We start from the raw sequence: 57,671 nt of genomic DNA on the forward strand, positions 1-57,671 counted from the left end.
ACGTGGTCCCCGAGGTGACCGGCCCGTCCGGCTGCCTCGACCAGCTCCGGGCCGTGCTGCCCGAACTGCCCCCGGGCGCCTTCGTCACCTCCTTCGGGCTGCCCGACGCCGACGCGGCCCGGGCCGTCCGGGCCGCCGGGCACCCGCTGGTGGTCCAGGTCGGCACCCTCGCGGACGCCGGTACCGCCCTTGACCGTGGCGCCGCCGTCCTGGTCCTCCAGGGCACCGAAGCAGGCGGCCACCTGCTCGGCCGGCTGCCCGGGGACCTCCTGCTGTCCGCCGTACGGAACCGCCACCCGCACGCGGTCCTGGCCGTCGCGGGCGGGATCGCCACCGGGGCCGACCTCGCGGACGCCGTGGCGCGGGGCGCGGACGGGGCCATGGCCGGAACCCTGTTCGTCCCGGCCGCGGAATCCACCGCGCACCCGGAGTTCAAGCGGCGGGTGGTCGAGGCCGCGGCCGACGACACCCTCATCACCTCCGTATTCGACATCGGCTGGCCGCACCGCCCGCACCGCGTCCTGGCCAACCCCCTCACCACCACCGGGGAACGCGCCCCGGCCACCTTCATAGCCACCACCCGGGTGGACGGGCGGACGTACCCGGTACCGCGCTACAGCGCGGCGGCTCCGGGTGAGCGCACCACCGGCCGCATCGAGGAGATGGCCATGTACTGCGGGCGGTCCTGCGCCCGCGTCACCGCCCGGCACCCGGCCGCCGTCACCGTCGCCCGGATCGGCCGGGAGTACGAGAGCGCCCGCAGCTCCCCCACCGCCTCCCCGGGCCCCACCGGATCCAGGAGAAAGCAACCATGAACGAAGCAACCGTGAACGAAGCAACCATGGACGACGTGATCAAGCCGGTCGTGGACTGGCTCCGCGAACGCAACCCCACCGTCGAGGAGATCCCGGAGGACCTCGACCTGATCGAAAACCGGCTGATCGACTCGCTCGGCTTCATGGAGTTCATCCTGCTGCTGGAGGACCTGATCGGGCGGGAGCTCCAGCTCGACCGGATCGACGTGGACCAGTTCCGGACTCTCCGTTCCCTCAAGGACCACTTCCTGGAAGGGTGAACCGCCCATGGCACAGGACCCACCGCCGCCCGGCCCCGGCCGTATCACCTCCCTGCACCTCGCCACGCGCCCCGGCGAGCCCACCTTCCGCGTCGCCGAGGCCCACGCGGTGACGGGCCGGGGCCTGGCAGGTGACCGTAACTACTGGGCGGGCGAGGGCCCCAGGCCCCGACGGCGGGGAACCGGCCGGGCGTCCGGGGTCTGCGATGTCACCCTCATCGAAGCCGAGGCCCTGGACGCCCTGGCCCGGGAACACGGCATCACGCTCTCCCCCGCCGAATGCCGCCGAAACCTCGTCTGCCGCGACATCCGGCTGAACCCGCTGGTGGACCGGGAGTTCCAGGTCGGCGCGGTGGTCCTGCGCGGCCTCAGGCTCAGCGAGCCCTGCGCCCGCCTCGAACAACTGGTGCGCCCCGGCCTGATCCGTGGCCTGCTGCACCGGGGCGGGCTGCGGGCCGAGGTGATCCGCGGCGGGACGATCCGGGTGGGCGACCGGGTCCTCCCCCTCCCGTACGACACACGCCCGCCCCTGCCCACCGTTCCCGCCACCCTCCCCTGAGGCCGTACGGACGGCCACCCCGAACCTGCCCGCGAACCCGGGCGGTCCACCCGCGCGCCGAGCGCGGGGCGAACCGGCCGTACGTGGCCCTGCAGACAGGAAGACAGCATGGCGATCGATGGAGCCGCCCTCGGGCGGAAGAGCGAGACGACACCGGAGTTCGGCGCGGACGCCCCCTCGGCCAAGGCCGTCGAGCGCGCGAAGGAGGCGGCCGAGGAGCTCGCCACGGCGGGGGCAGCCGTCTCCGTCCGCCTGCTGGAGTGGGGGTTCGTCCTCCGCCTCGACCAGCAGGCGGCCGACCGCCCGGCGGGCCCCGACGCCACCGGGCCCGGCGACGGATTCCGGACCCTCGTCTCGGAGGTGCTTGCCGGATCCCTGCCCTCGGACATCGCCGGAGCCGTCGGCGAGGCGCTGACCGCCCGCGCCGAACAGATCCGCCCGGCCGCCCGGGGCGCCGGGTGCGAGCTGGTCTCGCCGTGGTCCCTGCCCACCCTCCTCGCCCCCATGGCCCTCGAAGCGCCGCCGCACGAGACCGGCCTGTGGTTCAGCGTGTTCGCACCGGACCCGGGCTGGGGACCCGAGGCGCAGTTCACCGCCCCTTACGCCTCCGAGGCCCCGGCCCTGGCGGTCTTCCGCGATGACCTGTACTGCGTCTACCAGGGCCGGGGCGACAATCCCGACCTGTGGTGGACCGCGCACCGTGCGGACGGCGGCTGGTCCGGGGACCAGCCGTTCCCCGCCCACCACACCCTGGGCAGCCCGGCGCTCGCGGTGTTCCGGGACCGGCTGTACTGCGCGCACCGCGGCGGCTCGGGCGACTGGGGCATCGCGCTGACCTCGTACGACGGCGAAAGCTGGACGCCGGACCTGCCGGTTCCGCACGCCGAGAGCGTCTACGGCCCGGCGCTGGCCGTCTTCCGCGACACCCTCCACCTCGCCTACGCCGAGGCCACCCAGCGGATCATGGTCACCACCAGCCGGGACGGCCGCACCTGGACGACCCCCGAACCCGTCCCCGGCGGCGCCACCACGAGGTCCCCGGCGCTCGCCGTGTACGACGACGCCCTCCACCTGCTGTACGGCAACCCCAAGGACGGGGCGATCCACTGGAGCCGGCTGCACGGCGACCGCTGGACCCCCGAGGGGGCGCTGCCGGGACACCGTACGCGGAGCAACATCGGCCTCGCCGACTTCGACGGCAAGCTGATGTGCGTCCACCGCGACCCGGCGCGCCAGCAGCTGTGGTGGTCCGCCTTCGACGGCACCGGGTGGAGCACGGACACCGAGCTGCCGGGGCACAGCAGCAAGTACGGTCCGGCGGTGGCCGTGTACCGGGACCAGCTCCTGTGCGTCCACCGGGGTCACGCCCAGCGCTTCGTCACGGCGTCGGGAGAGGTACTGACCGACGAGAACCCGGCAGGCCTGCACGAACTGGACGACCCGGACCCGACTACAGGCTGACCCGTCCCTCTCCGTCGCCTCTCCCTCCCCGCCCCTCCCCTCAGAACATCTCGGGATGGTCCCTGAGCTGCCGCTCCGCCTCCCGGACGAGCTCGCCCGGAGCCTCGGGCGCCTCGTCCGGGTGGCGCTGCGCCCACTTCGCCGCGTACGGGCACAGGGGCACGACGGGGACGCCTTCCCCGGCGGCGATGGCGTAGAACTTCCGGACGAGCGCTCCGGCGATGCCCTTGCCCTCGTGCTCGGGCCGGACGACGGTGTGCACGGCGACGAGCGCGCCCGGTGCGGGTTCCAGGACGAAGTACGCGATGGTCCCGGCGGCTTTCCCGTCCTCGTAGGCCGTCAGGGTGCCGTGCTCCCGGTCGTCCCTGATCTCTACAGCAGCGTTCTCCGCCATGGGCTCCTGCTCTCCTCGTTCCGTGGGGCGCTTTCGTGGTGCGTTCCCGCGGGGCGTTCCCGTGGGGGCGGACGGCCGGTTCAGTCGCCCGCGACGACGGCCTGCGGGCTCCGCTCCGTACGGGTCCCGGGCACCGGCGCCGATGCGTCGGTGCCGAGTGCGACGATCCGGTTGTCCGCGTCGACGTGGACGACCTTCGGGACGAACGCGCGAGCCTCGGCGTCCTCGACCTGGGCGTAGCTGATCAGGATGACCAGGTCACCGGGGTGCACGAGATGCGCGGCGGCACCGTTGATCCCGATGACACCGGAGCCGCGCTCGCCCTCGATGACGTACGTCTCCAGGCGGGCGCCGTTGTCGATGTCGACGATATGGACCAGCTCGCCGGGCAGCAGGTCGGCGGCGTCCATCAGATCGGCGTCGATCGTCACGGATCCGACGTAGTGCAGGTCGGCCTGGGTGACGGTGGCCCGGTGGATCTTGGACTTGAACAGAGTGCGCAGCATTCGGGACTCCTCCGAGACGGCTCCCTGCCTGCTTTGTGCAGGTCAAGGGCGGTCTCGACTCTACACCGGGACGCACTGGAACGATGCTTGTGAGGAACATCGCTTCACCCTGGCGGTGAGGCTTCCCGCTCGGGTTCTCTCCCTGGGCGGGCGCCTGTTGGGGCGCCCCTCTCTGAATGCCCGGGCACTCATGCCGACCGGATGCCGACTTGCCTGACGGCATGGCAGGGAGGAGATTCGTCCCGGAGCGTCACACAGTGGCGGCGGCCGGCCTGAAGGTCACCGTGTCACCGGTGAAATGCGCGTTGAGCCCGCCCGGTCCGACGGTCACAGACCGTAGGAGCAGGCCCTCGGGAACGTTGCGCAGCTGGATGGGTTCGGCAAGCATCTTCGCCAGGAGGACCTCCCCCGCAGGCGGGAGTTCCCCCTGCGTGACACTGAAGTCGGTGAAGGCGACGCGATTGCCGGAGACGGCTGCGACGGCCGTGCTCACGGTGACCTCTCCGCTGAGCGGGAGGACGAGCCGTGCCCTGACCCTGCCCGTCTCGCCGCCTCCTTCGATCGCGAGGCCGAGCGCGTCCGACAGGTCCTCGTACGACAGGAAAGCTGTCGCGTCCACGGCCCGTGCGTGGACCTGATCGGCGTCGCCGGAGATCCGCAACTCGTCCAGTCCTACGGTGAGCCTGCTCACCGGCACCGGTCGGTCGCTGCCGCGAGCGGGTATGTCCCGGGCGGTGATGTCCACGTGTCGCAGAGTGCCGGAGCTCAACTGCGGCAGGACGGGGAAGCCGCGTACCTCGACCGAGGGGCGCGCTGGAGTACCCATCCCCTGTTGGAACGCCTCGGCCGTACGGCTTTCCACACGGCTCGCCGCGACTCGGTCGACGGTGACGGCCGTCGCCCCCACCGCGAACAGGCAGGCGGCGAGGATGACAGTCCTACGACGTGCGCTCCTGCGCGGCGGGCGGACGGGCGTGAAGCCGTCGCCAGGCTCAGGTTGGTGGCCGAGGCCGCCGTCGGGGTGCGGTTCCATGGTTCTTCCTTTTTGTGGGGCGGTTGAGTGGTCGTGTGGTCAAGAGGCCGTGGCGGGTGTGTACGGGCGAGCACGCCGACCGGGCTTCGCCTCGCATCCGCCGGGTCCGGCCCTCTGCGTCGGTGGCGCCGTCTCCGCCGAACGGCCACGGGCCTCGGTGCCGGCCGTTCTCGGTCAGCCTGCAGAGTTGGCCGCCGCGAGGTCGAGGGCGATGTCGGTGATCATGTCCTCCTGGCCGCCGACCATCTTGCGCCGGCCAACCTCGACCAGGATCGCCCGGGTGTCCAGGCCATGCCGACGGGCGGCGGCCTCGGCGTGGCGCAGGAAGCTGGAGTACACGCCCGCGTAGCCGAGAGTGAGGGTCTCGCGGTCGACGCGGACCTCGCGGTCCTGGAGAGGACGTACGACGTCGTCGGCGGCGTCCATCAGGGGGAACAGGTCGCAGCCGTGCTTCCAGCCCATCAGGTCGGCGACCGCGATGAACGCCTCCAGCGGGCAGTTCCCCGCTCCGGCGCCCTGGCCTGCGAGGGAGGCGTCGACGCGGGTGACACCGTTCTCGACCGCGACGACGGAGTTGGCGACGCCCAGGCCGAGGTTGTGGTGGGCGTGGATGCCGATCTCGGTGTCCGGGTCGAGGACATCGCGGTAGGCGCGGACGCGGTCACGGACGCCGTCCATGGTCAGGCGTCCGCCGGAGTCGGTGACGTAGACGCACCCGGCTCCGTAGGACTCCATGAGCTTGGCCTGGCGGGCCAGTTCGGCGGGTTCGGCCATGTGGGACATCATCAGGAACCCGGCCACGTCCATGCCCAGGTCGCGGGCGGCGGCGATGTGCTGGGCGGAGATGTCGGCCTCGGTGCAGTGGGTGGCGACGCGGACCGAGCGGATGCCGAGGGTGTGTGCCTGGCGCAGGTCGTGCAGGGTGCCGATGCCGGGCAGGAGCAGCGTGGTGGGTACCGCGAGGTGGATGCTGGCGCAGACGGCCTCGATCCACTCCCAGTCGGTGTGCGCGCCGACGCCGTAGGTGATGCTGGAGCCGGACAGGCCGTCGCCGTGGGCAACTTCGATCGCGGCCACCCCGGCCTCGTCGAGTGCGGCGGCGATCGTACGGGCCTGGTCGACGGTGTAGCGGTGGCGTACGGCGTGCATGCCGTCCCGCAGGGTCACGTCCTGTACGTACAGGACGGGCGTCTTGTCCGCGGTCATCGGGAGACCACCTCCGTGAAGGGCTGCGCCGCGGCCATGCGTTCGGCGGTGCGCAGGGCGGCCGAGGTCATGATGTCGAGGTTCCCGGCGTAGGCGGGCAGGTAGTGGGCGGCGCCCTCGACCTCCAGGAAGACCGAGACCTTCGCGGCGTCGTCGGACCGCGCACCCGCGGGCAGCAGTGAGCGCAGGGGGTCGTCGGCGGCGACGCGCTCGAACTGGACCCTCTGCTTGAGGCGGTATCCGGGCACGTACGCCTGGACCCGGGCGACCATGTCCTGCACCGAGGCGGTCACCGCGGCGTCGTCGCACGCGCCGACCAGGCAGTACACGGTGTCGCGCATGATCAGCGGGGGTTCGGCCGGGTTCAGGACGATGATCGCCTTGCCCCGTGCGGCGCCTCCCACCTTCTCGATGGCCGACGAGGTCGTCTCGGTGAACTCGTCGATGTTGGCCCGGGTGCCGGGGCCGGCCGAGCGGGAGGAGATCGAGGCGACGATCTCGCCGTAGTGGACGGGCGTCACGGCCCCGACGGCGGCCACGATCGGGATGGTGGCCTGGCCACCGCAGGTGACCATGTTGACGTTCGGTGCGTCGAGGTGGGCCTCGCCGTTGACCGGCGGGACGACGTACGGGCCGAGCGCGGCGGGCGTCAGGTCCACGACCCTGCGCCCCAGCGAGCGCAGTACCTCGTCGTGGTGGCGGTGCGCGCCGGCCGAAGTGGCGTCGAAGACGATCTCGACGTCCGCGAACTCGTCCAGCCCCACCAGGCCGTCGACGCCCTCGTGGGTGGTGGCGACCCTCAGGCGGCAGGCGCGGGCCAGGCCGTCGGAGCCGGGATCGATCCCGGCCATGGCGGCGATCTCCAGGGAGTCGGAGAGCCGCAGGATTTTGATCATCAGGTCGGTGCCGATGTTGCCCGACCCGATGACGGCGACCTTCGTGCTCATGATGCGGCCCCTTCCGTGGCGGCGGACGCGAACGTGGCCGTGACCGTGCCGAGCCCTTCGATGTGCGCGGTGAACTCGTCGCCCCCGGCGGCGACGGCCATCGGGCCGAGCGCACCCGTCAGGACGATGTCGCCCGCCCGCAGCGGGTCGCCGAGCCCGGCGAGGGTGGAGGCGAGCCAGAGGGCGGCGGTGAGCGGGCTGCCCAGGCAGTCGGCTCCGGTGCCCTCGGAGACCGTCTCACCGTTCTTGGTGAGGGTCATCGTCACGGCCCGCAGGTCGACGCGGTCCAGGGGGACGGGGGTGCCGCCCAGGACGTACAGGCCGCAGGAGGCGTTGTCGGCGATGGTGTCGACGATGGTGATGTCCCAGTCGGCGATGCGGCTGTCGACGATCTCCAGCGCGGGCAGCGCGAAGGCCGTGGCGCGCAGCAGGTCGGCGACGGTCGGGGCGTGATGCGGCAGGTCCGTGCCGAGGACCAGGGCGACCTCGGCCTCGATCTTCGGCTGGAGGAGTCGGCCGGGGGCGATCGGGTGCCCCTCGGGCACCGCCATGTCGGCGAACAGCGCGCCGAAGTCCGGCTGTTCCACGCCGAGTTGCCGCTGCACGGCGGGGGAGGTCAGGCCGATCTTGCGGCCCACCAGCCGCCGCCCGGTGGTGATCCCGCGTTCCACGTGCAGGCGCTGCACGGCGTACGCGGCTTCGACGTCGCCTTCGGGCAGGAGCGAGCGCACCGGGGCGCAGGGGACGCCGGTACGGGTGGCATCTTCCAGGGCGGCCGCCGCTTCGGTCACCGCGTCGGCGGGCTCGTGGGCGCTCACGGTCGCCTCTGACGGGAAGTGGTGCGGCGGTGCAGAGCGAACATGCGGGATTGCCTCCGGTCGGAGAGGGGCGGGGTTGTGGGAGCGGCGGCGATGGGCGTCCGCCGATGCATGGCACGTATGGGCGTGCGGCCCGAACAGCGGCGAAAGACGGATCAGTCGTCGGCGATGCCCGCGCCGCTGAGAGCGGGCACCGTGTTCTCGGGGTGGGCCAGGGAGCGGGCGCCGACGCGGAACTGGGCGAGTTTGTCCACGATGGTCTGGCCGACGGGGAGGTGGCCCCAGATGCTGATGCCCTGGTGGGTGGAGGGTTCCCAGATCGTCTCGTCGATGACGATCGGGTTCCAGCCGACTTCCCATTCGAAGCCCGAGGGGGTGCGGGCGTAGTAGGAGAGTTCCTTGTCGTTGGTGTGCTGGCCGACCGACAGCGCCATGTCGAAGCCGAGTTCGTGCACCCGCTGGTAGCTCTGGGCGACGTCGTCCAGGGTGGCGGCCTGGATGTTGAGGTGCTGGACGCGGGTGCGGATCGGGTCGATGGGCAGCCCGCGGGTGGCGGCCACCGCGATGGAGTGGTGGCGTTCGTTGACACGGAGGAAGCGGATCTTCAGTTTGACGCCGCTGATGGTCTCGTCGATGTAGTCGGTCAGGCGGGCGTCGAAGACGGTGTTGAAGTAGCCGCGGATCTGCGCGGGCTTGGTGGAGGTGAGCGCGATGTGTCCCATACCGGAGTCGCCGGTGACGAAGCCGGACGCGAGCATGCGCAGCGGTTCGGCGGAGGCAAGCGGGGTGGTGTAGATCTCCTGGGTGATGCCCTTGGGGCCGGGGAATCGCAGGAGGCGTTCCACGCCGCGCAGGGCGGCTGCCTCGTCGGAGCCGCGTACGACAGGGACACCGTGGGCCCGGATACGGGCCTCGATCTGCTCGAAGGAGGCGTGGTCGTCGATGTGCCAGCCGGTGGCGACGACGTCCTCGGCCGGGCCGCGCCTGAGCAGGAAGCGGCATTCCTGGTCGTCGAGGCGGAAGCGCATCAGGTCGCGGGAGAGGCTGTCGTGGTGCATGCCGATGGCGTCGGTACCGAAGCGGCGCCAGTCGGCGAAGCGGTTGGTCTCGATGACGATGTAGCCGAGGTGGACGGCGCCGAAGACGGAGGCGGTGCCGGTAGCTGCGGTGTTCATCGGCGGCCCGCCAGGAAGTCGGCGCACAGCCGGTTGAAGAGCTCCGCGCGTTCGAACTGGACCCAGTGGCCGGTGTTGGCGACGAGATACAGGTCGCAGTTGGGCATGCGCTCGGCAAGCATCCGGCCGCCGGACGGCCGGTTGACCCGGTCCCGCGCTCCCCACAGCACCAGCGTGGGCACCGGCAGCCGGGACAGGCGGGCGTCGCGGGTGAAGTCCATCTTCCATACGGTCCGCAGGGCGTTGGGCCCGGACGGCCGCCGCAGCGGCGGTGAGGCGATCACTTCCGGGTCGATGCTCGCCCGGTAGCGCTCCTCGATCGCCGTGTCCGGGACGTCGGCGGCGTTGAAGACGAGGTAGTTGCGGATGAACTTCTCCAGCTTCTGCCGCGAAGGCCCGTCGCCGCTGTAGTAGTTCAGCAGGCTGTTGAGACCGGGGGTGGGCAGGGCGCGGGTGGCGCCGATGCCGCCGGGGCCCATCAGGACCATGCGGTCGACCCGGTCCGGGGTGTCCAGGGCCAGGCGCAGGGCGCAGGCTCCGCCGTAGGAGTTGCCGACCAAGTGGGCCTTCTCCAGGCCGAGTTCGTCGAGCAGTCCCCGTATGCCGTCGGCCAGGTGGCCGAAGGGGTCGCTGCCGTCGACGCCCTTGGTGCTGCGGCCGTAGCCGGGCAGGTCGGGCACGATGACCCGGTACTGCTTGGCCAACTCGGCTATGTTGCGGGCGTAGTTGGAGACGCCGGAGGCGCCGGGGCCGCCGCCGTGCAGCAGCAGGACCGGTGGGCCCTCTCCGGTTTCCGCGGCGAAGATCTTCCTTCCGCCGATGTCGTACGTCGTCTCCTGCATCGTCGGCAGGCCGGTCGGTGTCGTCGTCATGATGCCGGTGTCCTCACTGTGCCGGTGTTGTCACTGGGCGGTGGACGCGTCGAGGCGCGGAGCCGTGGACGGGGTGAAGCCCCGGGGCGGCGGCGGAAGCAGGGCGCCTGCGGGGGCCGCCGCGTAGACATAGGCGTCGGGGCGCAGAGCGAGCGTGGCCGCGCCGTGCTGTCTCATCCAGGGCAGCAGGACGCCGTCGCTGTCGACGAGGGTGTCCTCGGCCGGCCCGGAGCCGACAGGTGTGATGGTCAGGGATGAGACGCCGGACCGGCTCCAGGCACGCTGCGGAGCAGCGGTGTCGGCGTGGAGCAGGGTCCATCGGCCGCCGAGCGCGTCGTCGAGCCGGACACGGGTGCCGTCGGGGCCGGTGACCCAGGGCTGGGGGATCTGGTGGCCGGTCGCCTTGGTGCGGGGACGGGCCTGAAGGCCCGCCCCGTAGCGTGCGACGGGGATCCAGTTGGAGTTCTGCGTCCAGTCGCCGAAGCCCGGTATACGGTCCAGGGCGCGCAGGGCGCCGTTACGGACGCGGGCGACCGGGCGGCGGCGCTCGGTGATGATCCGGCCGACGAACACCGCCCGCTTGGTGACCTCCTTGACGTGCGGCTTGCGCTCGGCCTCGTAACTGTCGAGAACCCCCTCGGGCAGTTCGCCGCGCAGCACGGCGTCGAGTTTCCAGCAGAGGTTGGCCACGTCGCGCACCCCGGCGGCCATGCCCTGACCGATCCACGGCGGCATGGCGTGGGCGGCGTCCCCGGCGAGGAAGACCCGGCCCATCCGGAAGCGGGTGGCGAAGCGCACGTGGTGGCTGTAGACGGTGGCGCGCAGGACGTCGATGCTGTCGCGGGAGATGCCGTACCGGGCCACCAGCCGGTACACGGCCTCCTCGGTGGTCAGCTGCTTCTCGTCGTCACCGGGCAGGATCGGGAACTCCCACCGGTGGTGGCCGAGCGGGGTCGGGCAGTCCACGGCCGGTCGGGCCGGATCGCAGTGGAAGCGCAGCTTGTCGTGGCCCGGCCAGGGTTTGAGCATCTTCGTATCGATCACCACCCAGCGGCCCTCGTACGTCGTGCCCTCGTAGCCGATGTTCAGCTGAGCACGGGTGAGGCTGGATCCGCCGTCGGCGGCGATCACGTACGAGGCGCGCAGCCGGTGGACGGAGTCGTCGGCGGTGCCGACGACCGTCAGCTCCACCCCGTCGGCGTCCTGGCGCAGGCGCAGGCACTCGTGGCGCAGAAGGATCTCCACGTTCGGGTAGCGGTCGACCCCGTCACGCAGGACCTGCTCCAGCGCCGGCTGGTAGATGAACATCTGCGGTGGGTGACCGTGCCCGCGCGGGGTGGGGCGCGCGCTGATGAACGTACGGCCCTCGGCGTCGACGAAGTCCACGTCCCGCTCGGTCAGCATGTCCTGCTTGAGCCGCTCGGCCAGGCCGATGCGCTGCCAGATGCGGACGACCTCCTCGTCGGTGGAGATGGCCCTGGCACGCGCGAAGATCGCGTCGTCCCGCTCCAGGACGACGACCCGCAGCCCCATCGCCCCCAGCAGGTTCGCCGCGGTCACGCCCGTGGGCCCGTAACCGATCACCGCCACGTCGTAGACGTCTTCGGTCCCTGCCTGCGCCGAGGTCTCACTCATCGGGCCACCTCACTGTCGATCATGACGCTCGACCCTTCCTGTATCGGTCACTACAATTGGAACGAGTGCTACGGTAAGCTGGTCGCCGGAAGCGGTCAAGCGGCCGGCGCGGAACGCACCGACAGGAGGGCACCTGCCATGACGAAGCCGCAGACGACCCGCAAGAAGCGGGCGAACGGAGTGGAGTCGCGACAGCGCATCCTCGACGCCGCCGTGGAGATCTCCGGCGAGCGCGGGTACGAAGGCACGTCGATCGCGGCCGTCAGCGCCGCGTGCGGACTGCCCGCCAGCTCGATCTACTGGCACTTCAAGGACAAGGACGACCTGATCGCCGCCGTCATCGAGCGCAGCTTCGACACCTGGCTGGCCGCGTTCGAACTTCCGGGTGAGGAGACCGGCACCCCGCTGGAGCGGGTCACCGCCGTGGCCGGGAACGTGGCAAAGTCACTGGTCGACGCCCCCGACTTCCTGCGCCTGGGGCTGATGCTCGCGCTGGAGCGGCGCCCGGCCGAACCGCGCGGCCGCACGGTGTTCCTCCAGGTCCGCGACATCGCGCGCGCGAAGATCGCCGAGATGGCCGCATCGCTCGTTCCGGGCCTCGACGAGGAGTCCGTCCAGATCCTGACGACCTACGCCGTCGCGGGCGCCGACGGGCTGTTCGTCCAGCGGGAGATCAACGGGAACGCCGTCGACCTGGTGGCGATGTTCGAACTGCACGCGCAGCTGGTCCACGACGCGGCGATGCGGATGGCGGCGAGGAGCGAGGCGTGAGCCCGGCGACCGCCGGGTCGCAGGACTGGTGACCAGTGTGCGGCTCCTGGACCCCGGTGGGGTACGCACCCGACCTCGCGGCGCTCCCTCCATCAGAACCGGTCAGCTCATCGGAACCGGTCAGCGACCGGAGGCGCGTCTCGGGTCCCTCGATGGCCGATGACGCGGCTTCCCCGCCGCTCTCCGCAGAACAGCCGCACTTCCGCAGACCACAGGAAAGGCCGCTTCATGTCCCCTGCCGCACAGCGCGTCGACGTGCATCAGCACATAGTGCCCGCCTTCTACCGCGACGAGCTCGCCAAGGCCGGCATCGCCGACGCCGGCGGCCGCGCCCTGCCCGACTGGAGCGCCGAGTCCGCCCTGCGGCTGATGGACCTTCTCGGCACCACCGCGTCGATCGTGTCCGTGTCGACGCCCGGCACCGGCTTCCTCACCGAACCCGCCGACGCCGCCGGCCTGGCCCGACGCCTCAACGACCACTGCGCGGCCCTGGCCACCGGCCATCCCGGCCGCTTCGGCTTCTTCGCCACACTGCCGATGCCCGACGCCGACGCCTCGGTCGCCGAGGCCGCGCGCGCCCTGGACGACCTGCGCGCCGACGGCGTCACCCTGCTCGCCAACAACCGAGGTACCTACCTCGGCGCGGACGGCCAGGACGCGCTGTGGCGGACGCTGGACGAGCGCGGCGCGGTGGTCTTCGTACATCCGGCCGAACTGCCCGCTCTTCCGGTCGACGGCATTCCCGCCTTCGCCGCCGACTTCCTGCTGGACACCACCCGCGCCGCCTACCTCCTGGTCCGCAACGGCATTCCGCGCCGCTATCCGAAGGTGCGGTTCATCCTCAGCCACGGCGGCGGCTTCGTTCCCTACTCCTCACACCGCATGGCCCTCACCATCGCCAACGACACCGCGCGCAGCCCGCTCGACGTACTGGACGACTTCCGCTCCTTCTACTTCGACACCGCTCTGTCCTCCAGTCCCGCAGCCCTGCCCACCCTGCTCGCCTTCGCCCGCCCCGGACACGTCCTCTTCGGCAGCGACTGGCCCTTCGCCCCCACTCCCGCCGGGCAGTACTTCGCGAGCGGTCTCGACGACAACGTCGCCGCGGGCACGCTCCAGGCCGTCAACCGCGCCAACGCCGAAGCACTCTTCCCCCGTCTGGCCGCCACTCCCCCGGCACCGTCCCCCCTCCCGCCGGGCCCCGTGCGCCTGCGCCGGGCGGCGCAGCGCACCGCCGCGCGCCTGGTGTTCAAGCTCGTCCAGCCCAGCACCGAATGAAACGGTTCCCCATGTCCACCAGCCCCCACCGCGAGTCCGACGACCGGACCGAGGACCGGCAGGGCGCCGTCGCGACCGGCCGGGCCGGCCACAACGGCGTGCTCTTCGCCATGTGCCTCGCCCTGATCCTCGTCGTCGCCTCCGTCTCCGCGCTCAACCTCGCGCTGCCCGACCTCGCCGTCGACCTGTCGGCGACCAACAGCGCGCTGACCTGGATCGCCGACGGCTACACCGTCGCCCTGGCCGCGCTCGTCCTGCCCCTCGGCGCCATCGGCGACCGCGTCGGACGCCGTAACGTCCTCATCGCGGGCACGGTCGTCTTCGGCGCCGCCTCCCTGGCCGCGTCCTTCGCCGACTCCACCACCGCGCTCATCGCCTGGCGGGCCGTCATGGGCCTGGGAGCCGCGATGATCATGCCGGGCACCCTGTCCACGATCACCGCCGCCTTCCCGCCCGAACAGCGGGCCAAGGGCGTGGCCACCTGGTCCGGATTCGCCGCCGCCGGAGCCATCATCGGCATGCTCGCGGCAGGTGCCCTGTTGGAGTGGTTCTCCTGGCGGTCGATCTTCATCACCAGCGCCGTAGCCGCCCTCGTGGCCGCCGTCGCCGCTCTGCTCCTGTCGCCCGACACCAAGGACGAGCGCCCCTCCCCGCCCGACGTGTCGGGGGCCGTCTCCACGGCCGTCGGTATCGGCGCCCTGGTCTTCGCCATCATCGAAGGCAACGAGCGCGGCTGGACAGAGCCCGTCGTGATCGCCGCCCTCGTGGTCACCGTGCTGGCCTTCACCGCGTACGCCTGGCTCGGCCTGCGGCGTGAACACCCCCTGCTCGACCCCGCCCTCTTCGGCATCCGCGGCTTCCGGGCCGGTGCGATCACCGTCCTCGTGCAGTTCATGGCCGTCTTCGGGTTCTTCTTCGTCGGCCTGCAGTACCTCCAGCTCATCCTGGGCTACAGCCCCCTCAAGGCCGCCGCCGCCCTCGTCCCCGTCGCCGTCGTCGTCCTGCCCACCTCCCAAGCCACCCCCCACCTGGTACGACGGCTCGGGATGAAGGCCACCATGACCGTCGGCCTGCTCCTGCTGAGCGCAGGCCTGTTCGTCATCTCCCGCCTCGACGTCGGCTCCGGCTACCTGCCCTTCCTCGGCGGACTCGTGCTGGCGGGCTTCGGCATCGGCCTGTCCGGAGCGGTGGGAACCTCCGCCATCACCGGCTCACTCGGCCGCGGCCAGCAGGGGGTCGCCTCCGCGATGAACGACACCACACGTGAAGTCGGCTCGGCCGTCGGCATCGCCCTCATGGGCTCGATCTACGGCAGCCACTACCGCTCCCACCTGCCCGACTCACTCAACCGGCTTCCCGCCGAAGCCGCCGAGGCCGCACGGGACTCCGCCGCGGCGGGCCTTCATGTCGCCGACCAGCTCGGCGCCCGGGGCGCGGCCCTGGCGGACGGCGTCAAGTCCGCCTTCATGGACGGCCTGTCCGCCTCGCTCATCGCCATCAGCATCATCGTGCTCGCCGCCGCGATCGGCTGCTTGTTCCGCGCACCGAAGGCACCGCCGGCATCCGACTGACGGCTTCCGACTGAGCTCCACGCCCGGCGGCCCGAAGCGGGGCGCTGTCGGCGGGGGCGCTGTCGGGGGCTGTCAGTGGTGGGGGCACTGTCAGTGGTGGGTGACAGCATCGGATCCATGACGGAGACCACAGCATTCGACTGGCGGCCCTTCCTGCTCAAGTGGAGCGAGGAGTGGGCGGATTCGCTGCCGGACGAGGAGATACGGGGCGAGGACGACGAGACCGCGCGGCGGACCCGGTGGCTGGGGTTCCCGCCCGCGTCCGAGGAGCGGATCGCCGCCATGGAGGAGCGCCTCGGCCGCCGGATGCCCCCGTCGTACCGGGAGTTCCTGAAGGTCAGCGACGGGTGGCGGCATGCGGGCGGGTTCGTGTGGCTGCTGGCGGGGACCCGGGACGCGCACTGGCACGACAACGAGTCCGGGCTCGCGGACATGTTCGAGGAGTATCTGGACGAGGACTCCGAGCCCGAGGAGTGGCGGGAGGCGGCCCTGTGGCGGCGTGGGCTCCAGCTCGATGTCGAGTCCGACATCACCCATGTCCTCATGGACCCCGATGACGTGGACGAGGACGGCGAGTGGGCCGTATACACCTGGTCGAGCTGGCGGGCGGCGCCGCCTGAACGGCACGCGAACTTCCTGGCGTTCATGCGGGCGATGTTCCGGGAGTTCCACAGCCTGATGGGGCACCGGAGCGAGGCGGGGACGGAGTTCGCCAACGATACGACGCGCGAACTGGACGACCTGGTGGAGACGGCCCGGGTGGAGGCGCTGGGCGGTGGCTGGGAGCAGGCGCTGAAGGCGCTGGACGAGGCGAAGGAGTACGGCAGGCCACGGGCCACCGGGCTCGGTGACCAGATACGCCGCCTGCTCGGGCACACCTCCATGGTCTACTTCGACGGCCTGGCGACAAACCCGCGCTACGCGTCCGAGCTGCTGCCCCCGCTGGTCGCCGATCACGCGGTGGCCTCGTACCGGGACGACTCCACGCTGACGTTCCATCTGCGGGGCGCCGACGACGACTTGGTGGCACAGGCGTACACGACGCTGGACCAGGTGCGGAACGGTGCGTACCGGTACACGGCGGCCGGGCCCTTCGGGGAGGCGGTCGAGCGGGCGCGGGGGCTGGCGCGGTGGGGCGACACCGACGGGGCGTGGCGGACGCTGATGGACGCCCTGCCCTTGTGGGAGCCGCTGGGGCCGGACCACCTGGCGCCGCTGGGGTGGGTGGCCGACCCCGTGCTCGGACCGCTGCTGACCCCGGAGCGGGGCCACGAGCTGCTGTCCACCCCCAGGGGCGGACAGGTGGGTGAGGCACCGGCACCGGCGGAGGGGCTCGACCCGGGCGGCCTGGCATGGCTCGCCGAGCCCGATCCGGGCCACAGGTTCAGGTCCTACCGGTTCGTCCTGGTGGAGGGGGCGGAGCCGGAGGAGCTGCCCACGCGCCTCACGGACGGGGACGGGGACGAGGACGGCGCCGTGCTTGCCGCACCCATGACCTTCCAGGAGGCGCGCCACAGGTCGTGGGAGGCCCGGACCGAGTCCTCGACCCACGACGACAGGGCCCTGATGGCGGTCGGCCGGACCGGCACCGGCTGGAGCTTCGCCTTCGACGGCGACCCGTCCCCGTTCCACGAGCCCCGGCTCGTCTCCCCGGCCCCGGCCGCGTCCATCGGTGCGGGCGCCCGCGCGGTGGTCGTGTGGAGCGGCCTGAGGTCACCGCACGGGGAGCCGTTCTTCCACCTCTCGGTGGCGCGGGACGGTACCGAGGAGTACGCCTTCACCTACGCGGACGGAGAGATCCGGAGGAGCGGCGGGGAGATACCCCGGGCCCTGGAGCCGAGCCGGTTCTTCGGCGGCGGTGAGCACGGTGCCGACGCGGAACGGTCCCTGCTGGCAGTGGTGGCCGAGGAGTTCGGCGTCCGGCTGCCGCGCCACGCCATCGTGAACGGGCGGTTGCAGACGTTCACCACCCGCTCCTGGAGTCGGCCTCCCGAGGAGGGTGAGACGTACGTGGTGATCCGTATGAACTGGGGAGCCACGTCCCCTGCGGACGGGGGGTGACGGACAGACGACGGGCGTAGGACGGACAGCGGACGGACGACGGACCGACGACGAACGAAGGACGGACGGACGGACGACGGACGGACGACGGGCTGTCCGGACACTAGAGCCGCAGAGCCGCCCGTCCGGATCGTGCCGGGCTCGGACGAACTTGCCCCACCGCCCCTCCTACCGGGGCCCGTCCTGCGACGATGGGTGACCTCAGGAGCGTCGCGGCGACGCTCGGCGGACACGGGAGGCGGGGGCCGGATGTCAGTTCTCGGGGTGCACGGAATCGGTAATCGCAGGTACTTCACCAAGGCCGGCAACGACCTCGCGCTCGCGAACCGGGCCATCGGTGCCGACTGGCTGCGGTGGATCGGGCAGGGCGGGGCGAAGTACGCCCCGGCCCGGCCGCCCCTGGAGGCGCTGCCCGTCGTCTACTACGCCGACTGCCTCGACCAGGACATTCCGATGGGCACGGCCGATGTGGAGAGCCTCGGCCCGCTGGGCCGCGAGCTGTTCGTCACCTGGGCCGAGGAGTTCGGCCGCGCGAGCCTCGGGGAGCAGTGGGCCGATCAGATCAGTCAGAACGGCGCCCACAAGTGGCTGGTGCGCAAGCCCGCCGAGGCGCTGGTGAAGCACTTCGGGGAGCAGGTCCGCGATCTGCTGGCGCGCGCCTCCGACTCCCTCGCCTGCTACTTCGATCCGCTGGACACAGGTCGGCGGGAGAAGGCGCGGCAGCGTGTGGCCGACGCGCTTCGGGAGCGTCGGCCCCGGGTCGTCCTGGCCCACTCCCTCGGCAGCGTCGTGACGTACGAGGTCCTGTGTGCGGACCCGGACCTGGGAGAGGGGATCGACCTCCTCGTGACGCTCGGGAGCCCGCTCGGCGTGCCCCGTGTCGTCTTCGACCGCCTCGATCCGACGCCGGGCGTCAAGGGGGTGGCGGGCGTCAAGGGGATCAGGCCGCCGCGGGTGAAGCGATGGGTCAACATCGCCGATGTCGGCGACCCCGTGGCCCTGCCGCCGGGCCGTCTGGGCGAGAGGTTCGAGGGGCTGGACGAGGACATCACCGTATCGCTCAACGTCCTCGACCCCCACAAGGTGAAGAACTACCTGATGTGCCGTGAGCTGGCCGATGTCCTCGGGAGGCACCTGGGCTGAGGGGTCCCGAGACCTGCCGCCGAGGGGAGACCTCGGCCTCAGTCCTCGTCGGCGTCGGTGTCGTGCAGACCGCCCGCGTGGAACACCGCGACGTCCATGCCGTACCCCACGAGGAGGCGGTCACCCGGAAGCCACAGCGCCCGGTGGACGGGATCGGGGAAGAGCAGTTCCTCCGCCTGGCTGCCACGGGTGAGATCCCACAGCCTGACCGTGCCGTCCCGGCACGTGGTGACGGCGGTGGGCACCCCGTCCACCTCGGCACACGCCACGGAGGTGACGAACCCCGTGTGTCCGGCGAGTTCGCCGCACTGGCCGTGGTTCTCCAGCTCGTACAGCCGTACGCTCCCGTCGGCGCAGGCGGTCACGGCGGTGGGGACGGTGCCGAGCACGGTGCACGCCACCGCCGTCACGGCCTCGGGGTGTCCGGTGAGCTGCCCGTACTCGCTGTATGTGGTCATGTCCCACAGCCGTACGGTCCGGTCGTAACCGGCGGTCACGGCGGCGGGTGCGGGGGTGGAGCCGAAGAAGGAGACCGAGGTGATGGCTGACCGGTGGCCCGACAGTGTGCGGACCGGTTTCCTCTCCCGGAGGTCCCACACCTGTGCGAGGCCGTCCTGATGGGCGACGACCGCGCACGGCGTACCGTCGATCATGACGCAGGTGACCGCGGTGACAGCCGAGCGATGTCCCACCTCCCGGGCGACGAGGGTGCCGTCGTCGGCGTTGTGCAGCAGTACGGCACCGGTCGTCGTACCGGTCACCAGGAGCCGTGCTTCGGGAGAACAGTCCAGCGCCGCCGGTCCGGCGGGGAGCGCGATCGGCGGCAGACCCTCGGCCGGGCCGCTCCCGTCCGCCCGCCAGAACCGGATGGTGCTGTCCGCGCCTCCGCTGACGGCGATGTCCCGCCCACCCGACGTCAGCCGGCCGAGGCCGCGGATCATGCCGTCGTGGCCGGGCGCCGGAGCCGGAAGCGAGGGCTCCCCGGTCAGGTCCCAGCTGCGTACGGTGCCGTCGTCACCGGCGGACACCAGCACACGCGCCTCCGGCTCACCGCTCACGCACAGGGCGGTGACGGCTCCGGTGTGACCGCGCAGGACGGTGCCCTCCGCCGGGCTGCCTCCGGCGGGCCACTGGACGGGCCACTGACGGATGCGGCCGGTCGCGTCGCCGGAGAGAACGGTCCCTCCCGTGTCCGAGAGCAGCACAGTGAGAGCGGTGACGGCACTCGTATGGCCTTCCCTGGGCTCTCCGAGAGGGGCCTGTCCGCCGAGGGCTTGCCCGTTTGGGCTCTGGCCATCCAGGGTCTGACCATCCAGGCTCTGGCCATCCGGGGTCAGACCATCCGAGGTCTGACCATCCAGGCTCTGGCCGTCCGGAAGTCGCCAGAGGCGGACGGTCGTGTCGGCGGACCCCGTCACCAAACGCGTCTCCCCCGCCACCACCCACGTCGAAAGCGCCGTGACTTCGTCGGTGTGACCCGTCAACGGCTCCCCGACCGGCTGCCCATCAGGCAACCGCCACAACCGAACCGTCGCATCAGCAGACCCCGTCACCAAGAACGGCTCCTCCGGCGCCCCCCACGTCGAAAGCGCCGTCACCTCATCCGTATGCCCCGTCAACGGCTCCCCGACCGGCCGCCCATCAGGCAACCGCCACAACCGAACCGTCGCATCAGCAGACCCCGTCACCAAGAACATCTCCCCCGGCGCCCCCCACGTCGTCATCGCCATGACCCGGCCGGTGTGGCCCAGCAGCGGATCGCCGAACTGCTTTCCCGTCGTCAGGTCCCACACGTGCACCGGTCCGTTGGCCGATCCGGTGATCAGGACGGGGCGGTCGTGGCCCTCCAGGGTGGCGGCCGTCAGGGAGGTGATCTGTGCGGCCAGTCCGGTGAGGGGCTCGCCCACCGGGCTGCCGTCGCCGAGATCAGCGATACGTATCGTGCCGTCCGCGCCCGCCGAGACCGTGACGGGCCGCCCGTCGAGGTCGAGCACCACCACCGCGTCCACGGCATCCGTGTGGTCGGCGAACACATTGAGCTGCCGGGCGTCCAGGTTGGTCCCCGTGGACCACAACGGAACCGTGCGCGCGGGCGCGGCCCCGTGGGCGGCGGCGGACAACAGCTCGTGCGAAAGACCGGGCGTGCCCCAGCGCACCGCCTCCAGGGCGAACAGCTGTCGCCGCGTTCCGAAGGGCAGGTCCCGGAGCCGGGCGGCCGGGATGCGCAGCAGGAGGGCGTGCGGCTCGGTCGGACGGGGCAGCAGGCGCGCGAGCAGCGGGCCGAGCACTTCCACGTCCGCGTGGATCAGGAACCCCGGGGTGGCAAGGAGTTCGAGCAGCCGCCCCGCGTCGGCCGCGTGCTGTGCGGCGTGCCGACGGACGTACGGCGTGGACCAGGCGGTGCGGCCGGGGGTGGACCGCACCGGGTCCGAGAGGAGGACGGCTTCCAGGATCGCCGACGACGGGCTCCCGTCGCCCGTACCGCCCTGCGCTGCCCTGAGATGGTCGTCCAGGGCCTGGTTGTAGAGCCGGTACAGCGGTGTTCCGTCGGTGTCCACGGAGACGCGGAGGTAGTGGCTCTCGCCGTCCAGGACCTGTTGGGCCTCGTCCAGGTCCGTGGGCGCCCCACCGGGCAGGAACAGCAACGCCACGGAGAGCGCGACGGAAGCGGGCATGCCCGCCCCGTGGGTGTGGGCGAGCGCGGTGAGCAGCGGCAGCCGCAGCGGCTGCCCGGCGGCCCCGGACCTCAGGTCCAGCTCCAGCACACCGGCCAGGTCGAGCGGTACCGCCCGGCCGAGCGCCTCCGCGGAGTCGGCGTCGAACGCCGGCCACGCACGGGAGAGGAGGTGGTGGGTGTAGAGCCCCGAGATCAGGAACTCGCCGCCCCGGCTCTCGGCCGGCCGGCCGGTCAGGGCCACCGCCATGCCCTTGGCCAGCCGCGGCCGGGCGTCCCTGAACCGGACGGCGGCGTACCTGGGTTCCCTGCGCACCAGCATGGACACGTACGTGTGGAGGTCATCGTGCAGGGTGCCCGGGTCGACCTTTTCGAGGTCGATGGGCAGCCCCGACTCCCGCGCCGTCGCATGCAGCGGGTGGGCGGTCTCCTCGTCGCGGATTCCCACCAGGCAGTAGGCGAGGGGGGTGCCGTCGGAGCGGCGCTCCGACAGCGGCTGAATCAGCTCGCTCATCACCTCCGACGGGACCTCGGCCTCGTCCACGGCGTCCATGACCAGCACCGGCGGATAGGGCAGCTCCCTGATCGCTTCGCACAGGGCGCGTGCCGGGGAGGTCTCGCGGCTCCATTCCTCTACCCGGTCCCCCACCCGTAACTGCCGTGCGACCGAGCCGAGGATCGCGCCGAGACCGCGTCGGCGCGCGTGCACGGCGGCCATGTGTCCGGAGCCGTGCCGCGAGGGGGCGTTCCCACCGAACGCGGTGAGCCAGACACGGTCGTCGACCTTGTCGAAGTCGTCGTGCGTCGCGCAGACGAGCACGCCGAGCAGCGCCGATTTGCCGGAACCGCGCCGTCCGGTGACCAGGCAGAGCCAGGCGAGGTCCGCGTCACCGTCCACGGTGGAGTCCAGCCATCTCGCGATCCGGTCCAGTTGCGCCGACCGCCCGACGAAGCCGACGCCCGGCCGGTGCGGCCGGGCGGTCGTCTTCCCGGTCGAGGCCCGCTGCCAGTGGCCGAAGTCGAGTATCTCGTCCAGCTGGACGGCGGTGGAGACCGCCAAGGGATTACGGAAGAAGGGCAGGTCGGGGTAGGCCCCGTCGTAGGGGGTGGCCGTGACACGCTGCCCGTGGGCGCCGGGGGCCGAGGCCAGCTCGTCGACCCGCGCCCGGGCGCCCTCGACCAGCATGGCGAACGGGAGGTGGGGCGATACGGCGTCGAGCCCCAGCGACACCGGGTCGGTGCCCAGCTGGGTCAGGAACCCGGCGAGGGCCTGGGTGAGACGGGCGTTGTAGGCGTTGTCGAGCTCGTCGCAGGCCCCGATCACCCAGGCCCGGCGCTCGAAGCCGACGGCGTCCTGCGTCCAGTCCGGCCAGGCGGCCTGACCGGCGTTGCACAGGTCGAGCACCAGCAGCGTGTACGGCTTGTCCTGGTGGTAGACCTCGACGAGGTCGAGCCAGCTCTGTACGTCGGTGGTCTCGTCGAACTGCCCGCAGGAGCCCACGACATGGAGGCGCCCGCTCGGCGGCGGGCAGACACCGTGGCTGAGGACGTGCAGCAGTCGCGGCTCGGTCCCCGGTGCCTTGAGGAACGCACGGACCTTCGCGCCCAGCACCTCGGCCGTCACCCCGTCGTGGCTCTCCAGTGCGTACCCGGAGGCGGTCAGCGCCTCACGCAGGGCCAGGGCCTCCCGCATGAACGGAAGGGTGCGGTAGCCCCCTGCGAAATCATGGACGGCCAGACTCATGGCCACGCCCTGGAAGCCCCCGGCTTCGTCGGAAGCCTCGGGCATCCGGTCATCCTCGGTATTCGTCCGACGGTCACGCTGCGGGCTCACGTTACTGGAGACCGCCCGGGAGCGGGGTGCCCGTCACGGAATGTGCCCTAGGCTGGGGCCCAAGGGCAAGCAGGAGGTCATCCGTTGGACTCGCCGGCACGCGGGCGCAGGGCTCTGTGCATCGGGATCGAAACGAACGACCACGAGTCCGGCTCACCGGACCCGCACGGCGCCTCCCGGCACCTCACGGCCGAACGCGTCAGGGATCTCGCCGGCGCGCTCACCGGGGCGGGGTACACCTGCGCCATCAGGCTCGACGTACCGAGCCGATGGGTCGCCGACGAGGTGCACCATTTCTTGGAGCGCTGCCGGGCCGACGACCTCTGCATCATCTACGTGATCGGCCACGGGGTCCTCGGCGGTCAGCGGCCAAGTGCCCACCGTCTCGCCCTGGAGGAGGGCGGTCTGCTGGACTCCGTCCTGAGGGTCGGTCCCCTCCATTCCTCCGACGCGTTCCGGCCCCCGGTCCTCCTCATCGTCGACACCTGTCATGCACCTGGGAGCTCCCTCCCGTGGCTCCGACGTGATCTCCCGCCGCGCACCTGGCTGATTCTCGGAACCGGCGGGCGGCACGATCCCGGCGGGACGCTGAGCCGGGGAATCGTCTCCGCCCTGCGGCGGCTGCGCGGCGGAGCCCTCGACATCGACCCGGCCCTGCCCACCGTTCCGCTGCGCATGCTCGCCTCGGAGATCCGGCGGGAAACTGCGTACGGCGCCGAGGAGAAGGTGACCGTCCTGGGCCCCTCCGGCACCGGGAGCCCGGAAGGCGACCCTCCGCCCTTCTTCTCCAACCCCGCCTACCTGGGCGGGCGCAGACACGGCCGCCTCTCCCGGACCGCCGCCCCCGGCGCGCTGCCCTTCCTGGAGAGCGCCGACGGCGGCCTGGACCACCAGCACTTCATGGAGCGGGCCTCGGGCACCTCGGCCGTGGCCGAGCACGGGCGGGGCGTACTCGGGCGCTTCACCGGCCGCCAACGCGAGCTGGAGGCCCTGTCCGACTGGCTGAACGACCCGGAGGCCCGGGGCCCGGCCGTCGTCACGGGCGCGCCGGGTGCCGGGAAGTCGGCCCTGCTCGGCGTCCTCGTCTGCGCGGCCCACCCCGAACTGCGCGAGGCGAGCAGGGATCTCTGGCAGCGGGCGTACCGGACACCTCTTCCCGTCGGTACGGGCTTCGCGGCCGTCCACGCCCGTCAGCGCGGCCTCTCCGAGATCTGCGCCTCCCTGGCCCGCCAGCTGGACGTCACCGCGCACGACCCCCGCCAGTTCCTCAAGGCCGCCAAGGGCATGAGCGTGCAGCCGGTCATCGTGGTCGATGCCCTGGACGAGATGGCCAAGGGCACCGACGTGATGGACCGGCTGCTGATGCCGCTCTCCCTCGAGCGCCGGGACGACGGCCGTTCTCTGGCACGGGTCCTGGTCGCCACCCGGGACTACCCGGAGTTCGGGCGTCTGATCGACGCCGCGGCCGGGGGCGGCCTTCTCGTCGATCTCGATCGCGTACCGCCGGATGAACTGGCCACTGACGTGGCGGAGTACGTCACCGAGATCCTGCGGACGACCCGCGGGTTCCGTCACCGCGGCTCCGTCGTCCACACCTTCGCCCGCGAGCTGGCCACCACCCTGGTCGGCCGGAACTCTCCGCAGACGGCCTGGGGGGCGTTCCTCGTCGCCGGACTGTGGGCGCGCACCCTGGTCAACTCCGGCTCCGACGCCGTGAACACCATGGATGAGGCGGTGGAGGCCGCCCGCCGCGTACCGCAGAGCCTGACCGAGCTCCTCGAACTGGAACTGCGGTCCCGGCCGGAGCTGTTCTGGCTCCGGCCCGTCCTCACTGCCCTGGGCACGGCGCACGGCCAGGGCATGCCCGCCTCCGTGCTCCGGCGCATCGCCCCGATCTTCGCGAGCGACGGCGGCACCCTGCCGTCCGCTCCGTCGTCCGCCGCCGTCAAGGAGACGCTCGGGGCGGCACGGTTCTATCTGCGGACCGTCACCGACACCAACGGGACCCTGCTCTACCGGCTCTTCCACCAGTCGGTCGCCGACTATCTGGTCGACGACTTCGAACGGTCGGGGGAGACCCCGGGCTGGCGGCAGGCCCTGCTGGACCGGCTGTTCGCTTCTCTGGGCTCCCCGCCCACCCGGAACTGGGAAGCGGCCGAGCCCTACGTCCTCCGGCACGTGATGCCCCTCGCGCGGGAGGCCGGACGCGAACAGGAGCTGTTCGACGACCCCGAGTTCCTCATCCGGGCCGATCCCCGGTCGGTGGACGATCTCCGGTCCGTCCACTCCGGTCTGCCGACCCCGGTGTTCGAACAACTGCTGGACCGCCGGGCCCCTCTGCGCGAGCGGCGCATGGCCGCGAGCCTCACGGCGCTGAGGACCGGGGACGCCGAGCTCGCCCACCGGCTGGCCGCCCCCGTCCACGGCGCGCCCCTGCCCTGGATTCCGTGGTGGACGACCCCCCTCAGCCCCCCGCCCGACCGCATCGTCGCGTTGCCGTCGGACCACCGGACGGAGTTGTTCGTCCTGGACACCGGCAGCGGCCGCCACGGCGTGCTGGAAGGGCGCACAGGACGGACGGCTGCGGCGGAGGGTCCGGATCTCCCGGACCTCGTGGACGCGGAGCGGATCTCGCTGGCGGGGCACGCGGTCGCGCTGGCGACGGACGGGTCGGGGCATCAGTGGATTCATCAGCCCGGTACGCCCCGGCTGATCGACGCGGGCCGCTCCGCCGCCTCCTCCTGGCGCTCTCCCGGACCGGGTTCACTCCCTTCCGGCCCGGGTCCGGCCGATCCCTCGGCCCGTGCTCTGTTCGACGGGCGGCTGGTCGTCTGCGTCGGTACGAGGGACGGCGCCGTGATCGTCGAAGACGCCCTCGACGGCCACCGGATCGCAGGCCGGGAAGGGGCCCACGACGGTCCGGTGACCGCGCTGGTCGCCCGGTACGACGCCTCGGGCCTGAGCGTGCTCTCGGGCGGCGCGGACGGGAGCGTGTGGTCGTGGCGGCCGGGAAGGGACCGGGGCGAACGCGTCCTCCTGCTCCTGGACGGCCCTGTCCGCGCCCTGGACATCACCGCGGACGACGCGTTGTTCGTCTCCTCGGACCACGGGGTCAGCGCCTTCCGGGGCAGCCTGCCCGTTACGGAAGAACGTACCGGCGAGGGGTGACACCCCCGCAGGACCGGAGCCGGGACGATGCCGGTCCTGCGGGGGAATCCAGGCCATCACCTCGAAGCAGACGCGGCCCTGCGGAGGAACAGGACAGCGGCGAGCGTGCCCGTCAGGGCGATGGCGGCGTTCACTGCGATAGCCACCTTCAGGCCGCCGAGGATGCCCGCCGCACCGGCTCCGGTGACCGCCGCCGTGGCGACGGCACTCATGATCGGCGTGCCCATCGTGATGCCGACCTGCTGGGTCATCGTCGCGAGGCCGGTGGCCAGGCCCTGTTCCCGGTCCGGGAGCCCGGTCGTCGCGGTGACCATGAAGCCGACGATGACCAGCATGTTGCCGACACCGCCCACGAACGTTCCCGTCAGCAGCAGCCACATCCAGGAGCGGTCGTCCCCCAGTCCGATCAGTGCGGCCGTGGCCACGGTCTGCACGACGCCGCCCAGGATCAGCGTCGACCGGGTGCCGATGCGCCCGATCACCCGGGGTGCGATGGTGCCGCCGACGACCGTGCCGATGCCGAGGACGCCGAAGGACAGTCCCGCGGCCAACGGGGAGAAGCCCAGGACCTTCTGGAGGTAGAGCGTCATGAGGAAGACCAGTGACGTCTCGGTCAGGAAGGCGATCAGACCGGCGATGTTGCCCCAGGCCACCGTCCGTCGGCCCAGCACTCCGAGCGGTACGAGCGGGGCCTCGGCCCCGCGCTCGACGGCGTGGAAGACGAGCAGCAGCAGTACGCCTGCGGCCAGGGAGAGCAGGGCCGTCGGCGAGCCCCAGCCGTGCTCACCGGCCTGGGTGAGGCCGAGGACGACGGCCAGCAGGCCCAGGGTCACGCTCACCGCGCCCGGCAGGTCCAGCTTCGGACGCTCCTCGGGCCGCGACTCCTTGATCACCACGACCGCGGCGACGAGCACGAGCAGCGCGACGGGTACGTTGATGAAGAAGGCCCAGCGCCAGGACAGCAGGTCGGTGAGCACGCCGCCCAGGACGGCACCGGTGGTGAACCCCGCCGACATCAGCGCGCCGTTCAGCCCGAGGGCCTTCTCCCGCAGCGGGCCCTCCGGGAAGGACGTCGTCAGCAGGGAGAGGCCCGCAGGGGTGACCGCAGCCGTCGCGAGACCCTGGAACACCCGGGACACGATGAGGAGTTCGGGTGACGTCGCCAGCCCGCCCAGCAGGGAGGCGGCCGCCAGGACGACCAGACCGCCCAGGAAGAGGCGGCGGCGGCCGAAGAGGTCGGCGATCCGGCCGAAGAGGAGCGTGAAGCCCGCCGCGCACAGGGCGAAGGACGTCGCGATCCACTGGAGGTTCGCCAGGTCGAAGCCGAGCCCTTCCCCGATGACCGGCAGGGCCACGTTGAGGATGGAGAAGTCCACGGCGAGCATGAACTGCGCCGCCAGCAGGATCACCAGCACCAGCTTCAGGCGGGGCGTCAGACGGGTGGGCGGCACATCGCCGCCGGGCGTGGCCCGGGTGGTCTCGGTGGCCGTCATGGGTGAAGTCCCTCTTCTCTCGTGCACACGTTGTGACGGAAAAGAGCCTCATCCGGGGCGGCGGGCGTAACCATTGCCCGCCCGGCACCAGCACTGCGGAAGGTGGTCCTCGCAGGACCCCTCTCACGGAGCCCGTACGCCCGGCGCGGGGCCCATCATGGAGGGCGTAACCGTCGATCCGGGGAGCCATGATGGGTACCACGTCCGAGCTCGGGGACTTCCTCCGCAACCGTCGCGGCGAGGTACGCCCCCAGGACGCGGGCCTCACGGCCCACTCGCCGCGCCGCCGCGTCACCGGTCTGCGTCGCGAGGAGCTGGCCCTGCTCGCGGGAGTCAGCGTCACCTACTACACGCGGCTCGAACAGGGCCGGGCCTCCAGCGCCTCCGACTCCGTCCTGGACGCCATCGCCCGCGCGCTGCGGCTCACCGACGACGAGACCGCCCACCTCAAGGACCTCGCCCGGCCCGGCGCCGTCCGGCAGCCGCCCGCCGAGCGCCCCCAGCACGCCGGGCGGTCGGCCCGGCAGTTGCTGGCCGCGATGACGGAGGTCCCGGCCCTCGTCCTGGACCGCCGTAACGACGTCCTCGCCTGGAACCCCCTGGGCCACGCACTCCTCGCCGGGCATCTGGACCGCCACGGCCCCGACCGGCCGGCCGACCGCCCCAACCTGACCCGTCTGCTCTTCCTGGACGACCACTTCCGCACGCTCTACGCCGACTGGAACAAGGAAGCGCAACGTGCCGTCGCCTCCCTCCGCCTGGTCGCCGGACGTCACCCCCACGACCGCAGGCTCGCCGAACTCGTCGGGCAACTGGTCATCCGGAGCCGCGAGTTCGCCGCCCTCTGGGCCCGGCACCCCGTCCGCACCTGCACCTCCGGCGTCAAGCACTTCGACCACCCGCGCGTGGGCCCGATGGAGCTCGCGTTCGAGAACCTCCTCATCCCCGGTGAAACCCCCGGCGAATCGGGCCAGCGCATCATCGCCTACAGCGCCGAGCCCCGGACCCCCTCCGAAGCGGCACTCCGCCTGCTCGGCAGCCTCGCGACCGAACAGACGAAGGACCGGGCCGAGGAGACGGCGGGCCGAGGCGAGCAGCCGGTGAGCCGGTGAGCCGAGGCGAGCGGCCGGTAGGCCGGGGCAAGCAGCCGGAACGGAGGCTTCCGGCGTCACAGTCGCGCTACGACCCCTTCTCGACTGGGCCACCGTCAGATGCCCCTGAGGCGGGTGAGGCCAGGCGAAGCGGTACGGTTCCCTCCGTATTGTCCTCTTTCTGTACGCCGCCGAGCCCTCCCCGCCCGCCCCGATGAGCCCCGGAGCACTCCGCGGCGACTTTTAGGCTGCCCTTATGCACTACACCAAGAAGATCATCGGACTGGCCGCCGTCGGCATCCTCGCGGTCGGCTGCGGCTCCGGGGATTCCGCCGCTCCGATCTCCTCCGCCCCCACCGCCGAGTCCAAGCCCGAGGCCGTCCAGGAGACAACCGCCGCCCCGCAGGAGGCGACGCTGCCCGTCGTCGTGGACGGCCCGCAGAAGGACGTGCTGGACCGTTCCACCGACGGGCAGCTCAAGGTCCTGCCCAAGCCGGAGAGCGGCGCCCCCTTCACGGAGCAGGTCGAGCACCGGCTCCAGGAGCAGTTGCTCGGCCGGATCAAGGTGCCCGGCAAGACCAGCGCCGAGTGCCCCGGCGGCGTGACGCAGAAGGCCGGTGCCGTCAGCACCTGCAACGTCACCTACGAAGGTGCCGTCGTTCCTTACGAGGTCAAGATCAGCGACTCGTACAAGGAGGGCGGCTTCATGACCTTCTACAACGCCAAGCCCCTCAAGGGCCTGGTGGTCGCGAAGGTCGTCTACAACCAGCTGTTCGAGCAGTACGGCAGCCGCTCCGACGCCACCAAGCTGGCCTGCGAGGAGTTCCCCGCCGCCAAGGCCGTCGACCTCGACGGCGACTCCGGTCTGACCTGCCAGTACTGGAGCAAGTACGGCAACAAGGGCGACGGCGGCTACGAGACGGTGCGCGTCAAGGCCGGCACCTACGGGCCGAGCTTCGAGCAGGTCCGCTGACCCCGGTCCCGTAACGGAACTACCAGGTCAGGGAGAGCCTCCGCGGGCTGCGGGACGTCGTCCCGGTCCGCCAGGTGACCCCCTCCACCGGCTCCGCCAGGCGCAGCTCCGGGAAGCGGGCAGCCAGGCGGTGCAGGGCGATCTGGAGTTCCGTACGGGCCAGCCACGCGCCCAGGCAGTAGTGGGCGCCCGCCCCCAGCGAGAGGGTGGGGGCCTCCAGCGGGGCGAACAGGTCGTCGAGCGTGTGGCGGGGGTAGACGTCCGGGTCCCGGTTGGCGGCGCCGCAGTCCGCCAGCACGACCGCGCCGGCCGGGATCGTCACCCCGCCGACCTCGACGTCCGCGGAGGCGTGGCGTGCCGTTCCCCGGTCGTCGCCCAGCGGGACGAGGTGGATGAGCCGGTCCGCCACCCTTCCGGCCGCCTCCTCGTCGGCGCCGATGCGGGGCCAGCTCTCCGGGCGTTCGCCGAGGATATAGAGCAGCGCGTTGCCCAGCATGGTCATCGTGCTGTCGTGGCCCCCGACGACGAGGCCGCACACCAGGCTCACCAACTGCGTCTCGGGGAGCCCGCCCTCCTCGTCGGCGGCCCTCACCAGGCCGCTGATCAGGTCGTCGGCGGGGGTGCGCCGGCGCTCGGCGAGCAGTTCCGCACCGAACGCGCTGAACTCCTTCAGTACGGATTCCACCTCCTCCCCGTCGTGGGAGCCGTCGGAGAAGGCGTGCTCGCTCCAGTGCCGCATCCGGTCGCGGGCGGAGGCGTCCAGGCCCATGAGCCGGCTGATCACCGCCACCGGCAGGGGCAGCGTGAACTCCTCGACCACGTCGACCGGTTGGGGCTGTCCGTCGAGCCGGTGCAGGAGCTGTTCCACGATGGCGGTGACCCACGGCCGCCAGCGGGCCACGGCCCTCGGGGTGAAGGCGCGGCGCAGGGTCCGGCGCAGCCGAAGGTGGTCGGGGCCGTCCTGGTTGAACATCAGATCGGGGTTGTTCACGAGGTCGGGCACCTCGGAGAGGGCCGGTGCGTCCGGGGCGTACAGCCGGGCCCGGCCGAAGCGGGGGTCGGAGAGGACCTGACGGACGTCGGGATACCGGCTCACCAGCCAGGCGGGGGCTCCGCCGGGCAGTTCGGCGAGGCGGGGCGGCCCCGGTTCGTCGAAGTGCAGCCGGTGCAGGGGGACCAGGGCCGGGCCGGTGCTCGTGGGGTCGGTGGTGGTCATGTTGCCTCCCGGGACGGGGCGTACTCATGGGGGAACTCATGGAGCAGAAGGGGCAAGGCCTGGAGCGGCCCTACAGCGCGACGAGCACCTTGCCCCTGCTGTCCGCCCGGTCGCGGTAGAGGCTTCCGTACGCGGTCGGGATGGCGTCGAAGCCGTGGTGGAGGGTGTGGTCGCAGACGACCTCGCCGCGCCGGACCCGGCCGCCCAGCTCGGCGTGGAGGTCCTTCCAGTTCTGTTCGGTGAACCACTCCAGCGAGAAGATCCCCCGGACCGTGGCGCGCGGGAACATCAGATAGGGCAGCAGGCGCGGGCCGGTGTCCTCGTTGCCGACCTGGGTCGCCCACTGCCAGCACACCGCCACCTGGCTGTCGACGTTGAGCATGGAGAACACGACGTCGGTGACCGTGCCGCCGAGGTTGTCGAAGTAGCGGTCGACGCCGTCGGGGGCCGCCCGGGTCAGCGCCTCGCGCACGGTGTCGGGGCTGTCGGTGTGCCGGTAGACGAGGACGGTGTCGAAGCCGAGGCCGAGAAGGTACTCCGCCTTCTGCGGGGAGGATGTGGTCCCGATGACACGGGCGCCCGCGAGCGCGGCGAGCTGGCCGACGAGGGCGCCGACCGCGCCGGAGGCCCCGCTGATGACGAGGGTGTCACCGGGGCTGATGGTCATGTACTTGGCGAGGGTGCCCCAGGCCGTCATCCCGGGCCCGCCCATCACGCTCAGGGCGGTGGGGAGCGGCAGGGCGTCGTCGTACCAGTCGGGGTCGAGCCTGCGGTAGGCCGGGAAGACCATGGGAAAGGTGCCGGTCTGCCACAGCTCGGCCGCTCCGGTGGAGACGACGTGGGACCGCCAGCCGCCGAAGCCCTGTACGAGGTCGCCGACGCGGTGGGCGGCGCGCGGTCCGGCCTCGACCACCTGCATGATGGAGTCGGCGCCCATATGGGTCCCGATCGGGGTGTCGAGGGCGATGCCCTGGAGGTAGGGGTCGACGGAGACGTACAGCGTGCGCAGAAGCATCTCGTCGGGAGCCAGGGTCACTTCGACGTTCTCGACGACCTTCTCGTAGACACGGTCGACGTCGGGCACGCCCTCGACGTGTTCGCGGACCACCCATTTCTCGATCTTCATGAACTGTTCCCTGTCATCTTCATGAACGGTTCCCTGTCGTCGTTACGGGGGTGGTGCCGCGCCCGGCCGGTACGGGGATGACGCGGTGGGTCGGCGGGGGCGCGGTGCGGTCGACCGAGGCGGTGAACTCCCTGCCGTCGTCACGGCAGATGAACTGGGTGACATGGCGTCCGGCGGCGGCCGCCCGGATCAGTCCTCCGGTGGTGGCCCAGACGCCGGACTGGTAGAAGTTCGCCAGGCCTGGCAGCCCGGGCCCGTGCTTCTTGACGATCTCTTCCAGGGTTTCGCCGCTCTCGACGAACGGCTGCCAGCCGAGCACCGTCCCGTCGTAGTTGCCGGTGTAGCGAACCTGGGTGAGGGGGCTGGAGACATCCCGTACGACGATGGCGTCGCGGATGCCGGGGAAGCGCTGTTCCAGGAAGTCCACGAGCGTTTCTCGGGCCCGCCGTTTGGCCGCGTAGTAGCCGCGCCCATGACGTACGGGCAGGGTGTGCAGCTCCTGGCCGCCCCGGGTGCGGGTGATCTGTTCGGGGCCTTCGTCCAGGGCCCGCCAGGGGGCGATGTCGCAGAAGTACGTGGCGTAGACGACGCTGGTGCCGTCCGGGGAGAGTTCGGGGTAATGGCGGCTGCGGAACTGGACGTTGATGCTGGCATGGCGGATGCCGGTGAGCTCGGCGGCCGTGGCGTCGTCGAGGAGGTACGTCGTGCAGGGGTCGCCCTCGGGGAAGGGGCGGGAGAGGCCGAGGAAGAGGGTGAAGTAGCCGGGGAAGACCATGCCGGGTTCGTGGATGGTCTCGGTGTAGAGCTTGCGGTACTCCTCGCCCAGGTATTTGCCTTCGAGGAACTTCATCGTCGTGGTGTAGCCGTCGCAGGCCGACACGACGATGTCGGCGCGGAGTTCACCCCCGTCGCTGAGCCGGACGCCCACCGCGCGGTCGTCCTCGACGATCACCGTCTCGACCTTCGTGTTGTACGAGACCTCCCCGCCGAGCCGCCGGTAGCGGGCCTCGATCGACCGGGCCAGCCCGAGGGAGCCGCCTTCCGGGACGCCTGCGGAGAGGTTGGCGTGGGAGGCCAGTTGGAAGTGGAAGGGGAGCACGGGGAAGTTGGGGTGCTTCTCGTACAGGATGAAGTTGAACGCCTCCCGCAGGAGCGGGTCCTTGAACTTGGCCGAGTACTCGGCCATCAGGACCGTGATCGTGGTGCGTACGGCGTTGAAGTACGGGAGGAACGAGGCGAGCATCCGCCAGCGCTCGACCCGGCCCATCAGTCCGACGGGCTTGAGGAACGGATAGACCGCAAGTGCCTTGCGGAAGCTGCGCAGTTGGGAGCAGAACCTGCGTACGGTACGGGCGTCGGCGGGCGAGATCCCGATGAGGTGGGCCTCCAGCCGGTCCGGGTCGGAGTAGAAGTGGACGGCCCGCCCGTCCTGTCCGCGCACGATGTTGAACACGTCGAAGTGGCGGATCTCCTTGCCCTGCAACGCGCCCAGCTCCAGCCAGATCTGGTGCATCTCATTGCCGGGGCCGCTGCCGAGGAGCCAGCTGACGCAGGCGTCCAGGGTGAAGCCGCCGCGTTCCCAGGCGGTGCAGCAGCCGCCGGGCAGTTCGTGCATCTCCAGGATGCGGGTGCGGTAGCCGTTCATCTGCGCGTAGCAGCCGGTGGAGAGACCGCCGAGACCGGCGCCGATGATGATCATCGATTCCCTCGGCCGTCCGGGAGCGCCGCTGGTCCTGTCCGTCATGAACCGGTTTCCTCCCGTGCTGACCACCGGTCGAGCTGGGGCAGGTGGCCCAGCTTCCCGGTGTGCCACGGTTCGGTGCCTCCGCTCTCCCACGCCCGGAATTCCAGGCCGAGTTCACGGCAGAGGTACTGGACGGCGAAGCGGCCGGTGGAGGCGGCGCGGATCAGACCGCCCATGCCGACCCACTGCCCGGCCATGGAGAAGCCGCTCAGCCCGGGGAGCCGCATACGGTCCCGGCCGACCAGCCGGGCGGAGACGTCATCGGCGTCGGAGAAGGCCTTCCAGGCGAGGATGGAGCCGTTGTGGTTGCCGGTGTACCGGTGGGTGGTGGCGGGCGAGGCCACGTCGACGAGGTCGATGCGGTCGCTGATGCCCGGGGAGCGGCGCTCCAGGAAGGTGCGGACGAAGTCCGCGACCTCGTGCTTGCGCGTCCGGTACTCCTTGCGGTCCCTGGTGCGCAGCTCCTTCCAGTAGGCGTAGTCGCTGAAGTAGGTGCAGTGCAGGACGGAGCGGCCCGGGGGTGCGAAGCCGTCGGAGTAGCGGGAGCGCGCCTGGACGACCAGGCTGTTCTGGAGGGCGCCGGGGAGCCGTTTCCCGTCCTCGTCGGAGAGCAGGTGGGTGGTGCTGTGGGCTTCGCCGGGGTCGAAGTCGCCGCGCAGGCCGACGAATGCGGAGACGACCGCGGGGAAGAGGGTGCCGGGGCGCTGGAGGAGGTCGGTGTAGAGCTTGTCGATCCTGGGTCCGGTGTACCGGCCGCCGAGGAGCCCGTAGACGGTGGTGTGCCCGTCGCAGGCGGAGACGACGTGCTCGGCGAAGTACCTTTTGCCGTTACGGAGTTCGACGCCGATCGCGCGGTCGTTCTCGACGAGGACCCGTTCCGTGCGGGCCCGGTAGGTGACGTTTCCTCCGAGGCCGAGGTAGCGCTCCTCGATGGAACGTGAGAGGCCGAGTGAACCGCCTTGTGGGAAACCGGCGTTGAGGTGGTGGGCGGCAGCCATGTTGAAGAGGTACGGCAGGAGCGGGAAACCCTCCGGGTCCTGGAAGAAGATGTTGCGGAAGGCCCGCCGCAGCAGCGGGTCCTGGAACTTGTCGGCGAAGACGTGCATCGGGGTGGCAGCCGTCCGCCAGAACAGCCGGAAGGCCGGCAGTACCGTGCGCAGGGTCGCCGCCCGCTCCCGTACGGTCCGCAGTGCGGGCGCGGTCAGGAACGGATACAGCTCGATGGCGATGAACCGCCGCAGATCGCGGGTGAAGGCACGGACCAGGGGGGCGTCGGCGGGCGAGAGGGCCAGCAGGTGGGCTTCGAGCCGGTCCGGGTCGTTGTAGAAGGTGACCGAACGGCCGCTCTCGTCCTCGACCTTGTTGAACAGCTCGAAGTTGGTGACGGTCTTGCCGTCGAGCGCGCCCAGCTCCCGCCACACCTGGTGGGCGTCGTTGCCGGGGGCGGTGCCGATCAGCCACTCGATGCAGTAGTCGAAGAGGTAGCCGTCCCGCGACCAGGCCGTGCAGCAGCCGCCGGGCAGCACGTGCTTCTCGAAGATGCGCGTCCTGGCTCCGCTCATCTCGGCGTAGCAGCCGGTGGAGAGGCCCGCCACGCCCGCGCCGATGACGATGACGCGGGGCGGGGTGCCGGGGGTGCGCTCGCGGCTGGTCCAGTCGTCGGGCGCGTCCCGGACGGTGCTCGGGTCATCCGCCATGGGCCACCGCTCCCGTCAGTGCGGTGCGCACCAGGGCGGCGTTGCGGGCCAGGTGCTTGGGGTCGAGCATGTCGGCGTGGACTCCGGAGCCGCGCAGCACGACGGTGGTGCCGGTGGAGCTGCCGTGCCAGGTGCCGTGCTCGCCGACGGCGTACAGGGAGGCCTTCTCCTCGTCGGTGATCACGGTGACCGGTGCGGCGACCGTTCCGGTGTTGGGGGTGCGGCCGCAGAAGGTGAGGTATTCGGCGGCGTGGGCGAGGGTTTCGCGGGTGACGGCCTCGGACCCGGTGTGTTTGCGCAGATGGTCGGCGAGTTCGGCCTCGAAGAGGCGGATCCCCTCGTCCCCGGGCTCGTAACGCTCCATGATGCGGCGGGAGTCGAGGACGACGACATGGCCCACCTGCCGCCCGCGCCGCTCCAGCTCCTTGGCCGTCTCGAAGGCGAGGTTGCCGCCGAGGGAGTAGCCGAGGAGCAGGCAGGCGCCCTGGGGCCGGGCGGCCTCGACGAGGTCGGCGTACCGGGCCACCTTGTCGTCGCCCGGCAGGTAGTTGAAGCCGATGACGGCGTACTCCGGGAGCTGGGCGGCGAGGCCCCGGTAGACGAGCCCGTGGCCCCCGGCGGGCGGGAAGCAGAAGAGGGGCGGTGCCTGGCCGGAGTTGAAGGTCAGGCAGGGCAGTTCGTCGGTGCTGGTGCTGTGCAGGACCTCTGCCACGGTGGCGGCCATGCCGTGGAGGGTGGTGACCTGGTAGAGGCGGCTGACGGGGACGCTGACGCCGAACTCGGTGCGCAGATGGTGGAGAAGCTCGATCAGCTTGATGGAGGAGCCGCCGACGTCGAAGAAGTCGTCCTCCAGGCCCACCTGTTCGAGCCCCAACAGCGCTTTCCAGTGCCGGGCCACCCCGACTTCGTAGAGCGTCACCGGCTCCTCGTGGGGCCGCGCGCCCGTCTCGGCCCGGGGTGCGGGCAGGGCGGCGGTGTCGACCTTGCCATTGGGGGTGAGCGGCAGCGCGGGCAGCTCGACGAAGTACGACGGGATCATGTACGAGGGCAGCGAGGCGGCCAGGTGGCGGCGCAGGGAACGGCGGTCGAGTCCGGCGCCAGGTGCCGGTACGCAGTAGGCGCAGAGCGCGGGTTCTCCCCCGGAGTCCCGGGTGACGGTGACGACCGAGCGGGCGAGCGGGGGCCACTGGGCGAGGTGGGCCTCGATCTCGCCGATCTCGATGCGGTGGCCGCGCAGTTTGACCTGGCCGTCGGTCCGGCCCAGCAGGTGGACCCGGCCGTGGGCGTCCCAGCGGGCGATGTCGCCTGTGCGGTAGAGGCGTTCGGGTCCGGCGCCCGGTTCTCTGCCGAGCGTACGGGTGACGAAGCGGTCCTCCGTCTGCCCGGGGTCTCCGGCGTAGCCGAGCGCGACGCCGTCGCCGCCGATCCAGAGTTCGCCGGGGACTCCGGGCGGGACGGGCTCACCGTGGGGGTCCAGGACATGGAGGGTGCTGTTGGGGAGGGGGCGGCCGATCGGGACCATCAGGCCCGGTTCCAGGTCGTCGACGGGCCCTTCGAAGAAGGCGCTGTCGATGGTCGCCTCGGTGAGGCCGTAGGAGTTGACGAGCCGGGTGGCCGGACCACACAGCTCGCTCAGCCGCTGGTACTCCCCCACCTTCCAGGCGTCCGAGCCGACCACCAGCAGCCGCAGGAAGTCCAGCCGCAGCCCCTCCCGTACGCAGTGGTCCATCAGCCCCCGGACGACCGCCGGGACGAACTCCGCACTGTCGACCCGTTCCTGACGCATCGTCCGGTACAGGCGGGTGGTGTCGAAGAGCAGGTCCCGGTCGGCCAGGACGAGGTTGCCGCCCGAGCAGAGCGCCCGGACCAGGTCGCCGGTGAACACGTCGAACGACGGCTCGGCCATCTGGAGGTGCACCCGGACGTCCGTCTCCAGCCGGTATTCCTGGCGCCACGCCCCGTACGCGGAGGCGAGGTTGCGGTGGCTGACGCGGACGGCCTTGGGGCGGCCGGTGGAGCCGGAGGTGGTGATGACGTACGCCGTCGACTCCGGGGCCGGGTTCTGCCGGGGGCCCTCCGGGTGCGGCTCGGTCGCGTGCAGGGCGTCCAGGGTCAGGGTGATGACCGGCAGCGCCGCGGTGCCCTCCCGCCCGGCCTCGTCGGCGACGACGACCAGGGCCGCTCCGGTGACCCGGACGAGGTGCGCGAGCCGGTCGGCGGGCTGGTCGGGCCGCAGCGGCAGATAGGCGCCGCCGGCCTTGAGGACGGCGAGCAGGGTGACGACCAGCTCCGGCGACTTGTCCAGGCAGACGACGACCACCGAGCCGCCCCCGACACCCAGGGCGCGCAGCCGCGCGGCTCCCTCGGTGGCGCGTCGCTCCAACTCCCCGTAGGACAGCCGGTGTGCGCCACCGCCCGGAAGCGGCAGGGTCACGGCGACCGACGCGGGGTGGGCGGCGGCGGCCTCACTGATCAGCTCATGGACCGGGGTGAACGGCGCATCCGTGGTGGCCGTGGGCAGGGCCGGTCGGCTCCACTCCCCCACCAGCCGCTCCCGTTCCCCCTCGTCCAGCATCTCCAGCCGGGAGACGGGCTGTTCGCCGGGGGCGCGGGTCATGTGGTCGAGCAGGTGCGTGTAGTGGGCGGCCATGCGGCGCATGGTCTGCGGGAGGAAGAGGTCGGTGTTGTACTTGAGGACGCAGTGGAAGCGGTGCTCCGCCTCGTCCTCGTAGGCGGAGAGCGTGATATCGAACTGGCCTTCCTCCTCCGGCAGTTCGATGTACTCCAGCCGGTAGCCGTACTGCTCGGTGGCGACCTTGTGGGTGAGGAGGATGAACATCGCCTGGAAGACGGCGGAGCGGCTGGGGTCGTGCTGGAGGCCCAGTTCGTCGACGAGCAGGACGAAAGGGTACTCCTGGTTGTCCAGGCCGCCCAGGACGGTCCGGCGGACCTGTTCCAGGAGTTCCGCCACGCTCGGGTCGCCGGTGAGGTCGGCGTGGAGCGGGAGCGGGTTGACGAAGTAGCCGTAGACGGAGGCGAAGTCCTGCCGGGTCCGGCCGGTCACCGGGGAGCCGACGACGATGTGGTCCTGGCCCGAGTAGCGGTGGAGCAGCAGGTAGTAGGCGCTGAGCAGCACCATGAACGGCGTGACGCCGTGGGCGCGGGCCAAGGTGTGCACGCGGGCGCTGAGTTCGGCGTCGAGCACGAAGAACTCCGAGGCCCCGTTGTGCGTCTGGACGGCCGGGCGCGGCTTGTCGGTGGGGAGGTCGAGGAGGGGGACCTCGTCGGGGAGGTGGGAGCGCCAGTAGTCGAGCATCCCGGCGGCCTCGCGTCCGGCGAGGAAGGCGTTCTGCTGGTTGAGGAAGTCGAGGTAGCGGGCTTCCACGGGCGGCAGTTGGGGCTCGTGGCCCTGCCGCAGGGCCTCGTACACCTGGAAGAGTTCTTCGATGAAGGTGAACGTGGAGATGGCGTCCGAGACGATGTGGTGGACGGCCTTCATGATGATCCAGCGGTCGTGGCCGCGCTTGAAGAGGCGGAAGCGGACCAGCGGGTCGTGGGCGAGGTCGTAGGGTTTGCGGTACTCGGCGACGATGGTGGCGTGGATGGTCTCCCACTCCTCGCCCTGGACGTCGAAGAGGGCGAGGTCGGGTTCGGCGTCATCGGAGACCCGCTGGACGGCCTGCCCGTCCTCCAGCAGGAAGTTGGTGCGCAGGGCCGGGTGGCGGGCGATGAGGCGGCGGACGGCCTCGAACATCAGGTCCGGTTCGAGGGCGACGTGCACTTCGACGGCTCCGCCGATGTTGTAGGCGTACCCGTCGGGGTTGAGGTGCTTGAGGAACCAGAGCGCCTTCTGGTTCTGCGTCAGCGGGTAGCGCGCGGGGTCGTCGTGGAGTTCGACGGCCCGGCCGCCGGTGTCGGAACCGTCGGCCGCCGCCAGCTCCGCCAGTCCGTCGTGGAGCTGTGCGGCCAGCTCTCCGGCCGGGGTTCCGCTGAGCAGGGCGACCACGGGGAGGGCGACGCCGAGTTCGGCGTGGATGCGGGCGCGCAGCTCCATGGCCAGCAGGGAGTCGAGGCCGAGCCGGCCGAGGCCTTCGGCGGGGTCGATGCGGTCCGTGCCGGTGCGCAGGACGGCGGCGGAGAGTGCGGCGAAGCGCGTCGCGACCAGCGTGCGGCGGGTCTCCTCGTCGGCGGCGCGGAAGGTGTCGAGGAAGCCGTCGGCCTGGGCGGCGGCCGGGGGTGGGGCGGCGGCCGCTGCCAGGTCGGTGACGAGTGGGGGCGGGGAGGGGTACCAGGCCAGGAAGGTGGGCCAGTCGACGACGGTGGCCACGACAAGTTGGGCGTGGTCCTGGCCGATGACGCGCTCCAGGACGGCCATCCCGGCGTCGGGGGCCAGGGAGCTCATGCCCCGGCTGTGCAAGTAGTGGTCGACCAGGCCGAGTTCCTCGATCATTCCGGTGGCCCAGGGGCCCCAGTCCAGGCTGAGCGCGGGCAGCCCCTGGGCCCGGCGGTGGTGGGCCAGCGCGTCCAGGAAGGCGTTGCCCGCCGCGTAGTTGGCCTGTCCGGCGGTGGTCAGCAGGGAGGCGATCGAGGCGAAGAGGACGAAGTGGTCGAGGGGTTCGTCCCGCAGATGCCGGTGGAGGAGGTAGGCGCCGATGGTCTTGGGGTCGTGGACGGCGTCGAAGGCGGGCCGGTCCAGGTCGGTGACCAGGGTGTCGCGGACCTGTCCGGCGAGATGGAACACCCCGCGTACGGGCGGGGAGCCGGTGCGCCGGTAGGCGTCCAGCCAGCCGGTCAGGGCGTCCTCGTCGGTGATGTCGAGCGGGGCCAGGTGGGCCTGGGCGCCGAGCGTCTCCAGTTCGCGGAGCAGGCCCACCGCGCGGCCCTCGGCGGTGGCGGGGTCGGTGGAGCCCCACTTCTCGCGGGCGGGCACCGGCGTGCGCCCCACCAGGATGAGCCTGCGGGCCCCGCGCCGGACGAGCGTGCGGCACAGCAGCCGGCCGAGCGCGCCGAAGGCGCCGGTCACCAGATAGCTCCCGTCGGCCCGCAGCCGCAGCGGCAGCGGCCGGGTGAGCCCTTCGGCCAGGCGGAGGCGGCTGGTGCGGCGGACTCCGGCCCGCAGGGCGATCTCCTCCTCGTCGTCGGCCAGCACCTCGCGCAGGAGTGCTTCGGCCTCGGCCCGCGCTCCTGCGGGACCTGACCGCCGTTCGGGGTCGAGGTCGATCAACTTGCCGGGGTGGTTGCTGAGTTCCTGGTGGCGCAGGACCCGGCCGACGCCCCAGGCGGGGGCTCCGAGGGGTTCGACGGGCTCGTCGGGCAGGACGGGCTGAGCGCCTCGGGTGACGATGTGCAGCCGACCGCCTCCGCCCCGGGCGAGCAGGGTCCGGGCGAGGGCGATCAGGGAGTACGAACCGGGGCCCGCGTGGTCGCGGACGGCCTGCCGGTCGCAGGCGGCGAGGGAGGGCCGGTCGAGGTTCCACAGATGCAGGACGGCCCCGTGGAACGGCTCGCCGTCCCCGTCCAGCTCGGCGAAGAGGCGGTCCAGGTCGGCGGCGGACCCGGGGGCCACGGTGAACGATCCGTCCGGGCCCGCTCCGGCGTACGCCTGCCCCCGGCGCACCAGGTGGCAGCGTTCGCCCCGGGCGGCGGCGAGCGTGGCGAAGGCGTCGGCGACGCCCTGGGTGTCGGCGAGGACCAGCCAGCCGTGGTCCCGGGCTGCTATGGGGGCGGGCGCGAGCCGGTCCTCCTCCCCGGGCTCCGGGCACTCCGTCCAGACCGTCTCCGCGAGCCAGGAGTCGATCGTGGTCCGGGCGACGGAGGTCGCCGCCTTCTCCACGTCGGCGGCCCGGAACCCCTCGATCCGGCCGAGCGGCGCCCCGTCGTCCCCGTACAGGGCGATGTCCCCGAGCGTGGTGTCGGCGTCGGCGGAGCGCACCGTGGCATGCACCCAGAGCGGCCGGTCGCCGATCGGTTCGAGGGCGACCTCGGCCAGCGAGAGCGGCAGCCTGATCCCGCTCCCCGGTGCCGGGTCCTGGAGGAGCTGCGGGGTCAGCAGCGCCTGGAAGCAGGCGTCGAGCAGGACCGGGTGGAGGTGGTGGCCGGAGGCGTCGACCGCCTCGGGCGGGCGGAGCCGGGCGAGGACTTCCCCGGTGCCGATCCACACCTCCTCGATGGCCCGGAAGGCGGGCCCGTAGTGGTAGCCGAGCCCGGCCAGTGCGGTGTAGCACTCGGGGCCGTCGAGACGGCGGACGGTACGGGCACGGATCGCGGCGGCGTCGAGCGGGGCACCGGCCCTGCGGCGCTGCCCGGTGCGGACGATCCCGCTCGCGTGGACGGTCCGCTCGCCGTCGTCACCGGTCGCGGGCGAGGCGATCGTGAAGGCCGCGTCCTCCAGGGAGAGCGACACCTCCACGGTCCGGTCCTCGCCGTCCGGCAGGAAGAGCGCCTTGCGCAGGTCGATGCCCGCGAGGACGGCGGTGGTGGAGCCGGTGAGCCGCAGGGCTGCCTGGGTCGCCATCTCGATGTATCCGGCGGCGGGGAAGACCACGGTGTCCTGGATGCGGTGGTCGGCCAGGTAGGGCAGGGATTCGGTGTCCAGGCGGGCCTGCCAGGCCGGTTCCGTACGGTCGGTGCGGCGGCCCAGGAGCGGGTGGTCGATGTGGCCGAGGCGGACCTGGGCGACGGCCGGGGGTTCGGTCCAGTGCCGGTCGCGGCGGAAGGGGTGCGGGGGCAGGGTGACGGGCCGCCCGTCGGGCTGGAGGACGTCCCAGTCGATGTCGGCGCCCAGGTTGTGGAGCGAGGCGAGGGAGAGCGCGAACCGCTCGGTCTCGTCCTCCTGGCGGCGGATCGAGGGCAGCGTCAGCCCGGCCGCCCCGGTGGCCTCCAGGCACTCGCGGATCGCGTGGCCGAGCACCGGGTGCGGGCCGATCTCCAGGAACACCTGGTGGCCGTCGCCTGCGAGCCGGTCGACGGCGGCCCGGAACCGTACCCGTTCGCGTACGTTCTGCCACCAGTAGGCGGCATCCAGCTCGCCGTCCCGGGCGGTGCCTTCGGTTCCGGTGAGGTAGAGCGGGAGCTGCGCGGGGCGTGGCGCCAAGGGGGCCAGCGAGGCGAGCAGTTCGTCCTTGATCCGCTCCATGCCGACGCTGTGGTACGGAACTTGTACGGTGAGGAACTTGGCGAACTGCCGCTCGGCCCGCAACTCCTCGGCCAGCAGGGCCAGGGCGTCCGCGTCCCCGGCCAGGGTGAGGGAGGCCGGGCTGTTGACGGCGGCGATCGAGACCCGGTCCCGGTAGGGGCGTACGCGCCGCTCCGCCTCGTCCTCCGACAGGCTCACCGCGAGCATGGCGCCCGTACCGGCCAGGGTCTGCTGGAGGCGGCTGCGGTGCACCACGATCCGGGCGGCGTCCTGGAGGGAGTAGACGCCCGCCTCGTAGAAGGCGGCGATCTCCCCGGTGCTGTGTCCGACGACGGCGTCGGGGCGCACGCCGTACGCCCGCCACAGGGCCGCGAGACCGACCTGGAGGGCGAAGTTGGCGGGCTGTGCGAGCCAGGTCTCGCCCATGCGCGAGGCGGACTCCTCGGCGGACATCTCCTCGATCAGGGACCAGTCGGCGAACTCCCGCAAGGCACGGTCGCACTGGGTGATGGCCTCACAGAACACCGGTTCCTCGGAAAGGAGTTGGCGCCCCATTCCCCACCACTGGGGCCCCATGCCGGTGAAGACCCAGACCAGGCGCCGTGCTTCGGCGTCCCGGCTGCGGTCCTGGACGGCCCGGGGGTGCGGTTCGCCCCGCTGGAGTGCGGCGAGTGCCTCGTCGAGGGAGGCGCGGGAGGAGTGGACGACGGAGAGCCGGTGCGGGAGGTGCTGGCGGCGGTGGGCCAGGGTGTGACCGAGGTCGGACAGGGCCACGGGCGGGCCGTTCTCACCGGCCAGCTCGGCGCGGATACCGGCGGCCAGCTCCGGGAGGGCGTCGGGGTGCCGGGCGCTGAGCGGCAGGATGCTCCAGGCCCGTTCGGCGGAAGGGGCGGCCTCCTGGGCGGGCTGCGGGGCCTCCTCCAGGACGACGTGGGCGTTGGTCCCGCCGAACCCGAACGAGTTGACGCCCGCCCGGGCGGGCCCGTCGTGTTCGGGCCAGGGGGTGGGCCGGGTGGGGATCTCGTACGGCAGGGTGGCCGGGTCGATGGCGGGGTTGAGGCGCTCCAGGTTGATGTGGGGCGGGATGTGCCGGTGCTTGAGGCAGAGGACGGTCTTGATCAGCCCGGCGATCCCGGCGGCGGACTCGGTGTGCCCGATGTTGGTCTTCACCGAGCCGACGTACGCGCGGGCGCCCGGCTTGCGTCCGACGGCGAGGGCACGGGCCAGGGCTCCGGCCTCGATCGGGTCGCCGACCGGGGTGGAGGTGCCGTGGGCCTCCATGTACTGGAGCTCGCCGGGCGTGATCCCGGCCTCGGCGCAGACGCGGCGGATGAGGGAGACCTGCGCGTCCGGGTTGGGCACGGTGATGCCGTTGGTGTGGCCGTCCTGGTTGACCCCGCTGCCGAGGATCACCGCGTGGATCCGGTCCCCGTCCCGTACGGCGTCCGCCAGCCGCTTCAGCGCGACCAGGCCGACGCCCTCGGCCCGTACATAGCCGTCGGCGGCGGCGTCGAACGTACGGGAGCGGCCCCCGGGCGAGAGGAAGCCGCCCTTCGTCTCGGCGATCGTGTACTGCGGGGCCATGTTCAGCAGGGTGCCGCCGGCCAGCGCGAGATCACTCTCGCCCCGGTCCAGTGCCTGGCAGGCGAGGTGGACGGCGACCAGGGAGGAGCTGCACGCGGTGTCGATGGAGAGGCTGGGGCCCCGGAAGTCGAAGCAGTACGAGATCCGGTTCGAGACCATCGTCATCATGGTGCCGGTCGCGGTGTGCGCGGCCAGCGAGGTGAAGCCCAGGTCGGCGAACTGGAGGATCTTGTAGTCCAGCGTGAACGCGCCGACGTAGACGGCGACGTTGGCGCCCGCGAGGTCGCCGGGGCGCTGACCGCCGTCCTCCAGGGTCTCCCAGGCCACCTCCAGCAACTTCCGTTGCTGCGGGTCCATGTGGTCGGCCTCGCGGGGGCTGATGCCGAAGAACGCGGGGTCGAACTCGTCGAAACCGTCGATGTATCCGCCGCGGCCGCCGACCAGGCGGCCGGGTTTGTCCCGGAACCGGCTGCCGAGCGTCGTGACGTCGTACCGGTCGGGCGGGGTGGGCGTGATGCAGTCCTTGCCCGCCATCAGGTTCCGCCAGAACGTCCGGTGGTCCGAGGCCCCGCCGGGCAGGCGGCAGCCCATGCCGATGATCGCCACCTTGTTCCGTAACGCCCGGTTGTCAGCTTCGGCCATGTCGAACTCCTCAAGTCGTGGTGGCGCATCAGGGGTTGGCGTCCGGGCCGGCCGGTGGTCCCGATTCCGGTTCCGGTTCCGGCCGGCGCCGCCAGGGGTGCAGGAGGCTGGCCAGGATCTCTCCGGTGCCGGGGAAGGAGGCCGGGTCGTGGAGGCCGACGGCGGCGGGTTCACGGCCGGGACGCCAGGTGAAGCTGCCGAAGAGGTGGTCCCAGCAGGAGAGGTCGGAGCCGTAGTGACCGGCTTCGGACAGGTCGGTGCTGTGGTGGAGGCGGTGCTGTTCGGGGCTGGCCAGCACGTGGTTGAGCCGGCCGATGCGTACGTCGATGTTGGCGTGGACGAAGTAGCCCTGGGCGACGACGAAGAGCCCCGTCACCAGCACGGCCGGGCGGGAGAACCCGAGGAGGGCCAGGGTCAGTTGGACCAGGCTCTGGGCCAGGACGATGTCCAGGACGTGGTTGACGCCGTTGTTGGCGACGTTGACCTTCTGCGGTACGTGGTGGACCCCGTGCAGCCGCCACAGGAGGGCGCTGGTGTGGCCCAGCCGGTGGACCAGGTAGCCGACGAGGGATCCGGCCAGCAGGGCGCCCGGGATCTCGGCCCACAGCGGGTGGGCGGGCTCGTCGGGCGCGATCCGCCCGACGGCGGACGTGACCAGGAGTTGCGCGAGCCCGCTCCCGGCCATGGTGAGCAGAAAATAGACGCCGTACCAGCACCACTCGTCCTTTCCCGGGTGCCAGCTCCGGTCATAGGGAATGAGCTGTTCAAGAACGGCCAGATACACGAGGGTCCCGACAAGGAAAAGCGGACTCACGACGGCCGGATCCCAGCGCAGAACCAATGCGGACGCGCCCACGAGGACAACTGCCAGCAAGAGGACCGGATACGCGACCGCCCGAAGGGCGGAAGCCGGGGAGATTCCGGCCGGGCTCTTCCCGCCGCCCGAATAGCCAACCGAATCGATCTCGCCATCGGCGGACCGTTCGCACTCGTCCATCCGTGACCCTCCACAGGAGATGTGATCTAGGAGAGAACATCGCATCGGTGCAGTTCAAGGGCGACCTAGGGGTTGTTGGGCACCCTGGGCCATGAGCAGCCGCTCCTGTACCGCCCCATCCGGACACCCGGCTCCGACGGAAACGGGCCGTGGGCCGTGGCGTGAACCGATACCCCCCAGCTCCATCGGCCCAGATCATTCATTTCCGATTCCCAGGGCTTTAACCACCACCCCGTCACCGAAATTGCGGACTCTTCACGGGCGTTCGCCGCACACCTCCGTGAAGCGGATTTCCCGAGGGAGAGCAATGCGGGAATCCTTCATGAAACTGGCTTAGTCAATTTGTGCGAAGAATTCCCTCATAGGATCATCCCTGTGCCGTGTGACGGGCGCAGACGCATGCGCCGTGAAGTGTTTTCGTACGCGGCGGCGCACTGTCGGCCCGGGGCCGTGCGCCCGCGCACTCGTCGGCGCGAGGTGCCCTTTCACAGGCGGGGGCACCCCTGCGGTCCTTCACGGGCGGGGGCACCCCTGCGATGATCGGCGCCGAACCGTGCCCCGGCCCGGGCGCCCATGAGCGAGGGAGTCCCCTTGAGTTATGACGTCAGCACTGTGCGCGCGCAGTTCCCCGCCCTCCGGGCCGGTACGGCGCACTTCGACGGACCCGGCGGCACCCAGACCCCGGCGCCCGTCATCGCGGCCTTCACCGAGGCGCTGAGCCGCCCGCTGTCGATCCGGGGCGCCACGCTGCCCGGGGAGATCCACGCGGAGACGATCGTCGGCGGCTTCCGGCAGGCGCTGGCGGATCTGCTGGGCGCCGACCCGGCCGGGATCGTCTTCGGACGCAGCGCGACCCAGCTCACGTACGACATCTCCCGCGTCCTGTGCGGGAGTTGGGCGCCCGGCGACGAGGTGGTGGTCAGCCGACTGGACCACGACGCCAATATCCGCCCCTGGGTGCAGGCGGCCGAACGGGCCGGTGCGGTGGTGCGGTGGGCGGAGTTCGACCCGGCCACCGGGGAGCTGCCCGCGGAGGCCGTCGGCGCACTGCTGAGCGACCGCACGCGGCTGGTCGCGGTGACCGGGGCTTCCAACCTGATCGGCACCCGGCCCGACATCGCCGCGATCGCGGAGCTGGTCCACCGGGCCGGTGCGCTGTTCCACGTCGACGGGGTGCACCTGACGGCGCACGACTTCGTGGATGTGGAGCGGCTCGGCGCCGACTTCTTCGTCTGCTCGCCGTACAAGTTCTTCGGCCCCCACCACGGCGTGCTGGCCGCCCGCCCCGAGCTGCTGGAGACCCTGCGCCCCGACAAGCTGGTGCCGTCCACCGACGCCGTCCCCGAGCGCTTCGAACTCGGCACCCTCCCCTACGAGATGCTGGCGGCGACCCGCGCCGCCGTCGACTTCATCGCGGACCTGGGTGCCGACGGCGCGACGGCCGGGCGGCGGGAGCGGCTGCGGTCGGCGTTCACGGCGATCGGCGCCCATGAGAGCGCCCTGCTGGAGACCCTGGAAAAGGCGCTGGCCGAGCTGGGCGGGGTGACCCTGCACTCCCGGGCGGCCGAGCGGACGCCCACCCTGCTGCTCACCTTCGAGGGCCGGGACGCCTCGGACGCGTACCGCTTCCTCGCCCGCTCCGGCGTCCACGCCCCGGCCGGTTCCTTCTACGCCCTGGAGGCCTCCCGGCACCTGGGCCTCGGCGACGAGGGCGGGCTGCGCGTGGGGCTGTCCCCGTACAACGACACGGACGACGTCGAGCGGCTGCTGACGGGGCTGGCGGAGTTCCTGCGCAGGTGAGGGGGCGGGCGGGGGCGGCGGGCCGTGGGCTGCGGGAGATGGCGGTGGCCATGGGCGAGGACTTCGTGCTCGTCCTCACGCCGGAAGGCCACTCCTACGCGCCGCTGTTCGCCCCTCGGCCGACTGTGTGAACAGTTCGACGGTGATGTGCGGGGACAGCGCCCGCAGGAAGCCGGGGGCGTCGAACATCGCGCCCGCCGAGGCGACGCCGACCGCGCGGGTGCGCCCCGTCAGGACGCGCTCGGCCGCTTCCACCACCAGGGGCGCGGTGACGGCGTAGATGTCCTGCCCCCGGGCGACGGCCCGCCGTTCCGCTCCGCCCGAGCGCACGACCACATCGACGACGAACGTCTGGTCGGAGCGCCCCCGTTCGTCGACCGGCGCCGGGGCCGATGTGTCCGGGGAGGCGAGGTCACGGGCCGCCTCGGCCGTCATGTAGGTGCGCACCTCGGGGACGGCCAGATGGCTCGGTACGGTGACGACATCGGCCATCGTGAACTCCCCGATCACCGTGCGGGGGCCCAGCGGTTGGGGGAAGGGCCACTCCAGGGTGGGCGGGGCGTCGTCGCGGTGCTCCAGCCGCCCGCCGGTGTAACGGATGCGGCGGCCGACGCCCCGCCGCTCCCGGGAGACCGCGCCCGCTGTGCGGGTCCCGGCGGTGGGGTGCCAGCTCCTCAGCCCGTACGCGATGTGCGCCTCGTCGGCCGCCGTCCAGTCACCCATCGCCGCGGTGACCAGCAGGTCCCCGAAGCCGCCGAAGAAGGCCATCGCCGGGACGATCAACGCCCTTTCTTCCCGGGCACGTTCGGCGTAGTGGGCGAAGGTGTCGAGGCTGGCCTCGATCTCGGCCGCCACGTCCAGATAGGGGATGCCCACGCGCAGGGCGGCCTCGATCACGGGGGCCGCCGTCGTGGCGAAGGGGCCCGCGCAGTTGATGACGGCTGCCGCGCCGATGAGGGCCCGGTCGATCGAGGCGGGGTCGTGGGCCGATGCCGTACGGGTGTCCGGCACGGTTCCGTAAGCTCCGGTCCCGTACGTTCCGGTCCCGTACGTTCCGGTCCCGTGCGCCCCCGTTCCGTACGCCCCCGTTCCGTACGCCAGTGCCTTCAGCTTGTCGGGGTCGCGGCCGACGAGAACGGGGTGGAATCCGCGCACCCTCAACTCCGCCACCACGAACCGCCCGGTGTGTCCGTAGGCGCCGAAGACCGCCACCGTCCGGTCCGATCCCATGAGTTGTCTCCATTCCGTCGCACGTTTCCGTCGTACGTTTCCGTCGCACGTTTCCGTCGCACGTTTCCGTCGTACGTGGATGATCCGCAGCTGCGGCTCTACCGCCCACGGCTTCCCGTCACGGACATCCTGGCCGGGGCCGGTCGTCCACCGCGACGGTCCGGAACGCCATGGCCCGTACACTTTCGGACATGACCGCAGTCGCGCTCGCCGTCACCGACGGCATGCTGCACTTCGAACTGGCCCTGGCCTGCGAGGTCTTCGGTTCACACGCACCCGACGGGGCGGACTCCTGGTACCGGCTCTCGCTCTGCGGTCCGGACACCGTACGGGCCGGGCGGTTCCGGCTGGAGCCCGACCGGGGGCTCGACGGGCTCGTGGACGCCCACACCGTGATCGTCCCCGGCTGGGCGGACATCGACCGGGCCCCGTCGGCCGAGCTGGTCGACGCCGTCCGCGCGGCCCATGAGGCGGGGGCCCGGGTGGCCTCCCTCTGCACGGGCGCCTTCGTGCTGGCGGCGGCGAGTCTGCTGGACGGCAGGCGGGCGACCACGCACTGGGCGCACACCCGGGTGCTGGCCGAGCGCCACCCCCGGGTGACGGTCGACCCGGATGTCCTCTACGTGGACCACGACAGCGTCCTCACCTCCGCGGGCAAGGCCGCCGCCATGGACCTGTGCCTGCATCTCGTCCGGCTCGACCACGGCTCGGCGGTCGCCAACACCCTCGCCCGCCGCCTGGTCGTGCCGCCCCACCGGGACGGCGGACAGGCGCAGTTCGTCACGACCCCGGTGCCCGCGCCGGGCGGCCATCCGCTCGCCGATCTCCTCCCCTGGGTGATGCGGCGGCTGGACCGGCCGCTCACCGTGGAGGACCTGGCCCGGCAGGCGCGGATGAGTTCGCGGCACCTCGGCCGCCACTTCAAGTCGGCCACCGGCACGACCCCCTTGCAGTGGCTGCTCGCCCAACGAATCCGCCGCGCACAGGAGTTGCTGGAGACCACCGACGACACGGTGGACGCCATCGCGACGGCCACGGGCATGGGCACCGCCACCACCCTGCGCCGCCACTTCCACCGGACGGTCGGTGTCGCGCCGGACGCCTACCGCCGCACCTTCCGTGCCAGGTCCCGCGCCCGGTCCCGGAAGCTCCCCGGGCCGGCGGTCCAACTCGGGGCCGTACAGGGGCTCATCGACGGCTGATGGCCGCGAGCGCCTCCAACGCCTCGGCCAGACCGGAGGGATGGCGGACTCCCGGTGGCAACTGCCCGGCCCAGCCCGGTCCGGCGGCCAGGACGACCGGCCGCCGCCTGGCTCCCCGTACGCCCCACTCGATGGACTCCACCCGCGCCACCAGCGCCCGGCTCGCGGTGGACCGGGACTGGGCCCAGAGCACGACGGCGGCGGGACCCGTACGCCGTACCGCCTCCTCCATCGCCTCCACCGGCAGGGCCGCGCCGAACATCCTGACGGGCAAGCCCTGTTGGGCCAGTCCGGCGGCGAGCGCCTCCAGGGCCAGCGTATGGCTCTCCTCCGGGGTACAGGCCAGGAGGGAGACCCCGGCACCGGATCGGGGCGCGCGCTGTGACGCGGCCCGGCGCAGCGCGCTGGAGACATGCCAGGAGAGCAGGTGCTCGACCTCGATGTACCGCTCGCCCGCCGTCTCCCACTTGCGGCCGACGGCGTGCAGCGTCGGCATGATGACCGAGTCCCAGGCGGCGAGCAGCCCGTACCGCTCGATGGCCGCGGTCAGCAGCTCGTCCATGGCCTGCGCGTCCAGCCGGACGGCCGCCCTGGCCAGCCCGCGGCACTCGCGGCGCGCCCGGCCGACCGGGAGCGCCCCCGGGGCGCGGGAGGCGCGCTTCCCCTCGCCTCCCGCCCGCTCGTCCGGCCCGGCGGCGGGCCGGGAGGTGGTCGCCAGGGCCGCGCGGGCGGCCTCGGCCGGGGGCATTCCCGCGTTGGTCAGGCCGCACATGCACTCCAGCAGCCGGATGTCGGCCGACGTCCACCGCCGGTGCCGACCGCCCTCACGGGAGGCCGGGCCGATCCCGTAGCGGCGGTCCCACGAGCGCAGGGTCGTCGGCGCCACCCCCAGCAGCCGGGCGACCGCGCCGGTGGTCAGGCCACCGACGGCGGGCCTTTCGGTGAGCGTGGAGACCGCGTCGTCCATACAGCCCACCATACGACGCAGAAACGATGCATGTTGCCCGGCGCTTCGCCGCCCGGTTGCCTGGAGATCAAGCGAAGCGGCGGGCGTGCCCGTCGCCCCGGAGGCTGCCCGCACGCGCGGCGGGGCGGAGAGGACGGACAGACATGACGGCGCTCGTCAGCGAGGCCCGCCCGGTGGCCCTGTCACCCGCCCGGGCCGAGGACCGGGCCGACTCGGAGCGGCTGGCCGCGGGGTTCGTGCGCGGCGACGAGGACAGCTTCGCCCTGGTGTACCGCAGGTGGGGTGCGCTCGTGTACTCGCTGGCGGCCCAGTCCCTGGGGGACGCCCGGGAGGCCGAGGACGTGGCGCAGCAGACGTTCCTCGCCGCGTGGCGGGGCCGTCAGGGCTACCACGCGGTACGGGGTCCACTGCCCGGGTGGCTGGTCGGCATCGCCCGCCGCAAGATCGCGGACGCCCATGCGGCCCGTTCCCGGCGTACGGAGCTGGCTCTGGCCCATGCGACGGCCCAGGCCACACGCGAGGGGGCCGACGCCCTTGGGACGGCCGAGCGGCCGGAGGCGGCGCTGGACCGGGTGCTGGTGGCGCAGGAGCTGCGCAAACTGCCCCTGGTGCAGCGGCGCATCCTCTGCCTGGCGTTCTTCGACGACCTGACGCACGTCCAGATCGCCGAGCGGACGGGGCTGCCTCTCGGCACGGTGAAGAGTCACTCCCGGCGCGCGATATTGCGCATCCGACGCTCCGTCGCGGAGAGCGCGGCATCGGCGGAGTGAGTCGCGTCCTTAGCGGAGTAAGGCGGGGGAGGCTGAGTGAGGCGCGTCCTTAGCGGAGTAAGGCGGGGGAGGCTGAGTGAGGCGGGGGAGGGAGGAGGGAAAGGGGGGCGCACGGCCCATCGGACCTTCGGATCAGGCACTGAACAGGAGACGGCCATGAAACTGAGCGACGAACTCCCCCTGGACCACCGGCTCGCGACCGTCTACCGGATCGGAGCGGGGCTCTGCGGAGTCATCCTCCTGGTCTTCGGCATTCTCGGCTTCACCAACCGGCTGGGCTTCTTCGACACCAACGGCTCCCAGGTGGCCGGGCTGTCGACCAACGGCCTGCTGAGCCTGATCTCCGTCGTCGTCGGCCTGGTGCTGATCGCCGGGGCGGTGATCGGCGGGAACGTCGCGTCGATGGTGAACATGACGGTCGGCTCACTCTTCCTGCTCAGCGGCTTCGTCCACATCTTCATCCTGGACAAGGGCGCCAACATCCTGGACTTCGGCATGTCCAACGTGATCTTCAGCTTCGTGATGGGGCTGCTGATCCTGACCTTCGGGATGTACGGGCGGGTCACCGGCGGGTTGCCGCACGACAACCCGTACTGGCGTCGCCGCCACCCCGAGCAGGCCGCCCGTGAGGACGCGGCCCGCCGGGGTGCGGCGGTCGGCGGGCCGCCCCGGGTGACCGGGGGCGGCGTCGGTCAGACCTTGCGGTAGCGGGCGTTGAACCAGGAGAAGACCCCGAAGGCGACCAGGCCAAGGGCGATGACCACCAGGAGCCACGGGCCGACGGGCGTATCGGTGAAGGAGCGCAGGGTGTCGTCCATCCCCTTGGACTGGTCGGGCTCGTGCTTGACGGCCGCCGCCACGGCGAACCCGCCTGCGGTGGCGAAGACGGCACCCCGCGCGGAGCCACCGAACACGCCGGTGAAGTCGAGAACACGGCGCACCCGTTGAGACATCTCCGCCGTCTTCAGGTGCTTGTGGTACTTGCGCATGATGGCGCGGACCGCGATCCAGATACCGGCGGCGGCGATCGCGGCGCCCCCGACGCCGACGATCCACTGGCCCCCGGGCCAGCCCAGCACCTTGGCGGTGATGTCCTGGGACTGCTGGTCGGACGAGCCGCCGCCGCTGCCCGATTCGCCTGCCGCGAAGGACAGGACGGAGTAGGCGGCGAAGCCGTAGAAGACGCAGCGCCCTGCGGCCATGGCCCGCTTGGTGGGCTTGGCGCCATCGGGGCCCGCCTGGCCGAAGAGCGCCTCGGAGAGCCGCCACAGCGCCATGCCCACCAGGGCGATGCCCAGCAGCCACAGCACGATCCTGCCGAAGGGTTGCTCGGCTATCTCGGCGATCGCTCCGCCCCGGTCCGCCTGCCGGCCGCCGCCTCCGGAGAACGCGATCTGCAGGGCGAGGGCGCCCACGAGGGCGTAGATGACCCCACGGGCCCCGAATCCGGCCCGGGCCCCGGCCTCCACCGCGGTGCTGTCGGCGGCCCGCCTGGCCCGGCCGCGCCCCTGAGCTGCTACTGAACGGGTATTCATGCCATGCCGGTTGCCCCGGTCCGGCGGATCAACTCCTGCCGGACCGGGGCGGGGCCGTCGGGCAGCGCCGGGAAGGTGAATTCACAAAATGCGATGCGCGCAGGAAAATTACCCGCACGGCTTTTCCTTAAATGCGCGTAACATTTCCCGATCGGTCGACTCCCCGCCGACCGATCAGCAATTTTCGACAGCGCTCGGCGAATTCCGCCTCCTCACGGCAGAAGCTACCCATGCCTCCACCGTGCAGCACACCACTCCACCGGTCCTGCCGCGTCGTTTCTGCGTCGAAACCGCCCCTACCTGCACGTGGAAGGGGTCGTCGAGCGTCGGCGGCAGTCGCGAGCGCTCCCCGGAACTCTTTCTCCATCCCCTTCCCCACCTCCTCGAAACACCCACCAAATTACTTTACCGGGGCTCCGCATTTGACCCGGAACATCTTCTGTGGGCTACTGGTTTTACGGCCCCCCATGCCGTTAGGCGTGAATATCTCACCGCCACTTGCCGGAGGAGACATCATGACCATCACTCGCCTGCAGCGCACCGCTGCGGCCGCCGCCGCACTCGCCTTCCCCGCCTCTCTGGTGTTCTTCGCACCGTCGGCGCAGGCCGAGGCGCCGGCAGAACCGTTCGGTCCGGCCTGTGCCTCCGTCCCGACGGAGGGCGCGGGCAGTCTTGAGGGCATGGCGAAGGACCCGGTCGCCACCGCGGCTTCCAACAACCCCGAACTCTCCACCCTGGTCAGCGCCATCGAGAAGGCCGATCTGGTGGACACCCTCAACAACGCCGAGAACATCACGGTGTTCGCACCGACCAACGACGCGTTCGAGAAGATCCCGCAGGCGGACCTGAACGCGCTGCTCAACGACAAGGAGGAGCTCACCAAGGTGCTGACGTACCACGTGGTGGGCGAGAAGCTGACCACACAGCAGTTGGAGGACGGCACCTACAAGACCCTGGAGGGCAGCGACCTCACCGTGAAGGGGTCCGGTACGGACTTCACGGTGAACGACTCCTCGAAGATCGTCTGTGGCAATGTGCCGACGGCCAACGCCACGGTCAACCTGGTCGACACGGTGCTCATGCCGACGTCGTGACCGGGACCGGGCCATCGTGGTGACACCGCCCGTGCCCATGACCGAGCGTCGTGGTGCTACCGCCCGTGCCCATGACCGGGCGTCGTGGTGACACTGCTCGTGCCCGTGACCGGTGCCCGGACCGCGTGATGGTCCGGGCACCGGCCATGGGCACGGGTTCTATACGCTGAGTACGTGACCAGCGCTGACAGCCGACAGACCCGAGGCGGCGCCTCGGACCCCGAGGCGGCCCCGGAACCCGGATCCGCCGCCGGTCTCCAGGCGTTCGCGGTGGAGCTGCGCCGGATGAACGGCGAGATCAACCGGATGACCCACGGATTCGCGGCGAAGCAGCATCTGCACCCCACCGACGTGACGGCGCTCGCGGCGATTCTCGACGCCCCCGCCCCCCTCACACCGGGCGCGCTGCGCGAGCACCTGGGCCTGACCTCGGGCGCGGTGACCGCCTGTCTCGACCGCCTGGAGCGGGCCGGTCACGTCCGGCGGGCCCGGGAGAGCACCGACCGCCGGGTGGTGCACGTCCACTACGAGGCGAGCGCCCGGATGGCCGCCCGTGACTACTTCATGCCGCTCGCCGAGGCCACCGACCGGGCGCGCGCACGTTTCAGCGAGGCGGAGCTGACGACCGTCCTGCGCTTCCTCTCGGCGATGAACGAGGAGCTGTCCGAGGCGCCTCCGGCGCGTCGCTGAGCTTTTCCGCGCCCGGGTGCATCCATGAGGGGATGGCCCGCCGAAGCACTCCCCGTACGCCCCCCGCCCACCCGGCATCCCCTGAGGGGGACCCGTGCGGCTCCCCCGCGAGCACTGGGCTAATGTATTTCAACAATTGAGATTGTTCACCGTTGAGACGTTGCCAGAAGTCGTCTGAACTCACCAGAAGTCGTCAGAAGCCGTTGAGATACTCCTCGCACCCCGGGAGAGGCATGTTCACCCCTGCACGGTCGGCCCGCTGGCTGATCCCCGTCGTCCTGCTGATCGCCTGGCTCGGCATCGGCGGCGGGCTCGGTCCGTACGCCGGGAAGCTCGGCGAGGTCGCCACCAACGACCAGGCGTCCTTCCTGCCCCAGAACGCCCAATCCACCCAAGTCATCGACGCGCAGAGGGCGTTCCAGCAGAACGAGACCCTCCCGGTCATCCTCGTATGGACGTCGAAGGACGAGGGCGCGCCGGTCGGCGCTGCGCAGCGGGAGGCCGCGACCGGCGCTCTGGCCTCGCTCGCGGACACCGAGGGCGTCGTCGGGAAGGCCTCCCCCGCACTGCCTTCCGAGGACGGCCTCGCGCTCCAGGGCATCGTGCAGCTGAGCCCGGACCTGGGGGACGAACTGCCGACGGTGCTGGCGGAGGTCGAGAAGGCCGGTGCGGAAGTGCCGGACGCGACCGTGCAGTTGGCGGGACCGGCCGCGAGTCAGGCCGATCTGTCGGACGCGTTCGCGGGCATCGACGGGCTGCTCCTCGCCGTGGCCCTGATCACGGTGCTCGTGATCCTGCTGCTGGTGTACCGCAGTGTGCTGCTCCCCTTCCTCATCATCCTCGGTGCCGTGTTCGCCCTGGGGCTGGCCTGCGCGATCGTCTACGTGCTCGCCGACCACGACATCGTGCGGGTGGACGGCCAGGTGCAGGGCATCCTGTCGATCCTGGTGATCGGCGCCGCGACGGACTACGCGCTGCTGCTCACCGCCCGGTTCCGGGAGGAACTCGCCGTCCACGGCGACCGGTTCGCCGCGATGCGGGTGGCGCTGCGCGAGTCCTTCGGGCCGATCACGGCCAGCGCCGCGACGGTGGCGGCGGGTCTGCTCGCCCTGCTGCTCAGCGATCTCACCAACAACCGGGCGCTCGGTCCGGTGGGCGCGATCGGCATCGTCTGCTCGGTCCTGAGCGCCCTCACCTTCCTGCCCGCCGCCCTGGTACTGCTGGGCCGTAGGGCGTACTGGCCCGCGAAGCCCAGGTCCGCCAAGGACGCGTCCGGAGCGCACGGCATCTGGGACAAGGTCGCGGCCCTGGTCGACCGGGCCCCCCGCAAGGTCTGGGCGATCACGCTGGCCGCCCTGATCGCCTGCGCCGCCTTCGCCCCCACGCTCACCTCCAAGGGCGTGCCGCTCGACGAGATCTTCGTCAACGACGCCCCGTCCGTGGCCGCCCAGCAGACGCTGGGCGAGCACTTCCCCGGCGGCTCCGGCAATCCGGCGGTGATCATCGCGGCGGCCGACAAGCTGGACGAGGTGAGCGAGGCCGCGACCCGTACGGACGGCGTGGCCTCGGTCGCCCCCGTAAGCGAGGGCGGCCGCCCGGGCGGCGAACCGCTCGTCGTCGACGGCAAGGTCCGGATCGACGCGACGCTGGAGGACGCGGCCGACAGCGACAACGCCAAGGAGACGGTCGCCGCCCTGCGCGAGGCGGTCCACGCGGTGCCGGACTCGGACGCGCTGGTCGGCGGCTACACGGCCCAGCAGTACGACACCCAGCGCACGGCCGAGGACGACCGCACGCTGATCGTGCCGGTGGTGCTGGCGATCATCCTGGTGATCCTGGTCTTCCTGCTGCGGTCCCTGCTGATGCCGGTGCTGCTGGTGACCACGGTCGCCCTGAACTTCCTTGCCACGCTGGGGATTTCCTCACTGGTCTTCACCCATGTGTTCGGCTTCAGCGGTACGGATTCCTCGGTGCCGCTGTACGGGTTCGTGTTCCTGGTCGCCCTGGGCGTCGACTACAACATCTTCCTGATGTCCCGGGTCCGCGAGGAGTCGCTGCGCCACGGCACCCGGGAGGGCATCCTGCGCGGGCTCACCACGACCGGCGGGGTCATCACGTCGGCCGGTGTCGTGCTGGCGGCCACCTTCGCCGCGCTGGGTGTGATCCCGCTGGCGTTCCTCGTGCAGATCGCCTTCATCGTCGCCTTCGGCGTCCTGCTGGACACCCTGGTCGTCCGCTCGCTCCTCGTCCCGGCGCTGGTCAGGGACATCGGGCCGAAGTCCTGGTGGCCGGGCGCGCTGAGCCGCGAGGACGTAGGCGGTCAGCGCAGGGCGGCGCCCGGCGCCGAGGCCCCGGCCGAGGGCCGGTAGGCGCACAGCGCCCAGATCACGAAGATGTCCAGCCCGATCATGAGCACCGACCACACGGGCGCGTACGGCAGGAAGAGGAACTGTGCGAACAGGGCGAGGGAGGCGATGACGACACCGGCGAGCCGGGCCCACCCG

At 71.7% G+C, this 57,671-nt stretch carries 40 protein-coding genes (2 of these 40 cut by a window edge); 19 read left to right on the forward strand and 21 right to left on the reverse strand.

Annotated features, from left to right (window positions below; translation table 11 throughout):
* The 4 genes from ACFW9Z_RS21825 to ACFW9Z_RS21840 all read left to right on the forward strand — a co-directional run.
* Positions 1-815, forward strand: the 3' portion of a protein-coding gene (locus tag ACFW9Z_RS21825; RefSeq protein WP_384643367.1) for an NAD(P)H-dependent flavin oxidoreductase. Its footprint begins 202 nt before the window's first position; the window shows 815 of its 1,017 coding nt (coding positions 203-1,017); the start codon falls outside the window, past its left edge; the stop codon is at positions 813-815.
* Positions 812-1,075 (forward strand): acyl carrier protein, encoded by a 264-nt coding sequence (locus ACFW9Z_RS21830; RefSeq protein ID WP_384643370.1) that lies wholly within the window; start codon positions 812-814, stop codon positions 1,073-1,075. The genes ACFW9Z_RS21825 and ACFW9Z_RS21830 overlap by 4 nt, the downstream gene beginning before the upstream one ends.
* Positions 1,076-1,082: 7 nt before the next feature.
* Complete coding sequence (locus ACFW9Z_RS21835; RefSeq protein ID WP_384643373.1) at positions 1,083-1,634, forward strand: MOSC domain-containing protein; 552 nt, start codon at positions 1,083-1,085, stop codon at positions 1,632-1,634.
* 108 nt (positions 1,635-1,742) lie between these two features.
* The gene (locus tag ACFW9Z_RS21840) at positions 1,743-3,095 is read left to right on the forward strand and encodes a hypothetical protein (RefSeq protein WP_384643376.1); all 1,353 of its coding nucleotides are present in this window, start codon (positions 1,743-1,745) and stop codon (positions 3,093-3,095) included.
* A gap of 40 nt (positions 3,096-3,135) precedes the next feature.
* On the opposite strand, the gene ACFW9Z_RS21845 is transcribed toward ACFW9Z_RS21840, so the two are convergent.
* The 9 genes from ACFW9Z_RS21845 to ACFW9Z_RS21885 form a co-directional block, all read right to left on the reverse strand.
* Positions 3,136-3,489, reverse strand: a complete 354-nt coding sequence (locus tag ACFW9Z_RS21845) for a GNAT family N-acetyltransferase (RefSeq protein ID WP_384643379.1) — start codon at positions 3,487-3,489, stop codon at positions 3,136-3,138.
* Positions 3,490-3,569: 80 nt separating this feature from the next.
* Positions 3,570-3,995: an aspartate 1-decarboxylase gene (gene panD / locus ACFW9Z_RS21850; protein ID WP_384643381.1), complete on the reverse strand. Its 426-nt coding sequence runs from the start codon at positions 3,993-3,995 to the stop codon at positions 3,570-3,572.
* Between the two features lie 250 nt (positions 3,996-4,245).
* Entirely contained in the window at positions 4,246-5,028 is a 783-nt protein-coding gene (locus ACFW9Z_RS21855; protein ID WP_384643384.1) for a DUF2993 domain-containing protein, read from the reverse strand.
* A gap of 174 nt (positions 5,029-5,202) precedes the next feature.
* Entirely contained in the window at positions 5,203-6,234 is a 1,032-nt protein-coding gene (gene dmpG / locus ACFW9Z_RS21860) for a 4-hydroxy-2-oxovalerate aldolase (RefSeq protein ID WP_384643387.1), read from the reverse strand.
* Positions 6,231-7,181 (reverse strand): acetaldehyde dehydrogenase (acetylating), encoded by a 951-nt coding sequence (locus tag ACFW9Z_RS21865; RefSeq protein ID WP_384643389.1) that lies wholly within the window; start codon positions 7,179-7,181, stop codon positions 6,231-6,233. The genes dmpG and ACFW9Z_RS21865 overlap by 4 nt, the downstream gene beginning before the upstream one ends.
* A complete protein-coding gene (gene mhpD / locus ACFW9Z_RS21870) occupies positions 7,178-7,999 on the reverse strand; it encodes a 2-keto-4-pentenoate hydratase (RefSeq protein ID WP_384643392.1) in 822 nt (273 codons plus the stop codon). The genes ACFW9Z_RS21865 and mhpD overlap by 4 nt, the downstream gene beginning before the upstream one ends.
* Before the next feature lie 155 nt (positions 8,000-8,154).
* Positions 8,155-9,174 carry a VOC family protein gene (locus ACFW9Z_RS21875; RefSeq protein ID WP_384643395.1) on the reverse strand — a complete coding sequence of 340 codons (1,020 nt, stop codon included), beginning with the start codon at positions 9,172-9,174 and terminating at the stop codon, positions 8,155-8,157.
* Complete coding sequence (locus ACFW9Z_RS21880; RefSeq protein ID WP_384643398.1) at positions 9,171-10,046, reverse strand: alpha/beta fold hydrolase; 876 nt, start codon at positions 10,044-10,046, stop codon at positions 9,171-9,173. Before ACFW9Z_RS21880 ends, ACFW9Z_RS21875 begins: the two co-directional genes overlap by 4 nt.
* 30 nt (positions 10,047-10,076) lie before the next feature.
* The gene (locus ACFW9Z_RS21885; protein WP_384643401.1) at positions 10,077-11,681 is read right to left on the reverse strand and encodes a bifunctional 3-(3-hydroxy-phenyl)propionate/3-hydroxycinnamic acid hydroxylase; all 1,605 of its coding nucleotides are present in this window, start codon (positions 11,679-11,681) and stop codon (positions 10,077-10,079) included.
* A gap of 138 nt (positions 11,682-11,819) precedes the next feature.
* On the opposite strand from ACFW9Z_RS21885, the gene ACFW9Z_RS21890 reads away from it, so the two are divergent.
* The 5 genes from ACFW9Z_RS21890 to ACFW9Z_RS21910 all read left to right on the forward strand — a co-directional run bounded on the left by ACFW9Z_RS21890 (position 11,820) and on the right by ACFW9Z_RS21910 (position 18,505).
* Complete coding sequence (locus ACFW9Z_RS21890) at positions 11,820-12,452, forward strand: TetR family transcriptional regulator (RefSeq protein WP_384643404.1); 633 nt, start codon at positions 11,820-11,822, stop codon at positions 12,450-12,452.
* A 228-nt stretch (positions 12,453-12,680) separates the two neighbouring features.
* Positions 12,681-13,730 (forward strand): amidohydrolase family protein, encoded by a 1,050-nt coding sequence (locus ACFW9Z_RS21895; protein WP_384643407.1) that lies wholly within the window; start codon positions 12,681-12,683, stop codon positions 13,728-13,730.
* A gap of 11 nt (positions 13,731-13,741) precedes the next feature.
* Positions 13,742-15,301, forward strand: a complete 1,560-nt coding sequence (locus ACFW9Z_RS21900) for an MFS transporter (protein WP_384643410.1) — start codon at positions 13,742-13,744, stop codon at positions 15,299-15,301.
* 117 nt (positions 15,302-15,418) lie between these two features.
* Positions 15,419-17,362 (forward strand): SMI1/KNR4 family protein, encoded by a 1,944-nt coding sequence (locus ACFW9Z_RS21905; RefSeq protein WP_384643413.1) that lies wholly within the window; start codon positions 15,419-15,421, stop codon positions 17,360-17,362.
* A gap of 249 nt (positions 17,363-17,611) precedes the next feature.
* The gene (locus ACFW9Z_RS21910; RefSeq protein ID WP_384643415.1) at positions 17,612-18,505 is read left to right on the forward strand and encodes a hypothetical protein; all 894 of its coding nucleotides are present in this window, start codon (positions 17,612-17,614) and stop codon (positions 18,503-18,505) included.
* Between the two features lie 38 nt (positions 18,506-18,543).
* Here the strand turns inward: ACFW9Z_RS21910 and ACFW9Z_RS21915 are convergent, their stop codons facing one another.
* Positions 18,544-22,968 (reverse strand): hypothetical protein, encoded by a 4,425-nt coding sequence (locus ACFW9Z_RS21915; protein ID WP_384643418.1) that lies wholly within the window; start codon positions 22,966-22,968, stop codon positions 18,544-18,546.
* Positions 22,969-23,097: 129 nt separating this feature from the next.
* Here ACFW9Z_RS21915 and ACFW9Z_RS21920 point away from each other — a divergent pair, with 129 nt between their 5' ends.
* On the forward strand, positions 23,098-26,181 hold the full coding sequence (locus ACFW9Z_RS21920; RefSeq protein ID WP_384643421.1) for a hypothetical protein: 3,084 nt from the start codon (positions 23,098-23,100) through the stop codon (positions 26,179-26,181).
* 56 nt (positions 26,182-26,237) lie between these two features.
* Here the strand turns inward: ACFW9Z_RS21920 and ACFW9Z_RS21925 are convergent, their stop codons facing one another.
* On the reverse strand, positions 26,238-27,674 hold the full coding sequence (locus ACFW9Z_RS21925) for an MFS transporter (protein ID WP_384643424.1): 1,437 nt from the start codon (positions 27,672-27,674) through the stop codon (positions 26,238-26,240).
* 191 nt (positions 27,675-27,865) lie between these two features.
* Between ACFW9Z_RS21925 and ACFW9Z_RS21930 the strand changes: the two genes are divergently transcribed.
* Positions 27,866-28,786: a helix-turn-helix domain-containing protein gene (locus tag ACFW9Z_RS21930; protein ID WP_384643568.1), complete on the forward strand. Its 921-nt coding sequence runs from the start codon at positions 27,866-27,868 to the stop codon at positions 28,784-28,786.
* Between the two features lie 235 nt (positions 28,787-29,021).
* Positions 29,022-29,738, forward strand: coding sequence for a hypothetical protein (locus ACFW9Z_RS21935; RefSeq protein ID WP_384643427.1), 717 nt, complete (start codon positions 29,022-29,024; stop codon positions 29,736-29,738).
* 19 nt (positions 29,739-29,757) lie between these two features.
* Here ACFW9Z_RS21935 and ACFW9Z_RS21940 read toward each other — a convergent pair whose 3' ends face one another.
* The 6 genes from ACFW9Z_RS21940 to ACFW9Z_RS21965 all read right to left on the reverse strand — a co-directional run bounded on the left by ACFW9Z_RS21940 (position 29,758) and on the right by ACFW9Z_RS21965 (position 45,879).
* Positions 29,758-30,954, reverse strand: coding sequence for a cytochrome P450 (locus tag ACFW9Z_RS21940; RefSeq protein WP_384643430.1), 1,197 nt, complete (start codon positions 30,952-30,954; stop codon positions 29,758-29,760).
* A gap of 70 nt (positions 30,955-31,024) precedes the next feature.
* Positions 31,025-32,080 carry an MDR family NADP-dependent oxidoreductase gene (locus ACFW9Z_RS21945; RefSeq protein ID WP_384643432.1) on the reverse strand — a complete coding sequence of 352 codons (1,056 nt, stop codon included), beginning with the start codon at positions 32,078-32,080 and terminating at the stop codon, positions 31,025-31,027.
* A 19-nt stretch (positions 32,081-32,099) separates the two neighbouring features.
* A complete protein-coding gene (locus ACFW9Z_RS21950) occupies positions 32,100-33,824 on the reverse strand; it encodes a phytoene desaturase family protein (protein ID WP_384643435.1) in 1,725 nt (574 codons plus the stop codon).
* Positions 33,821-35,521 (reverse strand): phytoene desaturase family protein, encoded by a 1,701-nt coding sequence (locus ACFW9Z_RS21955; protein ID WP_384643438.1) that lies wholly within the window; start codon positions 35,519-35,521, stop codon positions 33,821-33,823. The genes ACFW9Z_RS21950 and ACFW9Z_RS21955 overlap by 4 nt, the downstream gene beginning before the upstream one ends.
* Positions 35,511-44,882 (reverse strand): amino acid adenylation domain-containing protein, encoded by a 9,372-nt coding sequence (locus tag ACFW9Z_RS21960; RefSeq protein WP_384643441.1) that lies wholly within the window; start codon positions 44,880-44,882, stop codon positions 35,511-35,513. The genes ACFW9Z_RS21955 and ACFW9Z_RS21960 overlap by 11 nt, the downstream gene beginning before the upstream one ends.
* A gap of 28 nt (positions 44,883-44,910) precedes the next feature.
* Positions 44,911-45,879, reverse strand: a complete 969-nt coding sequence (locus tag ACFW9Z_RS21965) for a sterol desaturase family protein (RefSeq protein ID WP_384643444.1) — start codon at positions 45,877-45,879, stop codon at positions 44,911-44,913.
* Positions 45,880-46,470: 591 nt separating this feature from the next.
* Here ACFW9Z_RS21965 and ACFW9Z_RS21970 point away from each other — a divergent pair.
* Positions 46,471-47,679, forward strand: a complete 1,209-nt coding sequence (locus ACFW9Z_RS21970; protein WP_384643446.1) for a cysteine desulfurase-like protein — start codon at positions 46,471-46,473, stop codon at positions 47,677-47,679.
* Between the two features lie 75 nt (positions 47,680-47,754).
* On the opposite strand, the gene ACFW9Z_RS21975 is transcribed toward ACFW9Z_RS21970, so the two are convergent.
* The gene (locus ACFW9Z_RS21975) at positions 47,755-48,909 is read right to left on the reverse strand and encodes a saccharopine dehydrogenase family protein (protein WP_384643449.1); all 1,155 of its coding nucleotides are present in this window, start codon (positions 48,907-48,909) and stop codon (positions 47,755-47,757) included.
* A 191-nt stretch (positions 48,910-49,100) separates the two neighbouring features.
* Between ACFW9Z_RS21975 and ACFW9Z_RS21980 the strand changes: the two genes are divergently transcribed.
* Positions 49,101-50,111 (forward strand): helix-turn-helix domain-containing protein, encoded by a 1,011-nt coding sequence (locus ACFW9Z_RS21980; RefSeq protein ID WP_384643451.1) that lies wholly within the window; start codon positions 49,101-49,103, stop codon positions 50,109-50,111.
* On the opposite strand, the gene ACFW9Z_RS21985 is transcribed toward ACFW9Z_RS21980, so the two are convergent.
* Positions 50,098-51,078 (reverse strand): MerR family transcriptional regulator, encoded by a 981-nt coding sequence (locus ACFW9Z_RS21985; RefSeq protein WP_384643453.1) that lies wholly within the window; start codon positions 51,076-51,078, stop codon positions 50,098-50,100. The genes ACFW9Z_RS21980 and ACFW9Z_RS21985 overlap by 14 nt on opposite strands.
* Positions 51,079-51,221: 143 nt before the next feature.
* On the opposite strand from ACFW9Z_RS21985, the gene ACFW9Z_RS21990 reads away from it, so the two are divergent.
* A complete protein-coding gene (locus ACFW9Z_RS21990) occupies positions 51,222-51,848 on the forward strand; it encodes an RNA polymerase sigma factor (RefSeq protein WP_384643456.1) in 627 nt (208 codons plus the stop codon).
* Between the two features lie 156 nt (positions 51,849-52,004).
* A complete protein-coding gene (locus ACFW9Z_RS21995) occupies positions 52,005-52,556 on the forward strand; it encodes a DUF4383 domain-containing protein (protein WP_384643459.1) in 552 nt (183 codons plus the stop codon).
* Here ACFW9Z_RS21995 and ACFW9Z_RS22000 read toward each other — a convergent pair.
* Positions 52,541-53,383 carry a DUF1206 domain-containing protein gene (locus ACFW9Z_RS22000; RefSeq protein WP_384643462.1) on the reverse strand — a complete coding sequence of 281 codons (843 nt, stop codon included), beginning with the start codon at positions 53,381-53,383 and terminating at the stop codon, positions 52,541-52,543. The genes ACFW9Z_RS21995 and ACFW9Z_RS22000 overlap by 16 nt on opposite strands.
* A gap of 515 nt (positions 53,384-53,898) precedes the next feature.
* Here ACFW9Z_RS22000 and ACFW9Z_RS22005 point away from each other — a divergent pair.
* From ACFW9Z_RS22005 to ACFW9Z_RS22015, 3 genes are all read left to right on the forward strand, one after another.
* A complete protein-coding gene (locus tag ACFW9Z_RS22005) occupies positions 53,899-54,477 on the forward strand; it encodes a fasciclin domain-containing protein (protein ID WP_384643465.1) in 579 nt (192 codons plus the stop codon).
* Between the two features lie 174 nt (positions 54,478-54,651).
* Entirely contained in the window at positions 54,652-55,167 is a 516-nt protein-coding gene (locus ACFW9Z_RS22010) for a MarR family winged helix-turn-helix transcriptional regulator (protein ID WP_384643468.1), read from the forward strand.
* Positions 55,168-55,400: 233 nt separating this feature from the next.
* A complete protein-coding gene (locus ACFW9Z_RS22015) occupies positions 55,401-57,536 on the forward strand; it encodes an MMPL family transporter (RefSeq protein ID WP_384643471.1) in 2,136 nt (711 codons plus the stop codon).
* Here the strand turns inward: ACFW9Z_RS22015 and ACFW9Z_RS22020 are convergent.
* Positions 57,488-57,671 carry the 3' end of a hypothetical protein gene (locus ACFW9Z_RS22020; RefSeq protein ID WP_384643474.1) on the reverse strand. Its footprint extends 281 nt past the window's final position, so the window shows 184 of its 465 coding nt (coding positions 282-465); its start codon lies off the right edge, out of view — the gene reads right to left on this strand; the stop codon is at positions 57,488-57,490. The two genes, ACFW9Z_RS22015 and ACFW9Z_RS22020, sit on opposite strands and share 49 nt — an antisense overlap.

The organism is Streptomyces sp. NPDC059452 (assembly GCF_042750035.1).
GTDB lineage: Bacteria > Actinomycetota > Actinomycetes > Streptomycetales > Streptomycetaceae > Streptomyces.

Bases quoted from the DNA above. Each gene is read 5' to 3' on its own strand.
- ACFW9Z_RS21830 (WP_384643370.1), top strand. From the start codon at position 812: ATGAACGAAGCAACCGTGAACGAAGCAACCATGGACGACGTGATCAAG.
- ACFW9Z_RS21835 (WP_384643373.1), top strand. From the start codon at position 1,083: ATGGCACAGGACCCACCGCCGCCCGGCCCCGGCCGTATCACCTCCCTG.
- ACFW9Z_RS21840 (WP_384643376.1), top strand. From the start codon at position 1,743: ATGGCGATCGATGGAGCCGCCCTCGGGCGGAAGAGCGAGACGACACCG.
- ACFW9Z_RS21845 (WP_384643379.1), bottom strand. From the start codon at position 3,489: ATGGCGGAGAACGCTGCTGTAGAGATCAGGGACGACCGGGAGCACGGC.
- panD (WP_384643381.1), bottom strand. From the start codon at position 3,995: ATGCTGCGCACTCTGTTCAAGTCCAAGATCCACCGGGCCACCGTCACC.
- ACFW9Z_RS21855 (WP_384643384.1), bottom strand. From the start codon at position 5,028: ATGGAACCGCACCCCGACGGCGGCCTCGGCCACCAACCTGAGCCTGGC.
- dmpG (WP_384643387.1), bottom strand. From the start codon at position 6,234: ATGACCGCGGACAAGACGCCCGTCCTGTACGTACAGGACGTGACCCTG.
- ACFW9Z_RS21865 (WP_384643389.1), bottom strand. From the start codon at position 7,181: ATGAGCACGAAGGTCGCCGTCATCGGGTCGGGCAACATCGGCACCGAC.
- ACFW9Z_RS21875 (WP_384643395.1), bottom strand. From the start codon at position 9,174: ATGAACACCGCAGCTACCGGCACCGCCTCCGTCTTCGGCGCCGTCCAC.
- ACFW9Z_RS21880 (WP_384643398.1), bottom strand. From the start codon at position 10,046: ATGACGACGACACCGACCGGCCTGCCGACGATGCAGGAGACGACGTAC.
- ACFW9Z_RS21885 (WP_384643401.1), bottom strand. From the start codon at position 11,681: ATGAGTGAGACCTCGGCGCAGGCAGGGACCGAAGACGTCTACGACGTG.
- ACFW9Z_RS21890 (WP_384643404.1), top strand. From the start codon at position 11,820: ATGACGAAGCCGCAGACGACCCGCAAGAAGCGGGCGAACGGAGTGGAG.
- ACFW9Z_RS21895 (WP_384643407.1), top strand. From the start codon at position 12,681: ATGTCCCCTGCCGCACAGCGCGTCGACGTGCATCAGCACATAGTGCCC.
- ACFW9Z_RS21900 (WP_384643410.1), top strand. From the start codon at position 13,742: ATGTCCACCAGCCCCCACCGCGAGTCCGACGACCGGACCGAGGACCGG.
- ACFW9Z_RS21905 (WP_384643413.1), top strand. From the start codon at position 15,419: ATGACGGAGACCACAGCATTCGACTGGCGGCCCTTCCTGCTCAAGTGG.
- ACFW9Z_RS21910 (WP_384643415.1), top strand. From the start codon at position 17,612: ATGTCAGTTCTCGGGGTGCACGGAATCGGTAATCGCAGGTACTTCACC.
- ACFW9Z_RS21915 (WP_384643418.1), bottom strand. From the start codon at position 22,968: ATGCCCGAGGCTTCCGACGAAGCCGGGGGCTTCCAGGGCGTGGCCATG.
- ACFW9Z_RS21925 (WP_384643424.1), bottom strand. From the start codon at position 27,674: ATGACGGCCACCGAGACCACCCGGGCCACGCCCGGCGGCGATGTGCCG.
- ACFW9Z_RS21930 (WP_384643568.1), top strand. From the start codon at position 27,866: ATGGGTACCACGTCCGAGCTCGGGGACTTCCTCCGCAACCGTCGCGGC.
- ACFW9Z_RS21935 (WP_384643427.1), top strand. From the start codon at position 29,022: ATGCACTACACCAAGAAGATCATCGGACTGGCCGCCGTCGGCATCCTC.
- ACFW9Z_RS21940 (WP_384643430.1), bottom strand. From the start codon at position 30,954: ATGACCACCACCGACCCCACGAGCACCGGCCCGGCCCTGGTCCCCCTG.
- ACFW9Z_RS21945 (WP_384643432.1), bottom strand. From the start codon at position 32,080: ATGAAGATCGAGAAATGGGTGGTCCGCGAACACGTCGAGGGCGTGCCC.
- ACFW9Z_RS21950 (WP_384643435.1), bottom strand. From the start codon at position 33,824: ATGACGGACAGGACCAGCGGCGCTCCCGGACGGCCGAGGGAATCGATG.
- ACFW9Z_RS21955 (WP_384643438.1), bottom strand. From the start codon at position 35,521: ATGGCGGATGACCCGAGCACCGTCCGGGACGCGCCCGACGACTGGACC.
- ACFW9Z_RS21960 (WP_384643441.1), bottom strand. From the start codon at position 44,882: ATGGCCGAAGCTGACAACCGGGCGTTACGGAACAAGGTGGCGATCATC.
- ACFW9Z_RS21965 (WP_384643444.1), bottom strand. From the start codon at position 45,879: ATGGACGAGTGCGAACGGTCCGCCGATGGCGAGATCGATTCGGTTGGC.
- ACFW9Z_RS21975 (WP_384643449.1), bottom strand. From the start codon at position 48,909: ATGGGATCGGACCGGACGGTGGCGGTCTTCGGCGCCTACGGACACACC.
- ACFW9Z_RS21980 (WP_384643451.1), top strand. From the start codon at position 49,101: ATGACCGCAGTCGCGCTCGCCGTCACCGACGGCATGCTGCACTTCGAA.
- ACFW9Z_RS21985 (WP_384643453.1), bottom strand. From the start codon at position 51,078: ATGGACGACGCGGTCTCCACGCTCACCGAAAGGCCCGCCGTCGGTGGC.
- ACFW9Z_RS21990 (WP_384643456.1), top strand. From the start codon at position 51,222: ATGACGGCGCTCGTCAGCGAGGCCCGCCCGGTGGCCCTGTCACCCGCC.
- ACFW9Z_RS21995 (WP_384643459.1), top strand. From the start codon at position 52,005: ATGAAACTGAGCGACGAACTCCCCCTGGACCACCGGCTCGCGACCGTC.
- ACFW9Z_RS22000 (WP_384643462.1), bottom strand. From the start codon at position 53,383: ATGAATACCCGTTCAGTAGCAGCTCAGGGGCGCGGCCGGGCCAGGCGG.
- ACFW9Z_RS22005 (WP_384643465.1), top strand. From the start codon at position 53,899: ATGACCATCACTCGCCTGCAGCGCACCGCTGCGGCCGCCGCCGCACTC.
- ACFW9Z_RS22015 (WP_384643471.1), top strand. From the start codon at position 55,401: ATGTTCACCCCTGCACGGTCGGCCCGCTGGCTGATCCCCGTCGTCCTG.